The sequence below is a fragment of the Oceanobacillus sp. FSL K6-0118 genome, assembly GCF_038006665.1.
GTDB lineage: Bacteria > Bacillota > Bacilli > Bacillales > Amphibacillaceae > Oceanobacillus > Oceanobacillus caeni.
This window is the reverse complement of the sequence record NZ_JBBOVR010000001.1, coordinates 3196341-3254011: the sequence shown is the minus strand read 5'-3', so window position 1 is coordinate 3254011 and position 57671 is coordinate 3196341. Positions and strand designations below refer to the sequence as shown.

The following is a 57671-nucleotide window of genomic DNA, read 5'->3' as shown; positions in this document are numbered from 1 at the left end:
TAAAAAAACACGTTGAGGTTTTCCCAACGTGTTTCTTGTAATCCAAGCTATTTAACCTCTTCCATTGTTGGTAGTGCGGTCAAGGATCCGATTTTCGTACAAACAACTGCCCCAACTTTATTCGCAAACCGAACTACTTCTTTTAACTGAGAGAAATCTCCCATGTCAATTTCGGAATTAGCAAACTTATACAATACTGCACCGATAAAGGCATCACCTGCACCTGTTGCATCAATAGCTTTAACCTCAATACTAGGAACAATTTCTTGTTCTTTACCATTAGATAGGAACGATCCTTCTTTCCCCATTGTTACAGTTACAAGGTCTGCCCCAAGGCGATGAAGTTCTGCAACCCCTTCGGATACATCCTTTTTATTTGTAATTAACTCTAATTCTTCATGACTAACTTTCACAAAGTTTGCACGTGAGATAGCTTCCTTCGATAAACGCACAAATTCTTCCTCATTCTTATTCCATAGGTCTTGTCTAAAGTTAGGGTCAAAAGAAATATAGATTCCTGTTTCACTCGCTTTATCCATCCACTTCAAATAAGTGTTTCGTGTTTCACCTTCTAAGAGTGCTGTTGCCGAACCAAAATGAATGACATTTGACTGTAGAATCTGATCCTCTGACAAATCAGCCATCGTTAAGTTTTTATCAGCCCCACGGTTAAATTGAAAGTCTCTTTCTCCATCAGCTGTCAACGAAACAAAAGCAATCGTTGTAGGCAGGGCTTCATCTCTACTAATCATGTTTGTATTCACATCGTATTGCTCTAGCGTTTCTATTAAAAAGTCGCCAAAGGAATCTTTACCTACCTTCCCAGCGAATGAAGAACTCCCACCTAATCTAGCTATAGTCGCCGCAACATTTGCGGGGGCACCACCAGCCATTTTTTTAAAATTCGCGCCATCTTTTAAAGCGACATCAACATCTGTACAGTACATGTCAATTAATAATTCCCCAATGCAGCAGACATTTTTCTCTGTCATAGTTCCACCTCGTTTATGTTTATACCTTGAAGATTCTATCATTATAATTTCTCGTAATTGAATCTCACAAGAATGATTTGATCTTCATAAATGATACATTTGTTCCTTAATCCGTGCAAGTGACGTCGTAGTGAAATAAAGGCCTAGTTCATAACGAGCTAGGCCGGTTGCTAGTTTATACTAATCTTTATCTATAAGTTGGATGACTCGGTATAGACTCATTTCCGCCATGGATGTAAGGCGTAGGTGATGATTTTCAAAAGGCAATGCATCCGTTACAGGGTTTGGAACGATGACACACTTTAATCCTGCAGTCAGGGCAGCTTTGAGCCCATTAAGTGAGTCCTCAAATGCAACAGCTTCTTTCGGGCTAATGTTTAAAGCTTCTATAGCCTTAAGGTATAAATCTGGTTCAGGTTTCACATTTTCAACATCATCTCGAGTGATCAATTCATCGAAATAGTGTAAGAGTTGAAGTTCTTTTAAATAATGAGTTACCCAATCTTTAGGAGAACTGGAAGCAAGGGCAATTTTATAATTTAATTTTCTTGCTTCTTCCAAATATTCCCGTACTCCTTCTCGCGTGTGCGGACTTGTCATTTTATCTTTATGTATACGGTCAGCTTTACTTTGTATCTCTTCTGGATTGTATCTTTCGCCTAGTTGTTCTTTGAAATATTGAAAGAGAGCAATATCATCTGAACCGATCCCTTTGACAAATTGCTCAAGTGGTAGCTCTACATGGTACAATTCCATGGTCTCTTTAAACGCATCATACCAAGCAGTCTCCGTGTCTACAATTAGACCGTCAAAGTCGAAAATAACAGCTTTAATCATCGAATTCTCCTTTTTAGTTTAATAGGTATATAGTTTTATCCCACCTCAAGCTTCATGGGAAACAAAGAAGGTACCCCCCACTGATGGAAGTCTTCTTTATATCTTCCGCTCTTATACAAACGGGAATCTTTCAATTATTAAGAGAAATTATACACAACATGAATTTGCTTTTCCATCTATTTTTTCAAAAAAGGAACATCCAATATTGAAATAAACTTACGAATTGATAAACTGTTAATCAAAAACAATGAAAAGTTTATCGTAATCTAACAATTAATCTTGACCGAAAGCGCTAACAGTATTAAAATATAATCATAACTTAAGTTGAAAGTGTATCCCTTATGAATAAACTACCTAAGTTAAATCAAAAAATAATAATTTGATAAACAGGAGAGAAACAGCCATATATTTACTAAAAAAGCTGTAACTCTATCAAAAGGAGAAATGAGAATGGCAGATATCGTTGTTGGCGTAGTTGGTGCTGGTAGAATCGGTAAACTACATATAAATAACATGAGAAATATGGCAAATGTTCGCGTGAAAATGGTTTCTGATGTATTCGCCGATCATTTAGGGGAATGGTTCGAAACCTCTGGTGTGGAAGAAATAACGAAGAACTACGAGGATATTATCAATGACCCTGAAATCAACGTAGTTATGATTTGTTCTCCAACCAATACACATATTGAAATTATTAAAGCAGCTGCAGCGGCTGGCAAAAACATTTTCTGTGAAAAACCAATTAGTTTCTCTGATGAAGAGACTCTTGAGGCATATGAAGCAGTTAAAAAAGCTGGAGTTAAATTCCAAATCGGATTTAACAGAAGATTTGACCGTAACTTCTCCAAGGTTCGCAGGTTAGTAGAAACAAAAGAAATTGGAGATCTTCACATCCTTAAAGTAACATCAAGAGACCCTGAGCCCCCATCATTAGAATATATTCCAACTTCTGGCGGCCTGTTCATGGACATGGCTATTCATGACTTTGATATCGTACGTTACATTTCGGGTTCAGAAGTAGAAGAGGTTTACGTACAAGGTGCTTCTCTAGTAAACCCTGAAATTGGTAAACTAGGAGATATTGACACTGCAATTGTTTCATTGAAATTTGCTAATGGTGCAATGGGTGTTATCGATAATAGCCGTCAAGCGGTTTATGGGTATGACCAACGAATTGAAGCATTCGGTTCAAACGGTGCTGCAACAGCTCAAAATGAACTAGAATCAACGGTTGAAGTATCTTCTAAAGATGGAGTGAAAGGTGACAATCCACTACATTTCTTCCTAGAAAGATATAATGACGCTTATATTAAAGAGACTTCTGAATTCTTCGATGCTATCCGCAATGACAAAGAGGTTTCATGTTCATTCCGAGATGGAATCATGGCTCAACGTATTGCAGCTGCAGCGAATGAATCTTTAAAAACTGGAGTGCCAGTTAAAGTTAAATTGGTGGATTAATATTAAAGAGCTTCCTGATAGGATGCTCTTTTTTAAAAAGATAGTATAAAAATTTCCCCCTACCACAGTCTTTTTGGCTGTGGTAGATATTAAAATATGGAGAGAGAATTCGTCAATTGTCACTAAGAAGGTAGAGGGATTTCATGATTGTGGAGATCCTGAAAATGGTTTCAAACTCTTCGTTTGTGAGGGGGGTCATGATGTTCGCCATGTACCTATAAAGAAAAAAATACACGAACAAGGATTAAGTACGTTGGAAAACAATCATGAATCGTATGGGTGAATTTGAAATAATAGAAGATGTCAAACAATACTTAAAATAGAAAAAACACGGGGATTCCCGTGTTTTTCTATTATCAATAGGAAGAAGAGCTTCCTGCCCTTTATGAAGTTCGTTGGCTTCATTTGTTGAAATAACTACAGGAATCTGCTTGTATCGTCCCAGTTTTCAGCAAAATGAATCGTGTGGTTTTGGCACCGAAAGACCAAATAACGGACGCAAATATAAAGCAAGGAAGGTGCCCGCAAGTGCCATCACACCCCAAATGTAACCATGGACACTAAAGGAAGCGATACCGCTGAAATAAGCGCCGACATTACAACCAAAAGCAAGACGTGCGCCATAACCCATCAAAAGACCGCCGATAATAGAAGCAGCAGTGTTTCCTTTGGTAATCTTCGTAAACTTGAATAATCCTCCTGCTGCGGAAGCAATGAAAGCTCCTAAGATAACACCGAAATTAAGAGCGGTTGTCGTATCAGCGAAAATAGAAGCATGGAGAGCTTCTGTATTTCCCGCCCAGTAGCCCCAGCTTTCCACATTAAAGCCAAGTGCTTCTGCTACTTTCGAACCCCACAGTGTAAATGCTGCAGTAACGCCCCATGGTTTCTCACGGGTGAGCAATGTAAGAGCGTTTAAAACAGCTAGTGCTGCAGCAGCTGCGAAAAGAGGCCAAGAACCTCGGAAAATTCGTTTCCATCCTTTTTCAGAAGGAAGTGGCGCCATTTTAGGAGGCTTCCGTTTTTTCTCAATAAAAATGGTTATCCAGGCAATGATGGCAAAAATCATTAAGGAAACTGCCCAAGCTCCCCCGTAACCTAGCCCTGTTGACGTTGCAAGTGAGAAAGGTTCTACCGATGGTAAATCTTCCATCCAAAATGTGGAGTGAGCAGCACCAATGGTCGAACCGATAATAAAAAACAACAGGGTAATAAACATAACGGTTCTGCCACCACCAACTGAGTAAAGCGTACCAGAGGCACAGCCCCCGCCAAGCTGCATGCCGATGCCAAACATAAAGGCTCCGACAATCAGGCTGATACCGATTGGCGAAATATTACCAGAAGGCGTTCCACCGAAAAAGGAATACCCAAATGCCAAAATAGGTGCAAATAATGTACATGCAATCGCCAGCATGAACATATGCGCACGAAGGGACTGGCCATTACCTACCGAAGCGAGTCTCCGAAAAGCGGATGTAAAGCCAAAACGTGCATGAAACAACGTATATCCAAGCAGCAGCCCGATCAATAATAACAATGGCTGAACGACATGTTGCGTGGCTGCTAAATAAATGGTAAGAATGAATGCAACGGTGATTCCACCTGCCACCAGTTTTTTCTGTGGAGGATTCAGATTTGGAGCCTTTTCCGTTGTTGCTGTTTGTTCGGAAATTGGTTGTGCCTGTGTAGACATTTTAAACACCCCTAATCCCTATCAATTTAGTATGTTATGATTTTTTAGTTTACGCTTTCTATGTTAAAAAGTCAATGGGATATTAGAAATGAATGAGGTATGGGAAGGGTCCGAATAATTTCTAGATATTGGAAAACCTGGCATTCGCCAAACTTTTGGGCGAATGCCTTAGTTTGGAAGTGTGATTGGAGAGATTCTTAGTGAAATGATAGAAAATGGATCATTCGCTTTAGATATCTCTAGTTTTTCATTGGATAGGTTTAATAAAGGTTGTGAGTTTGATTAAATGAGAAGGGGGAGAGTCTATTGAAGAAATTAAGAATCGGTCTCATTCATGCGACAATCAATTCTGTAAGACCTATACTTGACGCATTTTCTACTATTGAAGATGATTTTGAACTTGTGAATTTCATGGATGAGGGGATCATTTACGAACTTAACGAAACAAATACGGTAACAACAAGAATGGTTATGCGTCTGAGTGAATTAGCAGGAAAAGCTGTTGAGAGTCAAGTAGACGCTATTCAGTTTACGTGCTCAACCTTTACTCCATATGTTCCCAAAATTGCTGAATTAGTACCAGTTCCAGTATTAAGTTCTGATATTAGTATGTTAGAAAAAGCTGTCGAGTTAAGTAAGAACATATTTGTTATTGCTACGGTCAAAGCAGCTGGGCCTACTACCAAAAAGGTCATTCAGGAAATAGCTCTAAAAAAAGGCAAAGATGTTACGGTTCAAGTCCGTATTATTCCACAAGCGTTTAATGCTCTGCAAAACGGGAATGGGAAGCTGCACGACCAACTGATCCGTGATGCCATTAAAGAAAATGAAAACAAAGGAATGACAGTACCTGCCCAATATTCAATGGCGAGAGCAGTTAAATCAGACAATGAGACCTTCCATAATGTTCTAACCGGACCACAAGTGAGTGCGGAAGCCATCATCCGCTTAGCGAAAAGATATCGTGGAGGGGAATTTTAAAAAAGAACCTTTAATGATTCAAACGTTTTCCAAACCTGCTATTTGGGTAAACAGAAAAAAGAAAGACGTACTTTAAATAGAAAAAAGAGTTGAAATCCATCTTATTTTAGGAGGTACGTATCAATGAAATTGTATATCGAATCAGCAGATGTTAAGGAAGTTGAACAATTAAAGGATCAATATCCAATTACCGGAGTAACAACAAATCCAAGAGTTCTTGCAAATGAAGGAAAACCGTATTTAGAAGTGTTGAGAGAAATTTGCACGATGATTGGTGATAAAAAGGAAATCTTCGTCCAAGCTTTAGGTGATATAGCAGAAGAAATGGTGGAAGAAGGGAGATACCTATTGGAGGCTGTTTCGGGTAATGGAATTCTGACCATTCCTGCTACAAACGAAGGAATAAAGGCAATCAAACAATTAACACATGAAAATATCCCAACTCTAGCAACAACGATTTATACACCTTTTCAAGCACTCATGGCAGCCGAGGCTGGAGCAAAATATGTTTCCTTGAATGTTAACCGATTCGATAACTTAACTGGTAATGGTGTACAAGCTATAGAAGATATGGTTCAAATGTTTCTTCATGATGAATGGCTATGTCAAATTATAGCAGAAGGTTTTCATCATGAACGTGAAATCTATGATTCTGCGTTGGCTGGTGTAAGAGCGCTCTCCGTGCCTTCTCATATGCTTGAAACGTTATTCGCATTTACGGATACGGAAGCGGAAGTAGGTGAATGGAAACAACAATGGAAAGCTACGTTTGGTGAAAATTGTACGAACTTAATTAATACAAATATAAAGGTGGAAACATATTAAGTGTGAGAGTGTTGGTCTTAGGGACAAAAAATAATTATTCTTTTCTGTAATAAGAAGGTATTCGCCAAGTCTAATAGCGAATGCCTTCTTTTTTATATAATCATGGAATGGATGTTCTCTTTAGTGTTAAAAAATCGCTTCTGATTTTATTATTTATCGGGCAAGAGATATTTTTGTAATAAAGGGAAAATTGAGTATTATAATTATATTATTACAATATATTGAACTTTAGATTTTAAACGAATAGTTTTTCGAAAAAAGAGAAGCATTTACAAAAAAATGAAGTGAGGGGGAGTTTTAGTGAGACGATTTATTTTAATCTTATGTTTTTCATTTCTGACTTTGTTCATTGTAGCATGCTCAGGTGAAAAAACGGGAAATGAAAAATCGGGTTCTGACTCAGATGAGGGCTGGTCTCCGGAAAAATCCATAGAATTTGTTGCTCCATCTGGTGCAGGAGGCGGTTGGGACACGACAGCTCGTATGGCTGCGAAGGTATTTAACGAAGAAGGAATTATTGATCAAGATATAGGGGTCGTTAATAAAACTGGTGGAGGTGGTGCTGTAGGATGGGCATATGTTGCGGGAAAAGCAGGTAATCCACATCATTTGTTTGTAGCCTCACCACCATTAATAGACGTTCCCTTGAATGGACAATCTGAGTATGATCATGAAGACTTCACAGCAATTGCAAATTTGATTGCGGACTATGGAGCATTTGTTGTAAGAGCAGATTCTGAATGGGAAGACTTAAATGATTTATTCGAGGATATGAAGGCGGATCCTTCCAGTATTACTGTAATCGGTTCTTCTTCTCCGGGAAGTATGGATCATATCCAATTTGTAAAAGTTGCTAAAGCAGCGGGTGTTGATATCCAGAAGATTAAATATGTATCCGAACAAGACGGTGGAGAACTTACGGCCCTATTGAATGGTAGTGTTGATGTTTTTTCCACAGGGGTTGCTGAAACCGTGCAACAAGTTCGAGCAGGAAAGGTAAAAGTGTTAGCGGTTACTTCGGAAGAGCGTTTAGAGGGAGAAGTTATTTCGGACTATCCAACGGTTAAAGAACAAGGAATCGATTCTTCATTTGTTAATTGGAGAGGTTTCTTCGGTCCCTCAGATATGGACGAAGAGGCTGTTCAATATTATGTTGAGAAATTTAAAGAATTAAGTGATTCCGAGGCGTGGTCTGATATTCGTCAGCAATATGGTTGGGATGAAATGTTTATGAGTGGAGAGGAATATGAAACATTTCTAAATGAACAAAGAGAAGAAGCAAAACAATTGTTAGATGAATTAGGGCTTGGAAAATAATAGTTTAAAAAAAGAGGTCGGGACATAACTAAGGAATTTAAATGAAAAAAACGAACTACGCACTAAGCTGAGTATATTTCCGAAGGGGTTTATATGACCAATCATGTTCAGATTTTATTTAATAAAAAACACTTTTGTTCCAGCCTCTTTCTTTTCAAAGGTGGTACAAACTGTTCTTTAGCGAAGAATGCTTGGAGAATTACAACCTTCCATGAAAACAGTAAATAAGGTGGTGTAAAAATGTTCAATACAACGAATAAAAAGGTATCTATCTTTTTAATTCTTCTTGGAATTATTTATCTCATCCTAAGCTTCCGGCTTCCAAAGTATGCTTATGTACCGGTTGATTCTGATTTGGTACCAATTTGTCTGGGAGTTCTATTGTTGATTTTGGCTGGCATTCTTTATTTTACCAAAGATCAGGAAAAGAAAGAAGACGATGAACGGATACCGAAAAAAGAATTACCCATTGTCTTAGGCGTTATCGGCCTTATTGTAATATATATTTCCCTCTTAGAAATAATTGGCTTTGTTCTAGTTAGTGTTCTATTTCTTTTTTTCTGCTCGATGTTTCTTGGTTACAAAAAGTATGTAATAAATGGTATCGTTTCACTCGTTATCCCTACTTTCGTTTATTTGTTATTTGATTCGTTCTTACAAATACAACTGCCGTCTGGGATATTGCCGTTTTAAAAGGGAGGTAGCATTATGGATGTTTTTCAAGGACTAGTCCAAGGATTTGAAGTTGCCTTTAGTATGCAAGGTTTATTGTTTGTATTCATCGGTGTTTCGACCGGAACGATTATTGGTATGATACCGGGACTTGGTCCGATTACAGCCATTGCCGTCATGATTCCTATTACATATGGGATGAATCCGGCAATCGCTCTACTTTTAATGGCCGGTGTTTATTATGGTGCAGCTTATGGCGGGGCAGCAGCGTCGATTTTGTTAAATGCCCCAGGGACTTCAGAAGCTACAGCGACAACGTTTGATGGATATCCATTGGCGAAGCAAGGAAAAGCTGGAAAAGCCCTTGCCATTGCTGCCATTGGATCGTTTGTTGGGGGAACGATTAGTGTTATATTTTTAACGCTTTTTGCGCCATTGCTTGCCAATGTTGCCGTTTCATTTGGACCGCCGGAATATTTTGCACTTATGTTGATGGGGTTAATGGCGATTGCCAGTCTTTCGGAAGGGTCGACGATTAAGGCACTACTTTCAGGTGTCATTGGACTTATGATTGCAACAATTGGGATTGATGACCAAACTGGTACACCAAGATTCACTTTCGGTACCCCACATCTTATGGAAGGAATAGACTTTATTGTTATCGCATTAGGATTATTTGCTCTTGCTGAAGTGACATCCCTTATTCTGAACAGAAGTGCTAAATTAAAAGATATGAAGAAGATAGGAAGTCTTAAGATTACGAAGAAAGAATATAAAGAGTTGGCTCCAACAATGGGAAGACAGTCAGTTCTTGGCTTTCTAGTTGGCGTTTTACCAGGTGCTGGCGGAACTATATCTTCTTTTCTCGCTTATATTTTTGAGAAGAAAATATCTAAAAATCCAGAGGAATTCGGAAAAGGGTCGATAAAAGGAGTAGCAGCTCCTGAAACAGCAAATAATGCTGCGAATAACGGTGCGTTTGTTCCATTGTTAAGCCTAGGCATCCCGGGTTCGGGTACGACTGCTGTTATGCTTGGGGCATTGATCGTTCTAGGAATCCAACCTGGACCGTTATTGATGACAGATCATACCGATGTGTTCTGGGGTGTGATTGCAAGTATGTATATTGGCAATGTCATTCTATTAATCTTGAATTTACCATTAATCCCGTATATATCGAGAATATTGTTAGTTCCTAGACCATTGTTAATATCATTAGTTATCTTCTTTTGTATCATCGGTGTTTATGCCGTTAACTTTAGTACGTTCCATTTATATATATTATTGGCATTTGGAATTATTGGTTATGTTATGCGTTTGATTCAGTTTCCAGCAGCACCACTTTTGTTAGCATTTATTCTAGGGAGCATGATGGAACAAGCATTTCGTCAATCATTAACCATTTCAAATGGAAGTCTTTCTATTTTTGTAACAAGCCCAGTCGCAGCTATCCTGTTGTTCATTGCTTTCCTATCTTTACTCGTTCCAATTGTAAAAGATTTAAGGAAAAAAAGAAAAAGTACAAAATGATCGTCAACATGGATTAGTAAGAAAGAAGGAGAAGTTTTTCCTTCATCATATTATTAGAGTAGAATATGGGGGATTTTAATGAAAAAGATTAAACTTGTTGCAACAGGGGGGACTATATCTGCACGTGGAACGGATAGAATGGATCTAAAAGATTACCAATCAGGTTATTATACAGGAAAGGATTTTATAAAACATATACCTGAAATTTCGAATATAGCAGATGTCGATGTTACGCAGTTGAGCAACTTCAGTAGTACACATATTCAAACGGAGCATTGGTTAGAATTGAGAAAACTCGTTGAAGAAGCGCTTAATGAGGCGGACTATGACGGAGTAGTTATCACGCATGGAACCAATACATTGGAGGAAACTGCTTATTTTCTACATCTAACAGTTAACAGTGAAAAACCTGTTGTATGTGTTGGGGCACAACGCCCCTTTACGGCACTTGGTTCAGATGCAGGGACAAATCTAGTTGCTGCTATTCGTGTAGCCGCGAATTCGTCTTCATTTGGAAAAGGGGTACTTGTTGTAATGAATGATGAAATCAATAGCGCACGTGAGGTTTCAAAAACGAGTACATATCGTTTGGAAACCTTTCAATCTGGTGTGTTAGGGTTTCTAGGGTATGTAGATGCTGATCAAACAGTCCAATTTTATCGCTCACCACAACGACGGCATACAACGAACTCTCAGTTTTCAAAGCTTTCGTTAGAAAAACTGGCTGCTGTTGAAATTGTTTATTCCTATGCTGGAGCAAATGGTGACTTGATTCATTATATTTCAAATAGCGGTAAATATGATGGAATCATTGTTGCTGGAACAGGAGCAGGGCGCTGTTCAGCTCAGGAAGGGGAAGCACTTAAAAAAGCAGTGGAAAATGGATTAATCGTGGTGCGCAGTAGTAGGGTTGGGGACGGGAGAGTAGTTCCGATTGAAAGTTTTCAAGAATTTAGTTGCGTGACAGCTGATAACTTGAATCCACAAAAAGCGCGGATCCTACTTATGTTATCCCTTTCTATTTCTGATGATGTTTCGGAAATCCAACGTGTGTTTGACGATTATTAGGCTTTTCGCTTCCAGGGGACAGAAATAAGATGGGCAGATAGTGAATCATAGATTAGACAGTTCTATGCACAACGGTGGTTTCATGTAAATAACATTCGATAAACCCAAAACTCTTGGTTTGGCTAGTATTGGCTGCCAAGAGTTTTTCGTTTTTTAAGCTAGTTATGAATGCAATGATAACAAGATATGATTTAAAACAACGATTATTAATCTTTTTCTCTTTGTTATCGCAAAATAGACTTTTCACTTCAATAGGTAAATACCGTATTTGGACAAAGATACTTGTATTTTTATCCCGCCTCAAGCTTCTGGGGAACAAAGAAGGTAGGTGGGAGATCAACTTCCTGTAACCATCAGTGGGGGATGAAGGGAAATCCTCACTGATGGAAGTCTTCTTTATCCTCCTTTTTAAATACGTGTTTAAAACTCTATCTAATTAAACACCTTTCTTTATAGTTAATATGATGAGAGTAGAGTGGTTTTAAAGGGAAAAGTGGTAATGAATAAAAATATATTTACTTTTTAACAACAAGATGTTAAGATAGTTTTTGTCGCCAAAAAGGCAGGAGTTATGGAAGCCTGTTGGTGAATAAAATAATTCTATTTAACTTAAAAAAACCGTTGACTTTTAAAAGTAGTTTATATATAATATAATTCCATCGCAAAAAAACATAGTTTGGAACTAAAAAAGTCCTTGACGAAGTATTTGCGATATGATATATTAATAGAGTTGCTTTTGATAAGCGACGAGGAAATTTGCTCTTTGAAAACTGAACAAAACAACCAGTATGTTAAGATAAAAGAAACTCGTTTTCTTTTGATAATAGAAGGTAAAACTTCTAAAAGCTAAGACTTAGAATTAATTATTTTAATTCTAAACAAACTTTTTTGGAGAGTTTGATCTTGGCTCAGGACGAACGCTGGCGGCGTGCCTAATACATGCAAGTCGAGCGCTGGAAGCTAATTTCATCCCTTCGGGATGAAATTAGTGGAAAGAGCGGCGGACGGGTGAGTAACACGTGGGCAACCTACCTATAAGACTGGGATAACTCGCGGAAACGTGAGCTAATACCGGATAATACTTTTTATTGCATAATAAGAAGTTTGAAAGGCGGCGTAAGCTGTCACTTATAGATGGGCCCGCGGCGCATTAGCTAGTTGGTGAGGTAAAGGCTCACCAAGGCAACGATGCGTAGCCGACCTGAGAGGGTGATCGGCCACACTGGGACTGAGACACGGCCCAGACTCCTACGGGAGGCAGCAGTAGGGAATCTTCCGCAATGGACGAAAGTCTGACGGAGCAACGCCGCGTGAGTGAAGAAGGTTTTCGGATCGTAAAACTCTGTTGTTAGGGAAGAACAAGTCAGGTAGTAACTGACCTGACCTTGACGGTACCTAACCAGAAAGCCACGGCTAACTACGTGCCAGCAGCCGCGGTAATACGTAGGTGGCAAGCGTTGTCCGGATTTATTGGGCGTAAAGCGCTCGCAGGCGGTCTTTTAAGTCTGATGTGAAAGCCCACGGCTTAACCGTGGAGGGTCATTGGAAACTGGAGGACTTGAGTGCAGAAGAGGAGAGTGGAATTCCATGTGTAGCGGTGAAATGCGTAGAGATATGGAGGAACACCAGTGGCGAAGGCGACTCTCTGGTCTGTAACTGACGCTGAGGAGCGAAAGCGTGGGTAGCGAACAGGATTAGATACCCTGGTAGTCCACGCCGTAAACGATGAGTGCTAGGTGTTAGGGGGTTTCCGCCCCTTAGTGCTGAAGTTAACGCATTAAGCACTCCGCCTGGGGAGTACGGCCGCAAGGCTGAAACTCAAAAGAATTGACGGGGACCCGCACAAGCGGTGGAGCATGTGGTTTAATTCGAAGCAACGCGAAGAACCTTACCAGGTCTTGACATCCTTTCGACCTCCCTAGAGATAGGGATTTCCCTTCGGGGACGAAAGTGACAGGTGGTGCATGGTTGTCGTCAGCTCGTGTCGTGAGATGTTGGGTTAAGTCCCGCAACGAGCGCAACCCTTGATCTTAGTTGCCAGCATTAAGTTGGGCACTCTAAGGTGACTGCCGGTGACAAACCGGAGGAAGGTGGGGATGACGTCAAATCATCATGCCCCTTATGACCTGGGCTACACACGTGCTACAATGGATGGTACAAAGGGCAGCGAAACCGCAAGGTCAAGCAAATCCCATAAAACCATTCTCAGTTCGGATTGTAGGCTGCAACTCGCCTACATGAAGCCGGAATCGCTAGTAATCGCGGATCAGCATGCCGCGGTGAATACGTTCCCGGGTCTTGTACACACCGCCCGTCACACCACGAGAGTTGGTAACACCCGAAGTCGGTGAGGTAACCTTTTGGAGCCAGCCGCCGAAGGTGGGACCAATGATTGGGGTGAAGTCGTAACAAGGTAGCCGTATCGGAAGGTGCGGCTGGATCACCTCCTTTCTAAGGATATACGAAAAGCGGAAGCACCCGGTTAGCGACGTACAAACTGCGCCTGGCCATGCCAGGTGGTCCGATGTTGCCGCGCAAAGCGGCGATTTTAATCGGACATTCTTCTACCGAAGGAGATAAAGGAAACACGATGAACGTAAGTGAATCGATGTTGACTTATCGTGTCATGAGGTAAAGGAAGTTTGCTAGTCGCTGGGTGCTGCAGCTGGACATTACGGAACATCCTAATTTGGATGAAGCATACTGTGTTGTTTGGTTCAGTTTTGAGAGAGCAAATCTCTCTGAAACTTTGTACCTTGAAAACTAAATAAGAGTAATCAAACGACATCAATCAAAAGGCTGAAGCGACTGTTCAACGACGTACGGACTGGACTGAGCCGAAGGAGATAAAGGAAACACGATGAACGATAGTGAATCGATGTTGACTTATCGCACGAAGGTGAAGGAAGTACGCTAGTCGTTAGGAGCTGAAGCTAAAGCAAGGCTATATAATAGCACGCTTATTCATTGTAAACTTAGTTAAGTGAATAAGGGCGCACGGTGGATGCCTTGGCACTAGGAGCCGATGAAGGACGGGACTAACACCGATATGCCTCGGGGAGTTGTAAGTAAACATAGATCCGAGGATTTCCGAATGGGGAAACCCACTGTTCGTAATGGAACAGGACTTATGTCTGAATACATAGGGCATAAGAGGCACACCCAGGGAACTGAAACATCTCAGTACCTGGAGGAAGAGAAAGCAAATGCGATTTCCCAAGTAGCGGCGAGCGAAACGGAAACAGCCCAAACCAGAGAGCTTGCTCTCTGGGGTTGTAGGACACTCCACAAGGAGTTACAAAGAAATTCTTTAGATGAATCAACCTGGAAAGGTTAGCCAAAGAGGGTAACAGCCCTGTAATCGAAAAAGAATTTCCTCCGGAGTGGATCCTGAGTACGGCGGAACACGTGGAATTCCGTCGGAATCCGGGAGGACCATCTCCCAAGGCTAAATACTCCCTAGTGACCGATAGTGAACCAGTACCGTGAGGGAAAGGTGAAAAGCACCCCGGGAGGGGAGTGAAAGAGTACCTGAAACCGTGTGCCTACAAGTAGTCGAAGCGCGTTCATGCGTAACGGCGTACCTTTTGTAGAATGGACCGGCGAGTTACGATTGTATGCAAGGTTAAGTGGAAGACACGGAGCCGTAGCGAAAGCGAGTCTGAATAGGGCGATTTAGTATGCGGTCGTAGACCCGAAACCGTGTGATCTACCCATGTCCAGGGTGAAGGTCAGGTAACACTGACTGGAGGCCCGAACCCACGTATGTTGAAAAATGCGGGGATGAGGTGTGGGTAGGGGTGAAATGCCAATCGAACACGGAGATAGCTGGTTCTCTCCGAAATAGCTTTAGGGCTAGCCTCAAGATGATGAGTACTGGAGGTAGAGCACTGATTGGACTAGGGGCCCTCATCGGGTTACCGAATTCAGTCAAACTCCGAATGCCAGATACTTAAACTTGGGAGTCAGACTATGGGTGATAAGGTTCATAGTCGAAAGGGAAACAGCCCAGACCACCAGCTAAGGTCCCAAAGTATACGTTAAGTGGAAAAGGATGTGGAGTTGCTTAGACAACCAGGATGTTGGCTTAGAAGCAGCCACCATTTAAAGAGTGCGTAATAGCTCACTGGTCGAGTGACTCTGCGCCGAAAATGTACCGGGGCTAAACGTATCACCGAAGCTGTGGATTGTTCTTACGAACAATGGTAGGAGAGCGTTCTAAGTGCTGTGAAGTCAGACCGTGAGGACTGGTGGAGCGCTTAGAAGTGAGAATGCCGGTATGAGTAGCGAAAAAAGAGTGAGAATCTCTTTCACCGAATGCCTAAGGTTTCCTGAGGAAGGCTCGTCCTCTCAGGGTTAGTCGGGACCTAAGCCGAGGCCGAAAGGCGTAGGCGATGGACAACAGGCAGATATTCCTGTACCACCTCATGACCGTTTGAGCGATGGGGGGACGCAGTAGGATAAGGAATGCGCACGGATGGATGTGTGCGCCCAAGCAGTGAGAAAGTCAGGTAGGCAAATCCGCCTGGCCATTTCAAGCTGTGATGGGGAGGCCTTCTGGCCGAAGTTCCTGATTTCACACTGCCGAGAAAAGCCTCTAGCAAGGTCACAGGTGCCCGTACCGCAAACCGACACAGGTAGGCGAGGAGAGAATCCTAAGGTGAGCGGGAGAACTCTCGTTAAGGAACTCGGCAAAATGACCCCGTAACTTAGGGAGAAGGGGTGCTCTACGGAGTAGAGCCGCAGTGAATAGGCCCAAGCGACTGTTTAGCAAAAACACAGGTCTCTGCGAAGCCGAAAGGCGAAGTATAGGGGCTGACACCTGCCCGGTGCTGGAAGGTTAAGGGGAAGAGTTAGGGCTTTTGCCCGAAGCTTAGAACCGAAGCCCCAGTAAACGGCGGCCGTAACTATAACGGTCCTAAGGTAGCGAAATTCCTTGTCGGGTAAGTTCCGACCCGCACGAAAGGTGCAACGACTTGGGCACTGTCTCAACGAGAGACCCGGTGAAATTATACGATGCGTGAAGATGCGCATTACCCGCGACAGGACGGAAAGACCCCGTGGAGCTTTACTGTAGCCTGATATTGAATGTCTGTGCAGCTTGTACAGGATAGGTGGGAGCCTTAGAAACGTGAGCGCCAGCTTACGTGGAGGCATCCGTGGGATACCACCCTGGCTGTATGGACCTTCTAACCCAGGACCGTGATCCGGTTCGGAGACAGTGTCAGGCGGGCAGTTTGACTGGGGCGGTCGCCTCCCAAAAGGTAACGGAGGCGCCCAAAGGTTCCCTCAGAATGGTTGGAAATCATTCGCAGAGTGTAAAGGCAGAAGGGAGCTTGACTGCGAGACCTACAAGTCGAGCAGGGACGAAAGTCGGGCTTAGTGATCCGGTGGTTCCGCATGGAAGGGCCATCGCTCAACGGATAAAAGCTACCCCGGGGATAACAGGCTTATCTCCCCCAAGAGTTCACATCGACGGGGAGGTTTGGCACCTCGATGTCGGCTCATCGCATCCTGGGGCTGTAGTCGGTCCCAAGGGTTGGGCTGTTCGCCCATTAAAGCGGTACGCGAGCTGGGTTCAGAACGTCGTGAGACAGTTCGGTCCCTATCCGTCGTGGGCGTTGGAAGTTTGAGAGGAGCTGTCCTTAGTACGAGAGGACCGGGATGGACATACCGCTGGTGTACCAGTTGTTCCGCCAGGAGCATAGCTGGGTAGCTACGTATGGAAAGGATAAGTGCTGAAAGCATCTAAGCATGAAGCCCCCCTCAAGATGAGACTTCCCATCATTTTAAATGAGTAAGATCCCTCAGAGACGATGAGGTTAATAGGTTTGAGGTGGAAGCGTGGCGACACGTGGAGCTGACAAATACTAATCGATCGAGGACTTAACTAACTTCTTTTGATGTTATAATTTACTCTTATTTAGTTTTCAGGATACAAATCCTAATTGAATATCAATTGTCTGGTAGCGATGGCGGAGAGGTCACACCTGTTCCCATACCGAACACAGAAGTTAAGCTCTCCAGCGCCGATGGTAGTTGGGGGTTCCCCCTGCGAGAGTAGGACGCCGCCAGGCAAAACTAAAAGACAGGATAGGATGAAAAATCTTATCCTGTCTCTTTATATTGGGAAAAGCTTTGATAAACACAGTATTCTTTCCAAACAATTAATCTTAACTATTATGATAAAGAGTTATTTAAACAATTTAATAGTAATTTTACGTTACATATTTCGGAGGGAATAGTGATTTATCAAGTTTTATTCTTCTCATTTGAGTTGATGTCCATTGATATTTTAAAAGTGAATAAATAGCCCATACTTAACATAAATCATAATGAAGTATATAATTTAAGTACATAAAAACTTAACAGGAGGATCAATAACATGGGTAGGAAAGTTGTTTCAAAACAAATTTGGCAGCGCTTTCTCTATGAGGGGACAATTGGATTGAAAGAAACGAATATATCTAGTGAAATAATTGAATCCTGGCAGTTTTGTAGAAATCAAAATGTAAACCCATATTGTGGTAAGGCTGGAAAGGTCTTAGATTTACAATCATTAAAACGAAAGAAGAAGCAAAATCAATTATTGCTAGATTTAGCCAAACCACATATTGAACAATTAAGAGATTTTTTAAAAGGCTGGCGTTATGTAACCACTTTAACAGATTGTGATGGTTATATATTATTTGAAGAAGGAGAGAACACGGTTAAACATGCGGCTGATAAAATCTATTTTATCGAGGGAGCGAAGTGGGGAGAGAAGGAAGTTGGTACTAATGCGATTGGACTTGCTCTACGCTTGAAAAAGCCGATAACGGTTAAGGGATATGAACATTTCTCAGTTGCCTCTCAAGCATGGAATTGCACTGCTGCTCCAATATTCGGACAGGATGATAATTTAATTGGTGTACTTAACATTTCCAGTCTGTATCGTTCGATTAACTATAATTATGTTTTAGCATCTATAAAATTAGCTGCTGATTCTATTTCTTTAGATTTGAAACAACAAGTGCAAGAGGATTTGGAACTGCTGATCCAACCCGATTTTAACTCCGACCAGAATGCAATCATATGCTCAACTAATGAAGTTATTTATTCATTACCAACGGGACTATCTTCTACGTATCATTCTCTCATCGGATGTACCTTATCTGAATTTATTAAAGAAACGGATATACAACTATCAAATCTACGTATCCCTATTAAAAATGGAAATAGGATTATTGGATATCGTATCCCTATCGAAATGCCTTTTAAGGATTCTTCAACACTTAACTTTAAAGGTGTGAAAGGTACGAGTGCAACATTTCAGAAAGTATTGGAGGACGTTAAGAAAGTTTCTGCTACGGATACATCGGTACATATATATGGAGAAACCGGTACTGGGAAAGAAGTTATATCTCAGACCATTCATGATAACAGTAGTCGTTCCAACGGTCCTTTCTTAACAATAAATTGCGGTGCATTACCTGAAGGATTACTAGAAAGTGAATTGTTTGGATATGAGCCAGGATCTTTCACTGGTGCAAACAACAAAGGATATAAAGGTAAATTGCAACAAGCTAATGGTGGAACATTATTTCTTGATGAAATCGAAGAAATGTCATCATCGATGCAAGTGTCATTATTAAGAGCTCTACAGCAAAGAGAAATAACACGTATCGGAGGGACAGGCTCGATTCGTCTCAATATCAGAATAATTACTGCTTCTAATGAGGATATTCGAAAGTTGGTAAAGGAGGGGAAATTCAGAAAGGATTTGTTTTATCGGATTTATGTTTTCCCTATTCAAATACCTCCACTAAGAGAGAGAAAAGAAGATATCAAACACTTCATAAATGACTATTGTGAGAGGGAAAGATGGTTTCCTAGTTGGATAAGGAGATTGGAGAAGATTTTCATGCAGGGAGAGTGGCAAGGGAATGTGCGTGAACTATATAATGCTTTGGAACGATGCAAAATATTATTTACCAATCAAACACCAAACGATGAAGAGTTATTACAACTTGTCTCCGTATTAGAACCAACTTCACTTTCCGCCAAGTCCCAACCTAAGAAAATAGAAAACTATGATGTTAGAACACAATTAGAGATTAAAAGAATGAAAGAAGCGCTAGCTAAATATAACGGTAGGGTATCTAGAGCTGCAGAAGAATTGAATATATCAAGAGCAACATTATATAGAAAGATAAAGAAATTCAACTTATAATTCATAAAATATTTGAGAAAAAATGAGACGATTTGAGAAAAGCGTCTCATTTTTTTATTTTTTATTTTCAAAGTAATTGAAAGCGGAGTCATAGCAAGATATTACTTGTTGGCATGTTTTTTGCATATAAACTAGTGAAACAGCGAAGAAAGGAGTTGATACATTGAAAGTATTTGATGTAGTCATCATCGGTGCAGGTCCAGGTGGATATGTCTCAGCTATTCGAGCTGCACAGTTAGGGAAGACAGTTGCCATTGTGGAAAGAGAAAAAATTGGTGGAGCTTGTCTGAATGTTGGATGCATTCCTTCAAAAACACTATTAAAGTATAGTGAATTAGTAGAGGGAATAAAGCAAGCAAATGATTGGGGGATTAAAACAGGAGAAGTTTCTATTGATTTTCCCAAATTAATGAACCGAAAAGATCAAGTTATTCGAACGTTAACTGGTGGAGTGTCTCATCTACTTAAGAAAAACAATGTCACCGTCTTTCAAGGGGAAGCAAAAATAAAGGCAGATTTAACGGTTGATATTGGTGCAGAGAGAATTAGTGGGAAAGATATTTTATTAGCAACTGGTAGTAAACCATTTGTACCTCCAATTAAAGGATTGGAGGAGATTGATTACCTGACAACAGATACATTTTTTGATTTGAAAAAACTACCCAAATCACTAGTAATTATTGGTGGAGGCGTTATATCCGTAGAATTGGCATCTGCTATGGCACCATTAGGAACGAAAGTAACGATTATCGAAGTAGCCCCAGATATCTTAATGACTGAGGATGATGATGCGAGAAAAATTATTAAAAAGCAATTAGATAAGCAATCGGTTCAAACTATTATAAAAGCAAAAATTAAAGAGGTAAAAGAAAACAAAGTAATTTTATCTAATCAAGAGATACCTTTTGATAAACTTTTAGTCGCAACAGGAAGAAAGCCCAATATTAAATTGGCACAGGATTTGAATTTGAAAATGGATGAAAGTAATAAATTTGTTGCAGTAAACGAGGTTTATGAAACGAGTAGAAAACATGTTTACGCAGTAGGGGATTTGGTTGGGGCCTATCAATTGGCACATGCTGCGAGTGCAGAAGGGATTGTTGCTGTACATGAAATGGCAGGCGATCACAGTTTAAATCTTGACCAAACAAAAATTCCAAGATGTGTTTACACACACCCAGAAGTCGCTTCGTTTGGATTAAGTGAAGAACAGGCGAAAGAAGCTGGTTACGATGTGAAAGTAACCATGTCAAGTATTGGCGGAAATGCTAAGGCTATTGCTATGGGATCGACAGAAGGCTTTGTAAAAATTATTTCTGAAAACAATTATGAAGAGATCTTAGGCGCTGTTATCGTTGGTACTGGTGCGACAGAACTGATTGGTGAGATCTTAACCATGAAACACGCTGAGGGGACCGTTACGGAATTGGCAACAATGATACATGCCCATCCAACTGTTTCAGAAACAATTGGTGAAAGCGCCAATGCCCTATTTAAACAAGCTATTCATATGTAAAAAGCATTAAAGGGAGGAATTTGAAATGGAAAAGAAAACAGCTCTATGGATTTATCAAAAGATGAATGAGATTCGATTTTTTGAAGAACAAGTTCGTCGTATCTTTGGAAAGGGTCTTATTCCAGGTTTTGTTCACTTGTATGCTGGTGAAGAAGCTGTTGCAACAGGGGTTATGGCTCAGTTAGAAGATAGCGATTATATCACCAGTACACACCGTGGTCATGGACACGCTATTGCAAAAGGTTGTGATATTAATGGGATGATGGCAGAAATTATGGGTAAAAAGGATGGATTAGGTGGAGGTAAGGGTGGATCAATGCACGTTGCTGATATCGATAAAGGTATGCTTGGTGCCAATGGGATTGTTGGTGGCGGCTTTGGTTTAGCAGCTGGTGCTGCACTTTCTATTAAGACGTTAGGTAACGATAATGTGGCGGTTTGCTTCTTTGGGGACGGCGCCTCGAATGAGGGGACATTCCATGAAGGCTTAAATCTTGCTTCGATTTTGGATTTACCAGTTATCTTTGTTTGTGAGAACAATCAATTTGGTGAAGGAACACCGTTTAGATATGCAAGTGCGTCTGAGACTGTTGCGGAAAGAGCGTCAGCCTATAATATGCCAGGTGTACGTGTGGACGGAATGGATGTTGAAGCAGTGTATAAAGCTACGGAGGAAGCAATTGAAAGAGCAAAAGCTGGTAAAGGACCTACATTAATTGAATGTGATACGTATCGTCAATACGGACATTTCGAAGGTGACGAACAAAAATACAAATCGGAGGATGATCCAAATAGAGACCGTGATCCAATCATAGAGTTTCGGGGGAAGGCGGTTGAGAATGGTTGGATAACAAAAGAAGAAGCAGATTCCATTGAATCAGCAGCAGAAAAGACGATTGAAGATGCTGTTGCATTTGCTGAGGTTAGCCCATTACCTGATGAATCATCCTTATATAAAGACGTTTTCGCATAAAAAAAGTAAAAGGAGGAATTACAATGGCTGAAAGGAAAATTTCATTTATGAACGCTATCACAGAAAGCATGGATATGGCAATGGAAAAAGATGATCGGGTTATATTAATTGGAACAGACGTTGCTGGTGGAGCGGAAGTTGATCACCTCATCCAAGATGATGTATATGAAGATGCATTTGGTGGTGTATTTGGTTTGTCAAAAGGACTCGTTGGAAAGTATGGGAGGGAAAGGGTTATTGATACACCGATTGCAGAGCATGGTTATTTTAGTGCTGCAGTAGGTGCAGCTGCTACTGGATTACGGCCAATCTCTGAATTAATGTTTAATGATTTCATTGGCTTTGCCTTAGACCCTATATTGAATCAAGGAGCTAAGATGCGCTATATGTTTGGTGGGAAAGCTAAAATACCACTTACTGTACGAACGGTACACGGAGCAGGTGTTGGAGCAGCTGCGCAGCATTCGCAAACCTTATATGGAATGTTTGGATCTATACCGGGAGTAAAAGTGGTTGTTCCGTCTAATCCATATGATGCAAAGGGTCTGATGTTAGCAGCGATTGAAGAGGATAACCTTATCGTTTTTTCAGAGGATAAATCGATTTATGGTATGAAAGGTGAAGTACCGGAAGAATATTATACAGTAGAGATTGGTAAAGCAAGCGTTACGAAAGAAGGAAAGGATCTTACTATCGTTGCAATTGGCAAAATGGTTCATGTAGCGCTTGAAGTAGCGGAAGGGTTGGAAAAAGATGGGGTTTCTATAGAAGTAGTCGATCTAAGAACGGTGGCACCATGGGATGAAGAAACCGTTTTAGAATCTGTAAAGAAAACAGGAAGACTCATTGTAATTGATGAGGCAAATCCGCATAACAACACTGCTACAGATGTAGCTTCAGTCGTCGCTGATAAAGCATTTGATTATTTAGATGGACCTATTAAAACTGTTTGCGCACCGGACACACCTGTACCATTTGCCGCGAATTTGGAAAAAGCATATATTCCAGATGCGAACAAGGTGTTAAAAGTGGCAGAAGAATTAATTTTTGATTTAAAAAAAGAATAAACTTTTAGGAGGTGAATGATTAAATGAGTGAACCCATTGTAATGCCAAAATTAGGGATGACGATGACAGAAGGTACAATTGTAGAATGGCACAAAGAAGTCGGAGACCACATCGAACAAGATGAACCAATATTGACAATTAGTTCAGAAAAGCTTACCCAAGAAGTGGAAGCACCAATTGCAGGTGTTCTGTTAGTCAAAAATGCGGATATTGGTGATGAAGTAGAAGTAGGAGGGATGCTTGGAGCAATAGGAGAAGAAGGTGAACAGGTCGGGAATGCTTCTGTTTCAATAGATGTTGAAGAGAAGGAGAAAGAATCGGCCATTGTTTTTGAAACATCAAAAGAAAAAGATCCTAATTGTCAGTCAGATGATAAGGAAGGAAAGACAATTAAAGGTGAGCGGATATTTATTACCCCATTGGCTAGAAAAATGGCCAAGAAAATGAACTTTGATATAGAATTAATCAAAGGTACTGGTGGTAATGGGCGAATTACGAAATTGGACATTCAGCGAGTGGAAGCTAATGGGTTCGATTATCAACCAGCAGAAACATTAGAAGTGGAGGAAAGGACAAAGAATTACGTTGATTTAGAAGCAGTGGGCGAAGGGCTCTCACCAATGCGCAAAGCTATTGCTCGTGGAATGCGTGGAAGTTTAGCACAAACAGCACAGTTAACCCTGCATCGAAAAGTAAATGCAGACAAACTGATTGATTTCCAAAAATCACTACGAAAGGAAATTGACAAAAGTAATCTAGATGTAAAACTTAGTATAACTGTACTAATTGCTAGAGCAACCGTTCTTGCCTTACAAGATTACAAGAAAATGAATTCTCTCTACTATAACGGTGAGCTAAAAGAATTGGATGAGGTTCATTTGGGAATTGCCACATCACTTGAGGACGGTTTGGTTGTCCCAGTTGTTAAAAATGCACATCAAAAAACAATTGGAGACCTTGCAAGAAAAATCAAAGAAATCTCAACCAAAGCTAGAAATGGAGAAGCAAGCGGTGATTTACTCTCGGGTGCTACCTTTACGATTAGTAATATGGGTGCAACGGGAATTGAATACTTCACTCCAATTCTAAATTCACCAGAAAGTGGTATTTTAGGTGTAGGTGCATTACAGGAGGAATTAGCCTTAACGGAAGAGGGAAAAGTGAAACAAGTTAAGAGAATCCCGTTTAGCTTAACTTTTGATCACCAAATTCTAGATGGTGAAACAGCAGCACAGTTCTTAAATCTAGTAATGAAATATATTGAATCACCTTATCTACTAACCTTATAAATAAACAAAAGAAAAGACCTTGGAAGATATTTTAATTACTCCATATATCTTCCAAGGTCTCAAATTTCTTACTTCAGGTTTTCATATGAAGGATTTACTTAGTTTATAATAATTGTAAATAGATAGATGAAAGTGTGCCAAGTGTATAATGAAGGCTAGACCATAGTATTTTCAAGAAAAGCCGATTTTATTCGAGAAATTCTATGACCTTTTTTAAATTTACAAAAATAAAGTATAAATACTCCCCCTTCTTGCAACTAGGTATTGCTCAAGCCGAATAACACAAAGGAAAATTTATATAGAGGAATGAAATAAAATAATTTTTATCCTTAATTATTCATACTTCCATGTGCCTAAGTAAACAAGGTTCAAATTCTATATTTTTTCAAATTATAAATATAGTTAAGCCCAAAATAACCATAAATTTGAGGAACGCAACTTTAAATACCAAAAAATGGCCATTTTTGGGCAGACTACCCCCTTGGGCTTACCATACTTTTAAAAAAATAGGTATTTGTATGTTTTATTCCAGTTTTAGTGCTTGAATTCGTTGAAGAACCTTCCAAAAGAACTTTTGGTACACAAAACTAGAGGACAATTTAAAGTAAAGGGAACGCCCAGATTTTACCAACTTACTAGCGACTTTAATAATTCTTGTGCGAATGGTATCGATTTGCATTGTCTTTTGTCCTTCTGGAAAGCAAAGTGTTCGAAGCCAGTTTGTTAGGTTATACGCTAACAAACTTAACATCATCTTTGCTTCATTTACTTGGAAGGAGTGGCTGTTCATTTTATCCAAATAAAAGCCATTTTTTGCTTCATCAATAAAGGTTTCCATCGTACCTCTTTTTTGGTAGGTATGAACGATATCCTTTGGTGTAAATGCATCGACCAGATTTGTGACGAAGAATGAATGAGTGAAAAATAGTTCTCCTGCTGGTCGAACGGATTGAATGATTATTCTTCTTGATTTAAACCATGATTTTGCTTGATAGTCAATTTCCTCATAATAGTGCTCTGACTTTGTTGCATCTGATGGCGCTGTTGCAGGGTGTAATTCATCTGCCATTCGCTGTAAAACAGCGTTAGACTTTAAACGAATGACATAATAAACAGATTCACGTTCACATAAGTCATACAAGGCTGGGACGGCAAAACCACTATCTGCACGTAAGAACGGTATTGTTTCTGGAAATTCTTCATTGTAATGTGTGATAAGGGGTTCTACAAAGTCCACAACACCATTGGAAGTATAGACATTTCCAGGGCGCAACTGTGCCTTTAAAAAGTCACGGGTTATCCCGTCAAATGCAACTAATGGATGAAATCCAACTGTACCATAATGGGTATTGTAAGCCGCAGACTCTTGTTTGCCATAGGTATCAGCATGAGTGGAATCTAGGTCAATAATGAGTGCCTTTGACTTTCTGAATTCATGAACCTTATCCAAGAGTGCTTGATTGGCTTGATTTAATTGTTCAATGGATTCTTTATCAAACCGTGTATAAAACCGTGATAAACTTGGTTGAGAAGCTAAAGCATCCGTTTCAATAACTTTTGTGAACACAGGGTCTTGAGTCAATTGATCCGCATCGTCATCTTCCGCATATCCAGCAATGATTTGGTAAATCTTTTGGCGGAGTAGTTCTTCATTCGAATGGTAATGGTATTTTCTTTCGTCATTTAAGTGAAGGTATTCAGCAATAGTCTTTAAGAATCCAATTTTCCTATCAAATTCTTTAAAGATGAATTCACCCGTATCGGAGGAAAGGGAACCTCCATCATTTGACAATTTAATTTGACGATTGAAATCTAGTGTTAATTGCGGTAAAGTAGCCATTATAAGAATCCTTTCTGTGGTTATTTTGTGGTGATTTAACTTTAACAGAAATGGATTCTTTTTTCATTTATTTGATGCATGACTAAATTAGCTGGATTCCTTGGTAGATATGCATTTTTAGGCGCTCAAGGATTTTTTATGAATAATTAAGGTTTATGTATATCATCCTTACGATATCTTCATACTACGTTCCATCTTCTTACATAAAACACACTGCTTAAATATATATTAACCTTAATTATTCATACTTCCATGTGCCTAAGTAAACAAGGTTCAAATTCTATATTTTTTCAAATTATAAATATAGTTAAGCCCAAAATAACCATAAATTTGAGGAACGCAACTTTAAATACCAAAAAATGGCCATTTTTGGGCAGACTACCCCCTTGGGCTTACCATACTTTTAAAAAAATAGGTATTTGTATGTTTTATTCCAGTTTTAGTGCTTGAATTCGTTGAAGAACCTTCCAAAAGAACTTTTGGTACACAAAACTAGAGGACAATTTAAAGTAAAGGGAACGCCCAGATTTTACCAACTTACTAGCGACTTTAATAATTCTTGTGCGAATGGTATCGATTTGCATTGTCTTTTGTCCTTCTGGAAAGCAAAGTGTTCGAAGCCAGTTTGTTAGGTTATACGCTAACAAACTTAACATCATCTTTGCTTCATTTACTTGGAAGGAGTGGCTGTTCATTTTATCCAAATAAAAGCCATTTTTTGCTTCATCAATAAAGGTTTCCATCGTACCTCTTTTTTGGTAGGTATGAACGATATCCTTTGGTGTAAATGCATCGACCAGATTTGTGACGAAGAATGAATGAGTGAAAAATAGTTCTCCTGCTGGTCGAACGGATTGAATGATTATTCTTCTTGATTTAAACCATGATTTTGCTTGATAGTCAATTTCCTCATAATAGTGCTCTGACTTTGTTGCATCTGATGGCGCTGTTGCAGGGTGTAATTCATCTGCCATTCGCTGTAAAACAGCGTTAGACTTTAAACGAATGACATAATAAACAGATTCACGTTCACATAAGTCATACAAGGCTGGGACGGCAAAACCACTATCTGCACGTAAGAACGGTATTGTTTCTGGAAATTCTTCATTGTAATGTGTGATAAGGGGTTCTACAAAGTCCACAACACCATTGGAAGTATAGACATTTCCAGGGCGCAACTGTGCCTTTAAAAAGTCACGGGTTATCCCGTCAAATGCAACTAATGGATGAAATCCAACTGTACCATAATGGGTATTGTAAGCCGCAGACTCTTGTTTGCCATAGGTATCAGCATGAGTGGAATCTAGGTCAATAATGAGTGCCTTTGACTTTCTGAATTCATGAACCTTATCCAAGAGTGCTTGATTGGCTTGATTTAATTGTTCAATGGATTCTTTATCAAACCGTGTATAAAACCGTGATAAACTTGGTTGAGAAGCTAAAGCATCCGTTTCAATAACTTTTGTGAACACAGGGTCTTGAGTCAATTGATCCGCATCGTCATCTTCCGCATATCCAGCAATGATTTGGTAAATCTTTTGGCGGAGTAGTTCTTCATTCGAATGGTAATGGTATTTTCTTTCGTCATTTAAGTGAAGGTATTCAGCAATAGTCTTTAAGAATCCAATTTTCCTATCAAATTCTTTAAAGATGAATTCACCCGTATCGGAGGAAAGGGAACCTCCATCATTTGACAATTTAATTTGACGATTGAAATCTAGTGTTAATTGCGGTAAAGTAGCCATTATAAGAATCCTTTCTGTGGTTATTTTGTGGTGATTTAACTTTAACAGAAATGGATTCTTTTTTCATTTATTTGATGCATGACTAAATTAGCTGGATTCCTTGGTAGATATGCATTTTTAGGCGCTCAAGGATTTTTTATGAATAATTAAGGATTAAAGGCCTTAATTGATTATTTAACTAGTCTTCTAAATTTCCAGATTCTCTTATGTTTGCATACATATTCAAAAATACAAGATTCACAGGGGGTTTACCAAAATTATTCTATGAAGGAAAGCTAGTTTTGGCCTTCCATGTAATGAGATTAAGATTAGTATATAATAATCAAGGGGAAGCGGTTAACATAAAGGAAAATAGAAATAGATCTCGTGCCCTTATAAAGTATAATTGGTGTAAAATGAGGGATAAGGGTATGCATTTAAAAATACTTTTTATGATTGTGCCTTAAAGGTTTGATTTAATTAACAATAACGAGGAGTTGGATGCAAACATGACAAAACCGATACAAGTATATCGCGGTGGTTTTTTAGAAAGTACCCATGATGTTCATATAGCTATTGTAGATACAAAAGGGAATTTGAAATATTCATATGGGGATCCGTCGAGATTGACCTTTCCACGTTCTGCTTTAAAACCCTTTCAGGCGATCCCTTTAATAGAAAGTGGGGCTGCGGAACATTTTTCCTTCACTGATGAAGAAATAGCAGTAAGCTGTGCCTCGCATAGTGGGGAAGAAATCCATCGGTCGACAGTACTTGGGATGATGGAAAAAATTAATATCAAGGAATCTGATCTTTATTGTGGTCCGCAAATCCCAAAAGATATAGAAGGGTATAAAACGGTTATTCGAAATGGTGGAGATGTTTCGCCAGTATTTAATAATTGTTCAGGGAAGCATACAGGAATGATTGCTGCTAGTTTATACTTGAACGAAAGCCCTAAAACATATTATGAGTTATCTCATCCACTGCAGCAACGAATTATCGATATTATGGCTGATGTTTTTGGTATGAAAAGAGAAGATATTGAAGCAGCGATTGACGGTTGTGGCTTGCCAACTCATTACTTACCTCTTAAGAATTTTGCGCTTGGTTTCGCACGTTTAGCTAGACCTGATCAATTAGAAGACACGACACACCGTGATGCTTTAGAAAGAATTAGGAATAGTATGATGGCTCATCCGCGACTTGTAGCTGGAAAAGACCGTTTTGACACGGATGTAATGAAAGTTTTAAAGGGAAAACTAGTATCTAAAATGGGTGCAGAAGGAATGCAAGGAATAGGTTTGGTCGAAGAAGGGCTTGGTATTGCGATTAAAGTAGAAGACGGAAATGATCGTGGGGCCTATGTTGCTGCAATGAAGGTACTGGAACAACTAAATATATTAGACAAAAAAATGGTAGAAAGACTCCTTAAGTATGAGAAAGAGCCGATTTTTAATACAGTAGGTGAAAAGGTAGGGGAAATTACTGCTGAGTTCACGTTGAATAAACATGAGGATTAAACCTGGGAAAAGTTCCTAGGTTTATTTTTAGTGTCGTTTTTTTTAAAAGGGTTCTGTATACTACCATCTAAAAATGGAGAATCTGTTAGTATGATTCACTACATAATGGAGGGGTATTATGCCTGAGAAATTACCAGATATTACGAAGTCGTATTGGAGAGATTCTGTTAAGCTTCCGGAGTTTCCAAGTTTAGATAAAGATATTGAAGTGGATGTTTGTATTGTCGGTGGTGGAATTACTGGGATTACATCTGCTTATCTTTTAGCGAATGAAGGAAAGAAAGTTGCTATTTTAGAAGCGGATCAGATTCTTGGTGGAACAACAGGACATACTACAGCGAAGATTACGGCTCAACATGATTTAATCTATGACGAGCTCATTACGAACATGGGCAAAAGTAAGGCAAGATTATATTATGAAGCTAATATGGAAGCATTAAAGTTCATAAAAAATACGGTTGAAACGTTGAACATCGATTGTGATTTTAAGGAGCAGGATTCCTACGTCTATTCCACGACAGACGAATATGAAGAAAAAGTCAAAAAAGAGGTACGAGCATATGAAAAGCTTAGCATTGATGGCGGGTTAGTAGAAAAGCTTCCATTCGATTTAGGAATAAGAAATGCAGTGGTTATGCGGAACCAAGCACAGTTCCATCCATTAAAATATTTAGTCAAACTTGTAGATGAGATTACGGAAAAAGGGGTTCAAATTTTTAGTAATACAACGGCAGTCAATATTGAAACAGGTGAAAATCCAACTGTTTTAACTAGTAAAGATTTTCGGGTAACTGCTAAATATGTACTTGCTTGTTCACATTTTCCGTTTTTTGAAGGATTGGGGCTATATTCAACAAGAATGTATGCGGATCGTGCTTATATTGTTGCTGCAAAACCTAAGAAGAACTTTCCTGGAGGAATGTATATTAGTGCGGATAAACCAACGCGTTCCGTTCGTTCTGTGACTATCAATGGGGAAGAAATGCTCCTTCTTGTTGGGGAAAGCCATAAAACGGGTCAAAGTACCGACACGATGAAACACTTCGATGCATTGGAGGAGTTTGGCCAAAGTGTTTTTGGGTTAGAAGATATTTCGTATCGATGGTCGGCTCAAGATCTTACTACATTAGATAAAGTCCCTTATATTGGGGAAATAACCCCTGGTCAGCCAAACATTTTGATTGCAACAGGTTTTAGAAAATGGGGCATGTCCAATGGTACAGCTGCAGCACTTTTAATGAAGGACATCGTATTAGGAAAGAAGAATAGTTTCCGGGAACTGTATACCCCATCTAGATTTTATGCGACACCTAGTATTAAAAACTTCCTTGTTCAAAATGCGAACGTTGCAGGACATCTAATTAAAGGAAAGTTACAAACGAGTAATACCGACCCGAATACGTTAGAGAAGGATGAAGGTGCAGTTATTCGTATAAATGGCGAAAGAAAAGGTGCTTACCGAGACCAAGAAGGGGAACTGCATATTGTGGACACAACCTGTACCCATGTTGGTTGCGAGGTAGAGTGGAATAGTGGAGAACGCAGCTGGGATTGTCCATGTCACGGATCAAGGTTTACTTATACGGGTGACGTGATTGAAGGTCCAGCTGAAAAACCTTTACAAAAATACGATTATACAATGATTGATAATATTACTTCGGAGGATTCCGGTTATTAATAAGAGAACTCGTATGATGGGGATGTTTCCATGATACGAGTTTTGTTTTTGTCAGGAAATTATAAAATTTGTATGGCTTTGGATAACTTAGATACAGAAATAGCCGCGTCCAGCTCCAGCGCCCAGCGACTAGCGAGACTTCCCTCACCTCCGTACGATAAGTCAACATCGGCTCGCTTACGCTCACCGTGTTTCCTTTATCTCCTACGGCGGTGGAATGTCCGATTAAAACCTCCGCTTTGCGCGGCAACATCGGACCACCTGGCATGGCCAGGCGCAGTCCGTACGTCGCTAAACGGGCGCTTCCGCTTTTGTGCTAACATTGAATTTTATCTATCACTTTTTTATATATTTTAACCATGTGGGGTTCATTTGAATAGGTTTCTACCTCTTCAAAAGGAATCCATTGAACATTGCTGTTTTCGTCCGGTTTTATGAAAAGCGGATCATTTTCGTCTGCTTCCAATAAATAAGCAAGGGATAAATGTAGATGAGGGGCAACATATTTACCATTTTTATAATGGCTAATAACCGTTAGAATATCTAGTGACAGAATATTCTCGTGTACAGGCTGCACATGTTGGACTCCTGTCTCTTCTTTTACTTCTTTCATTGCAACCTGCAATAAATTTTCTTCCCCATCCGCATGTCCACCTGTCCAAGACCAGGAATTGTAAATATTATGGTGCACCATTAACACTTTATTTCTATTTTTATTTACGACAAAACCTGAACTGGTAATATGGGCAATTTCGTTATCCCGTGTTAGGACATCTTTAAACGTATCCATACATTTTATCATGATTGCTTTATCTTTTGCCTCTTGTTCATTCCAAGGTGTGTAATTTCTAATGCTCTCACGCCAATTCATCATTTAGCTCACTTCTTTTTCTTGTATTTTGTTTTTATCCCACCTCAAGCTTCTGGTAGATGAAAGATCAACTGCCCGTAAAGGTCCCATCAGTGGGGATAAAGGGATGTCTTCTTTATCATAACTGATATAAGTGGTTTATCTCAAGAGCAGATGTTGTTTGTATTAGTAATGTGTTTGCAAAGTTCTTTAACTTCTTATTGTTGAACATGAACTTATAATTCCATTCTAAACATTCGATGTTAGTAAGACTCCCACCTCAAGTTTCTTGGGAACAAAAAGGGTAGGTGGGAGTCCGATAAGTGCGAATAACTATAAGTGCAGGATGAAGGCCCTCCTCTGATGGAAGACTTCTTTATAATTTTGGTATAATTATTTAGGAATACTTGCGGTACATTAACAAAATATATAGTTAGTGGAAATTTTACTTTTAGTCAAAGATAGGGGAGAAGTTCATGGAGTCAATATGGCTAGAGTATGGTTGGACTTTATTAATACTAATTGGATTGGAAGGATTGTTGTCGGCTGATAATGCCCTTGTTCTAGCCATTATTGCCAAGCATTTACCCGAAGAACAGAAAAAAAGAGCTATAAATTACGGAATCATTATGGCCTTCGCTTTTCGATTTGTTGCACTCTTTGCAATTTCCTTTATTGCTAATGTCTGGCAGATACAAGCGATAGGAGCGGCTTATCTTCTTTACTTAGGATTAAAGCATGTCATCAAGGCACGGTTTGGGAAAGAAAATAAGGATATTCATAAAGAAGATGAGAAGGAATCAGCTGGTAAAGGCTTTTGGCCCACAGTAGGGAAAATCGCATTAGCTGACTTAGCCTTTGCGATTGATTCGATTCTAGCTGCAGTTGCTCTTGCCCTTGGTCTTCCAGATTCACCGTTAGATAATTTTGGAGGAATGGATGGAGGACAATTTATTATTGTACTTCTTGGAGGAATTGCTGGACTTATCTTGATTAAGTTTGCAGCAACCTGGTTTGTGCAACTTCTTGAAAAACGTCCAGCATTAGAAACAACAGCATATGTAATTGTTGCGTGGGTTGGGGTCAAACTGGCGGTTATTACTCTCGCCCATGAGGATATAGGTGTTCTAGATCATGATTTTCCTCACAGTACCATTTGGACGATAATCTTCTATGGTGTATTAGTTGGTATTGCCCTAATTGGTTGGTTTGCACCTAGTAATAAGTCGAGGTAAAAAATAAGACCTTAGTGTTCATACGAAGAACCATATATTAAAGAAAGTTAAACCCGATAAGCATTTGATTGCTTGTTGGGTTTAACTCGTTACTCAGTCGGGCGAATCCTTAATCGTTACAAAAAATTCATTACTAATCTAGCCTGGTTTACTTAATTCCTTCCTAAAGTTTCCTTATTCCGTTTTTAATCTCTTCCCACTCGAATTTCCTTTCAAAATCATACATGTGCTTGTTGAATGTGCAACGAGGCTATGCTTTTCATCGTATACATGACATTCCAGTAATCCGACTGTGGAACCTTTCTTTATTAATTTTCCCTCAGCTCGAAGTTTCGATTGAAAAATAGGTTTAAGAAAATTTAATTTAATATCCATTGTCGTAAAAAGTTCATCCTCGGCAAGCGTGCTCGAAAAAGCATAACCCATTGCTGCGTCAGCTATATCGCATAATATACCGCCGTGTAATGTACCCATGGGATTATGAAGTCTTTCAGAAGCTTCCAATTCTATAACAACTCTTCCTTCCTCAGCCTCTACTACATTAAACCCAAGTACCTGTGCGACTGGTGGACCAGGAATTTCTCCTGTTATCATTTTTTTTAAACCTTCTAGCTTATTCATTATTAATTTTCTCCCTCCACTATTAAGAATAAAACTAACCCCTTTGAAAGAATATTACCATTATTAGAAAGATTAGTTAACCATAATTTAACTATTTGGATAAGTATCAAATTTTCTATGCTATAAAAGAGCACCATTCGTGGAATATAAAACTTATACTTGCATTATTCGTATGTAGTAGAAAAGACGAAGTAATATATCTTGAGAACTAAAAATATAATCAATATTATTAATAAACCTTTTTATCTGCTTGTACATTTCAAAGAATCGAAAGCATAAGGTTTAAATGAAAGTAGAATGGATGTAATACTGAAACTATTTTAGATATTAAGATAACGGGTAAATTCCTTATATAGGAGTAAATCAAAGATAGTTCATTCAGGGTGTTAAACATGTTGCGCGTCTATAATTAAAAATCTAAAAAGGGAGATTTTATATGGAAAATGATTGGGATATAGTACGAGATTCGCTTTCTGAAATTAACGTTTTTTCAAATCCAAACAACGGACCTGTAACCATAAGTGGTCATGCTAAGGATTTAAAGTGTATAGGGGTTGGCACAGATGCGGCCGTATTTCAATCTTTTAAAGTTCCAGCTTTTGCGTTTAAAAAATATGCAAAAAATAAAGTAGACAAAGTTAAAGCTGAAGCAGACGTTTATGAGAAATTAGGAGATTCCCCCTTCTTTTCAACCTGTTTTGCTTCCTACGACGAATACCTCGTTCTAAGCTACGAGGAAGGAAATACTCTCTTTGATTGCGTTCTACAAGGGATTCATATCCCAGAACAAGTGATAGATGACGTGGAAGCAGCAAGAGAATATGTTCGTTCAAAGGGACTTAATCCACGTGATATTCATTTGAAAAATATTTTATTACAAAATGGAAGGGCCAAAATACTAGATGTCTCCGAATACATTCAACCAGGTAATGATTTTAGGTGGGAGCATCTAAAAAAAGGATATGAGCAGTACTATCATTTGATTGATGGGAATTCTGTACCGTTTTGGTTAGTAGAAACGGTTCGAAAGTGGTATAACCAGCGGAATAAATATTTTTCTTCCTATGAGGATTTTCTGAAGGCTATTTTGAATATCCTAAAAAAGTAAGAAGCCAGTTCGCTTAAAAGTATGGCGGAAAAGTGAAATTTTGCCCTGAAAAAATCGTATGTAAGGTAAAAGAAATTAACTAATAAAAAGAAGACATAACTAGTAATAATACCAGTTGTGCCTTCTTAGATAGAGATGGGTCGCCTAGGGTCCCTTGGTTAAAGTAATTGTTTCATGTCCGAGTTGTGTTCGGACTGAATTGTCTTAGTACTTTTGAAACTATCATCGGGGCCAAAAACTGCACCAATAATGGCACCAAGGATATACCCAGTCGTTGCTCCGGTAGAACCGGCAATCTTGCTACCTATGTAACTACCGTATGCAGCACCACTCATTGCCCCATGTCGAGAGCAACCAATGACAATGGAATCATCGCCAGTGTGGATACTGCTCTGAAAATTGTTCATATCTTCAATCCTCTCTACTTACTCCTTACTGTTATTTCCAATATTAGGTAAAACTATACAAAAATATTTTCAAAGTTAACTATGGCAGGTTGGTATGGGATGCTTTATTAAAATTCACAGGAAATTGGCTGATGTTCATATTTTAGTGTTGGGAATACTGGATTCACGAAAATCATGTCGGAGTTAAAATTCTATGAAAGTCAGACCTTATGAAAATAAATACAACTTATTGCAAGCATTGACGAATTATTTTTTCTGAATTATACTATATAACGTAAAGAGTTTGACTTTTTCCTTTTTACCTCAAGTAAATGTAAGCGATTTAATTTTGGTAAATAGAAATATGTAATTATTATTTATAGTACGGTAAATGATATCGCTAATACTTGGGAGGGGAAAATTGGAAAAACGGGATTCATCGTCCCACTCCATTCTAACCTTTGAAACTTATCTTTTAGGGGGTATTGTTTGACGGACGGATACGTTTGATTAAAGGTCTGGGAATGGGCAGGATTCCTTGACTTAGTAAGTTTCTAAGTTTAGAAATGGAGAAAATGTAGAAGGATAGGGAAAGAAGACATAATTTGCTTATATGGCAGGTTATGTCTTTTTTCTATTTATGCCACGATTAGTATATAAAAGATCATATAAGCTATAATGGCCTCCCCTGTACATATATTTCTAAAAATTTACACTAGATTAAAGGTTCTATTTATGGTAATATTTTAAATTAAATAACTAGAAGAGTATTCACACTCTTTGGCAACTTTGGAGGAAACAAGTATGAGAACATTAGGGAAGATTAGTAACTTTGCAACAAGCACATTTGCGCTATGGGTTATTCTTTTTGCATTGCTTAGCTTCTTTATTCCACAAGGATTTGCGTGGATAGCACCGCATGTGTCGCTTTTATTGGGAATTATTATGTTCGGAATGGGACTCACCTTGAGTGTAGATGATTTTAAAGGAGTTTTTCTAGCTCCGAAAAGTGTTTTGGTCGGTGTAGTTGCACAGTATACAATCATGCCATTAACGGCTTTTGGACTTGCACATGCATTTAATTTATCGCCAGAAATAGCAGCGGGGGTTATTTTAGTTGGTTGCTGTCCTGGAGGTACGTCTTCTAATGTAATGACGTTTATGGCTAAAGGGAACACAGCATTATCCGTAACGGTAACAGCGTTATCAACATTGCTTGCACCAATTTTAACTCCGTCATTGACTTATTTGTTTGCCAGTCAATGGCTTTCCGTGTCATTCATGGACATGTTCTTGTCGATTGTCCAAGTCGTCTTATTACCAATCGTTTTAGGTGTAGTTATCCGGATGCTATTTAGCAAACAGGTCAGTAAAAGTGTGGAAGTATTACCACTCATTTCAGTCATTGGAATTGTAGGAGTAGCTTCAGCAGTTGTGGCTGTAAATAAAGAATCGATTATGACTTCAGGACTTCTCATTTTTGCAGTCGTCGTACTACATAATTGTTTAGGATATTTGTTCGGGTACTTACTCGCGAAGGCAATCAAACTTAATTTTAAAGATCAAAAAGCAATTTCTATCGAAGTTGGCATGCAAAATTCAGGACTTGCCGCGTCGCTTGGGCTTGCTCATTTCTCGCCAATTGCAGCCGTTCCTGGTGCAATCTTTAGTGTTTGGCATAATATCTCAGGTCCACTCCTTGCAAACTGGTGGGGGAAGAAAGAGCAAGCTGAACCTGGTGTTAAGAAAACTGCATAAGTTTATTTGCTGCTCTTGTATGGTGAAGTATGTATTCTTCACCATACAAGAAAGTTTGACCTATCAACCAAGATATTGTTTCTGTGGGTAATAGTGAATTAGGCCAAAGGTTCTAATTTTTTTGGTGACAATATCCCTGTTGATAAAAAAGTCCTTTTCTGAAAATTTCCTGTTGACAGATTCCTTTTGGTTATGTAAGATGTTATTAATTCTTACTAATTGAATATGTTTTCCTTATCAAGAGTCGGGGTAGGAACCTGGTCCGTGGATCCCGCAGCAACCATTACTAAAGTAATAAGGTGCTAATTCCAGCAAGCTGATGCTTGAACGATGAGGGTTGGTATATATGACCTCTTCTCATCAGAAGGGGTCTTTTGTTTACCATTTTCTTAGAGGGGTAATCAAATGGAAAAATTTTTAAACACAATTCCGATTAAACATATTGGAAAAATTATATTCTTAGTAAGAAAAAATGTAAAGGGAGAGATTTAGAATGACAATTACAAAAACAGATAGCTTGTATAAGAAGGAATATTTCGGGAGGATTTTTGAATTAAAGGAATATGCACCAGAGGCTTTCGAAACTTTTTTCAAATTTAATGATCAAGCATTAGCAGAAGGAAAGCTTTCGGTTAAATTAAAGGAATTAATTGCAGTAGCGGTTGCGCATATTACAGGTTGCCCGTATTGCATTGATTTACATGTTGGAAACGCAAAGAAAAATGATTCCTCGAAAGAAGAAGTTGCAGAGGCAATTTTTGTTGCGACTGCACTGAAAGCTGGTTCTGCTTTGGCACATGGTGTGAATGGACTGAACGCTTTTGATAATAGTGGAGGTGAAGAGTTCTATAAAGCATCTTACTTTAATCGATTGAAAGAATTTAATGCATTAAGCGAAGAAACGTTCCAGGCTTTTGTGAATTTTGATGGAAAAGCAATAAAAGCTGGAAAATTATCCGTAAAAGAAAAAGAACTAATTGCAGTAGCATCTGCACATACAACAGGTTGTGTATATTGCATTGATGTACATACCAAAAATGCGAAGAAAGCTGGGGCAGACTTAGAAGAAATTTCAGAGGCGATTTTCGTTGCAGTTGCGCTTAAAGCAGGTTCTGCAATTGCTCATAGTGTAAATGCGCTAAATGCTTATGATGAGAAATAAGAAAAGGAGAGATACGCATTGAGTAAAAGGAAACAGATTCATTTAAACGGTTTTGTGCAAAATTCACCTTCTCCACATTCTACTGGATTATGGAAACACGAAAAAGATCAAGGAACGAAACATAATCGATTAGAGTTTTGGACGGAAACAGCGAAAGTATTAGAACGTGGGAAATTTGATGCGGTTTTTATTGCGGATGTATTAGGAACCTATTCGGTTTATGGAAACAGCCATGATGCAGCGGTACGTCATGCCGTACAACTTCCTGCACATGACCCATTGTTAATTATTTCCGCAATGGCTCAAGTCACGGAGCATATTGGCTTCGCACCGACAGTTTCAGCCACATATGCACAGCCATATGCATTGGCACGCCAATTATCTACCCTCGATCATTTAACAGAAGGTCGTGTAGCGTGGAATGTAGTGACTTCGTATTTGGAAAGTGAAGCTATTAATCTAGGATTATCTGGACGTCTCCCGAAAAATCAGCGCTACGATCGTGCAGATGAATTTTTAGAAGTAGTTTATAAACTTTGGGAGCATAGCTGGGAAGAAGATGCGGTTGTTTATGATCGGGAAGGGGATGTTTTTGCCGACCCTGAAAAGGTTCATGCCATCAATCATGAAGGTGAATTTTTCAATGTACCAGGAATTCATTTGACGGAACCGTCACCACAACGGACTCCTGTGTTATTCCAAGCTGGTGCATCCCCTAGAGGGCGTGACTTTGCGGCAAAACATGCGGAAGCCGTTTTTACGAAAGGTCATTCTTTAGAGGCGTTGAAAAATTACTCCGAAGATCTTCGTAAACGTACGGTTGCTCAAGGTAGAAATGCGGATGATATTCGTATCTTCCCGATGGTTCTTCCAATTATCGGCTCCACAGAGGAAGAAGCGTATGCGAAATATGAGGATTTAAAAAATCATGTTAGTTATGAAGGGACGGCAGCACTTCTTTCTGGGCATACGGGAATTGACTTTTCGAAATATGATCCAGATCAATACATTGAAGACATTGAAACAGATGCAGTTCAAGGTAATTTAGATATGTACACGAAAGATCCAAATAAGAAGTGGACGTTACGGGAAGCAATACAAAATCATGGGCTTGGTAATGGAACCGTGAAATTTGTCGGAACACCTGAACAAATTGCAGATCGTATTGAGGAATGGACGACAGAAGGGGATGTAGATGGTTTTAACATTGCACAGAGTTATTCATTAGAAACATTCCGTGAGTTTGTGGATCATGTTGTTCCAGAATTACAAAAACGTGGCATTTATCGAACCGAATATGAAGGAAAAACATTGCGAGAAAACTTATTCGGTACAGGGTCACCTTATTTACCTGACAACCATCCGGCGAAAAAGGTGTCTCCATTAGTGAAATAGTTAATCCTTACGTTTCTAGCTAAAGCGCCCTGCGCAACCTTTTGTGATAGTGCGATGAGCCTCAGGGGGCGCTTAAGCCTTTCATTGGCAGGTAGGAAAGTATAAAAATCTTTCCTGTCTGCATAAGTGCAACTAAGGCATTCGCCCAACCTAATAGCGAATGCCAAGTTTTCTAAAAAGGGGTAACGTGATGAATACAGTAACATTATATACGTGGGTTGGATTCCTTTTATTTCTAGGTATTATGTTGGCACTTGGATATATTGGGACTAAACAAACGAAAAGTGTTCGTGATTTTGCGATAGGCGGGGGACTTGGCCCAGTTGTGTTGGGGCTATCCTTTGCGGCCACCTATCTAAGTGCAGCTACTTTTCTTGGGTATCCTGGCTGGTCTTATGAATGGGGACTGTCGAATCTTTGGCTTATTCTCGCCATGATTGGTGGAGGAGCTCTAGGAGTTCTTATGGTTGCCAAAAAAATAAGGGAATTAAATAAAGAACAAAAATCACTTTCTTTACCGGATTGGTTAGGCGATTATTATAATAGTGATATTTTACGAGTCGGTACAGGTTTGATTTTACTGTTTAATATTTTTTATATCTCGGCACAGTTTGTAGCGGGAGCGAGAATTTTTGAATATTTACTTGGTATGGATTATACAGTAGGTCTGATTCTTATAACAGTTGTTGTCGTGTTGTACGTTTTTGGTGGTGGGGCATTAGCTGATATTTATACGGATGCGGTCCAAGTAATTTTAATGGCTATTGCTGGAATAATTGTGTTCGTTTCGGGAATTGTGATTTTTTGGAACGGTGGGATTACAACAACACTTTCCGGAATCGTGGACAATTTAGCTGCCCAAGATGGAAATCTAGTAAAGGTATTTAATCCCGATTCCGTTCATTTTTATTCCATTGGTGCAATAATAGGTGCGATTACGATTCAGTGGGCATTTGCATCCGCTCCACATCTATTTAATAAAGTATTAGGTTTAAAGAATGATAAGGATTTAGGAAAAATGATACTTACTTATGTTATAACGGCTTCTCTGTGTGTTGTTGTCTTGTTTGGTGGACTTTATAGTAGGGTGGCAATTGGCCCTGCAGATGTGGTAGCAGATTTAGCTTTAATGGAGTATGTAGCATGGGCATTTCCAGCAATTATTGTAGCTTTCTTCGGAGTCGTGATTCTTGCTGCAGCTATGTCTACTACAGATGGGTTGTTTGTATCCATCTCCACGGTATTTGCGAATGATATTTTTCTGAAATTCCTCGTAAAACGCGGATTTGTTCGAGTAGAGGAGGAGAAAGCGGAAAAAATAGCGTTACAGATTAGTAGAATAACGGTACCAATTGTAGGGTTACTAGCATTTCTTATTGTCCTTAAACCACCGATGTATATGGGAGACATTATGTGGATTGGAATTTCCGGTATAGCAGCTGGAACGTTAGGACCTATCTTATATGCGGTTTACAGCAAACGAAAGGCATCTCCAAGGGCAGCGGAGGGCTCGATGGTTATCGGTTTACTATCGTATTTAATTCTATACTTTGGTGGAATTATCCCAAGTACAATGACAGCTGGGGCAGTAGCGACATTTATTGGGATTCTAGCAATGGTTGTTTTAGCCTTTGTTATAAAGGATAAGGATAGGGAAGAAGAGGTTGAGTTGGCCAAAGCTGAATAGGAGGAATAAAAAATGTTCGTAAATGAAATGCTTTCCGTCTGGCTTTATGGAATGATTGCGATTTATGTCATTATAGGTTTGTCACTTTGGAAATGGTATTTTGGCAAAAGTAATGATTAGAGAACTTGACATTCGCTATTAGGCTGGACAATGCCCTAGTTGCGTTATGGAGGTAGGAAGACTTTTTGCCTGCCGGAGAGGGGAATTACTATGGATCATATTGTTATTGTCTCAGGAAGCCCGTCTTCCACATCAAGGTCGGAGCGCGTTCTTCATTATTTGGGGAAACGAGTAGAACAAGAGGGGTTTTCGATAAAACATATTTCCGTAAAAGATGTGGATGCGGACGATTTATTATTTGGTAACTTTAATAGTGATCAAATTAAACACATTACTTATGATTTACAACAGGCAGATGGGGTTATCGTTGGTACACCGGTTTATAAATCATCCTATTCAGGGGTTTTAAAAGCACTTATTGATCTTTTACCACAGGATATTTTACAAGACACTCCTGTCCTACCATTGATGACAGGAGGAAGTGCCTCTCATCTATTAGCAATTGAGTATACACTTAAGCCACTTTTAGCATCTTTGAAAGGCCAGAGTGTAAAAGGACTTTATTTTCTAGATAGTCAATTAGATAAAACAAAGGAAAATCCGATTATAGATAAAGAGATATTAGAGAGAACTAATAAACAGTTAGAGTATTTTTTAGGAAAAGTAAATCAGAGCATAAAATATCATAGATTGTTAGAAGTATATTAAAGCAGGTAAGGCTGTCTCGTAGTACTTGGGGCAGCCCCTTTTCGTATGCAAGCCGATATCTGTTGCTGATATTCAATGCATGACACCTGATATCTATTGACTGAATACTGATATCCGTCATATGAAATGCCGATATCTGCCGCCGGAATTACTACATTTACCAAAAAAACGAGCAGTAAATTTATTATTTACAGCTCGTTTTTGTACGTATTGAGTCATCCCTTATTTATTCAAATAAGCCCAAGCGTATTGTGCGTATAATTCAGATCCTGTTATGAGAGCATCTTCATCAATATTAAATCTTCCATGGTGGTGCGCCCATTCTGTGTCTTTTTCCGGATTTCCACAACCAACTAATGCAAAACTTCCAGGTGCTTCATCTAAAAAGAAACTAAAATCTTCTCCCCCCATAGTCGGCTTTTGATCATAAATGACATCTTTGCCAAAGGCTTCAGAGGCTACTTGTTGAACAAGATGTGTACTTATTTCTTCATTAATAACCGCATTGGTTCCTCTAGAATATGTTACTTTAGCTGTTGCTCCATAAAGACTTGCAACTGTATTTGCATAGTGCTCTAATTCTTTTTCTACGTGATTTCTTGTTTCCTTATCAAAAGTACGAACGGTTCCTTCAATGACCGCATTTTCTGCAATCACATTAAATCTGGTTCCTACTTCCATTTTTCCAATTGTCAGTACTGCCGTGTCAAGCGGATCAACGGTTCTAGAAACAACGGTTTGTACGTTCATGACAAAGGATGAAGCGACAACAGCTGCATCAATGGTATCTTGTGGGATAGCACCATGACCTCCTCTTCCTTTAAACTCTACTTTGAAAATATCTGCAGCAGCAAAGGCTGGACCCGGATTACATACTATCTTTTGCGTTGGGGTTTGGGACCAAATATGTATACCAAACACATTATCCACCCCGTCCATGGCACCTTGTTTAATTATTGTTTTTGCACCTTCAGCAACTTCTTCAGCTGGCTGGAATAAAAGTCGAACACTTCCGGGAATATCATCTTTCACTTGATGTAATGCTTTTGCTGCAAATAGAAGCATCGAAGTGTGTGCATCATGACCACATGCATGCATTTTTCCATCAAATTTAGATTTATAGGCTAAATCTTGATTGATTTCTTGAACGGATAATGCGTCCATATCCCCACGGAGTGCTACCGTTTTTCCTGGTTTGCCTCCTTTAATTTCCGCGATTACGCCAGTAGGTTCCGTTCGGCGGTAGGGGATACCTAACTCTTCTAACTGTTCACATATAAACGCAGTCGTATTTTCTTCTTCCCAAGATAGTTCTGGTTCACTGTGTAATTTTCTACGTGTAGCGATTAGTTCTTCTTCGTGTTCCGTGATGTATGATTTAATTGCTTTGTTAATCATCCTACTCTGCCTCCGTTAATCTTTTTGCTGTTTCAAATAATACGTCTACTCCTTGGGCTAAATGTTCTAAGTCTGACCATTCCTCTGGACAATGACTCAGTCCATCTTTACTTGGAATAAAGATCATCCCGGCTTCTGTATAGTCTGAAAATACCATCGCATCATGGCCAGCCCCGCTTAGCATCGGTATAGAAGAAATCCCTAATTTTCCTGTGGATTCTTTTAATGAGGATCGAACCTCTTTACTTAATTCTTTCGGTTGGATATATAATTGCTGCTCGATGGAAGTTTTAATGCCATCTTTTTGATATGATTCAATAAGTGCTTTTACTTTTTCCATCACGCGTTGAATCGATGCTTCTTCCCCTGAGCGAAGATCAATCGAAAAGATTACTTTATCCGGAATGACATTCGAGCCATTTGGATAGACAGCAAACTGACCAGTAGTAATGACGGTGCCATTTCCTTCCGCTTTTGCTAGTTTTGGCAATTGGGAAACAATTGTTGCTGCAGTAATTAACGCATCTGAACGACGATCCATCGGTGTTGTACCGGCATGTCCTGCTTTTCCTTCTATGGTCACTTCAAATTGTGTCAGACCAACAATCGTGTCAACAACCCCAATACTAATATTTTCCTCTTCTAAAATCGGTCCTTGTTCAATGTGCAATTCTAAAAATGCCTTCATCGTTTTTGGATCACGATGTTTAGGGAGTGTTGGATCGAGCCCTGCTTCTTGCATTGCTTCTATAACAGAAATTCCATCTTTATCACGAATCGTATGGAAATCCTCTTCACCAATTAATCCATTAATCCCACGAGAACCCATCAACCCCCCACCAAAACGAGAACCTTCTTCTTCAATCATTGCGATCACTTCTAGTGGATATGTCGGTTTGATATTGTGTTCTTGAAATAAAGCTGCAACTTCAAGCCCCGCTATAACACCCGCAGGACCGTCATAATTACCTCCATGAGGAACACTGTCAAAATGAGAACCAATGAGAACACTAGGAGCAAATTCTTTCTTTCCTTCTAACTTGCCAAAAATATTACCAAGACCATCTTCTCTTACAGTTAAACCGTATTCTGCCATCTTTTCTTTAATATACTTCCGTGTTTTCACGTCTTCTGGACTATAAGAATATCTCGTCATTCCTTCATTTGGTGTTGCAGTATACTGACTCATTGTTTCAAGATGCTGTTTCACTCTCTCTTTATTTGCCAATTAAATCACTCCTCCTAAAATCTATATTAACTATTTAGAAAAAATCGAGTAAGTGTACTTACCCGATTGGACCTTGAAGTCTGAGAATCTATTATTATTATAAGTATGTGACAAAAACTCCCGCAAGAATAACAGACACAATCGTTACAGTTATGAATCCACCGACTAGCATTGGTGGTAACATATGACTTAACAAAGCCTCTTTCTCTTTTTCATCTTTTGTCATCGATTCGATTACTTCATTTGTAATAATATAATCTTGTGGGAATCCATATAATGCCGTTAATGATACAGCAAATGCCATTTCCTTACTAACTTTTAACACTTTCCCCATAATCCAAGAGAAAATATACATTCCCAAAATCCCTATAACAATTGTACCTACCAATAAACCTAGAATTTCTACCATCATATCTGGGGTAGCATTTTTTAGTCCATCGAAGATAAACAACAATAGAGCAAACATCGCAAAGCCAAATCCATTTGCTTTTTCAAGAACACCTTTTTCCAAAAATCCAATACTAGAAGCTATAACACCAAATAACAAACAAAGTACATATGGATGAATCGTAACAATTGGTTCCACTGCAACGGAAGTAAGGTATGCCAAATAGGCTACAACAATTAATCTGAAAAGTTTAAAGAAACTCGTATTATATTTTTCAGGTAATCTTTCAAATAGCTTTGGTTTAGAATCTTCAACAGCCGCAGCTGCCTCGTTCGATACCTCTATTGTTAATTCACCATTCCGATATTTCTTTAAATAGTTTTTACCTTCTTTTTTTAACATGATTGAGGTTAACGGATAACCAACAAATCCTTGCACCACATAAATGACGATAGCAAATACAGATAAACTAGTAAGTCCTACTGCTTGTGCCCCCTCGGACATAATAAGTGAGGACACCACCCCGCCAACCAATGGAGGAACAGCTACAATCATCGCTTCTAAGCTAAATATCATCGTTCCAATCGTAAGTAATAATAGAGCTGCTCCAGCAATACCAGCGAGTGCAATCAAAATGGTTTTCCATTGTTTTTTTAATTCATCCAAAGAAAGCAACGTTCCCATATTGGTGATAAGCAAGTAAATCATCATCGACGCCACGACGGACGGTATACCTGCAATTTCAACAATATCTTTCGGGAAGAACGTCCAATACCCAATTAAGAAAAGAATTGCACAAATAAATACAGAAGGAATCCAAGCTTTTGTACGTATAGACACGGCTTCTCCTATAAATAAAATGGTTATTAAAATAACCAGAGCTAACATTTGCGACATTTATTCTACCCTCTTTCTACAAAATTCGACATTATTCTAAAAAATTATTATTTTATTATAACAGTAATCTTACAGAATTCAATGACTATTTATATATTGGATATATTTATATAATTGCGAGTATCATTAATCTTGAATTTCCATAAAAACTATTACCCGTAATAATGAATTTACTTAAAGGAAGAGGGTCTTTTTGAGTAGGTAGGAAGTGTAACTAAGGCATTTGGCTACTAATAGCTATGTCAAGTTTTCTAATAATTTTCATTAACTTTCGAACATTATACCTATTAAACGATTTTATGTGATTTATATTCCGAAATGTACTAATAATGCAAAGATAGAGATAGGTGAAGGAAATGTTTAATTTGACGGATGAACTTGTAGAAGATCTAATTGAAAAAGGGATTGCTCGGTTATATAACATGTTATCGTTATTTAATCCATTCCAGTTGGCACAAAACTGATTATTTGAGTAACAGGTTTATCCCAGAGCCGCGACAATAAGATATCTTCTTAAAAGCATGTTATTACACATTTAAAATGTCATGTGAATTTAGTGGTGAGTGGAATAATATAAAGGATTTGAAGAATAGTCTAAACCTATTTTTATTTACAACGAAAAGAATTGAATAATAATGAAACTAATACCACACTTATATTGCTAGGGATTAAAAATACTTATAATAGTATTAAGCTTCATCTTATGTATCTTTCCGTATGTCATTTTGGTTTTCTAATATCCCTTTTCCAAAGATAGAATAAAAAGGAATATAAGAAATGGATATAAATTTGTATTGTTCTATTTTTTTATCCTCAACAGGAATTAGATAAAATCATTAAAAAGTGGTTGACCCGTAGTTAGATAGTGTGGTAGGATATTTCTTGTCGTTTCAAAAAGTCGACTATAATCAATAAAAATCAAAAACTTGTTGACTTTCTTTCTTAGAAATCATATAATGAATTTCTATTGTTACGTAATTAACGACAATTAATAAAAAACTTATTGACATTGAATAAGTAGTTGTGATATAGTAATAGAGTTGCTGTTAGGAATTCAGCACACGAACTTTGCTCTTTGAAAACTGAACAAAACAACCAGTATGTTAAGATAAAAGAAACTCGTTTTCTTTTAAAAATAGAAGGTAACACTTCTAGAAGCTAAGAGATAGAATTAATTATGTTAATTCTAAACAAACTTTTTTGGAGAGTTTGATCTTGGCTCAGGACGAACGCTGGCGGCGTGCCTAATACATGCAAGTCGAGCGCTGGAAGCTAATTTCATCCCTTCGGGATGAAATTAGTGGAAAGAGCGGCGGACGGGTGAGTAACACGTGGGCAACCTACCTATAAGACTGGGATAACTCGCGGAAACGTGAGCTAATACCGGATAATACTTTTTATTGCATAATAAGAAGTTTGAAAGGCGGCGTAAGCTGTCACTTATAGATGGGCCCGCGGCGCATTAGCTAGTTGGTGAGGTAAAGGCTCACCAAGGCAACGATGCGTAGCCGACCTGAGAGGGTGATCGGCCACACTGGGACTGAGACACGGCCCAGACTCCTACGGGAGGCAGCAGTAGGGAATCTTCCGCAATGGACGAAAGTCTGACGGAGCAACGCCGCGTGAGTGAAGAAGGTTTTCGGATCGTAAAACTCTGTTGTTAGGGAAGAACAAGTCAGGTAGTAACTGACCTGACCTTGACGGTACCTAACCAGAAAGCCACGGCTAACTACGTGCCAGCAGCCGCGGTAATACGTAGGTGGCAAGCGTTGTCCGGATTTATTGGGCGTAAAGCGCTCGCAGGCGGTCTTTTAAGTCTGATGTGAAAGCCCACGGCTTAACCGTGGAGGGTCATTGGAAACTGGAGGACTTGAGTGCAGAAGAGGAGAGTGGAATTCCATGTGTAGCGGTGAAATGCGTAGAGATATGGAGGAACACCAGTGGCGAAGGCGACTCTCTGGTCTGTAACTGACGCTGAGGAGCGAAAGCGTGGGTAGCGAACAGGATTAGATACCCTGGTAGTCCACGCCGTAAACGATGAGTGCTAGGTGTTAGGGGGTTTCCGCCCCTTAGTGCTGAAGTTAACGCATTAAGCACTCCGCCTGGGGAGTACGGCCGCAAGGCTGAAACTCAAAAGAATTGACGGGGACCCGCACAAGCGGTGGAGCATGTGGTTTAATTCGAAGCAACGCGAAGAACCTTACCAGGTCTTGACATCCTTTCGCCCTCCCTAGAGATAGGGATTTCCCTTCGGGGACGAAAGTGACAGGTGGTGCATGGTTGTCGTCAGCTCGTGTCGTGAGATGTTGGGTTAAGTCCCGCAACGAGCGCAACCCTTGATCTTAGTTGCCAGCATTAAGTTGGGCACTCTAAGGTGACTGCCGGTGACAAACCGGAGGAAGGTGGGGATGACGTCAAATCATCATGCCCCTTATGACCTGGGCTACACACGTGCTACAATGGATGGTACAAAGGGCAGCGAAACCGCAAGGTCAAGCAAATCCCATAAAACCATTCTCAGTTCGGATTGTAGGCTGCAACTCGCCTACATGAAGCCGGAATCGCTAGTAATCGCGGATCAGCATGCCGCGGTGAATACGTTCCCGGGTCTTGTACACACCGCCCGTCACACCACGAGAGTTGGTAACACCCGAAGTCGGTGAGGTAACCTTTTGGAGCCAGCCGCCGAAGGTGGGACCAATGATTGGGGTGAAGTCGTAACAAGGTAGCCGTATCGGAAGGTGCGGCTGGATCACCTCCTTTCTAAGGATATACGAAAAGCGGAAGCATCCGGTTAGCGACGTACAAACTAGACTGAGCCGAAGGAGATAAAGGAAACACGATGAACGTAAGTGAATCGATGTTGACTTATCGCGCGGAGGTGAAGGAAGTTTGCTAGTCGCTGGGTGCTGCAGCTGGACATTACGGAACATCCTAATTTGGATGAAGCATACTGTGTTGTCTGGTTCAGTTTTGAGAGAGCAAATCTCTCTGAAACTTTGTACCTTGAAAACTAAATAAGAGTAATCAAACGACATCAATCAAAAGGCTGAAGCGACTGTTCAACGACGTACGGACTGGACTGAGCCGAAGGAGATAAAGGAAACACGATGAACGATAGTGAATCGATGTTGACTTATCGCACGAAGGTGAAGGAAGTACGCTAGTCGTTAGGAGCTGAAGCTAAAGCAAGGCTATATAATAGCACGCTTATTCATTGTAAACTTAGTTAAGTGAATAAGGGCGCACGGTGGATGCCTTGGCACTAGGAGCCGATGAAGGACGGGACTAACACCGATATGCCTCGGGGAGTTGTAAGTAAACATAGATCCGAGGATTTCCGAATGGGGAAACCCACTGTTCGTAATGGAACAGGACTTATGTCTGAATACATAGGGCATAAGAGGCACACCCAGGGAACTGAAACATCTCAGTACCTGGAGGAAGAGAAAGCAAATGCGATTTCCCAAGTAGCGGCGAGCGAAACGGAAACAGCCCAAACCAGAGAGCTTGCTCTCTGGGGTTGTAGGACACTCCACAAGGAGTTACAAAGAAATTCTTTAGATGAATCAACCTGGAAAGGTTAGCCAAAGAGGGTAACAGCCCTGTAATCGAAAAAGAATTTCCTCCGGAGTGGATCCTGAGTACGGCGGAACACGTGGAATTCCGTCGGAATCCGGGAGGACCATCTCCCAAGGCTAAATACTCCCTAGTGACCGATAGTGAACCAGTACCGTGAGGGAAAGGTGAAAAGCACCCCGGGAGGGGAGTGAAAGAGTACCTGAAACCGTGTGCCTACAAGTAGTCGAAGCGCGTTCATGCGTAACGGCGTACCTTTTGTAGAATGGACCGGCGAGTTACGATTGTATGCAAGGTTAAGTGGAAGACACGGAGCCGTAGCGAAAGCGAGTCTGAATAGGGCGATTTAGTATGCGGTCGTAGACCCGAAACCGTGTGATCTACCCATGTCCAGGGTGAAGGTCAGGTAACACTGACTGGAGGCCCGAACCCACGTATGTTGAAAAATGCGGGGATGAGGTGTGGGTAGGGGTGAAATGCCAATCGAACACGGAGATAGCTGGTTCTCTCCGAAATAGCTTTAGGGCTAGCCTCAAGATGATGAGTACTGGAGGTAGAGCACTGATTGGACTAGGGGCCCTCATCGGGTTACCGAATTCAGTCAAACTCCGAATGCCAGATACTTAAACTTGGGAGTCAGACTATGGGTGATAAGGTTCATAGTCGAAAGGGAAACAGCCCAGACCACCAGCTAAGGTCCCAAAGTATACGTTAAGTGGAAAAGGATGTGGAGTTGCTTAGACAACCAGGATGTTGGCTTAGAAGCAGCCACCATTTAAAGAGTGCGTAATAGCTCACTGGTCGAGTGACTCTGCGCCGAAAATGTACCGGGGCTAAACGTATCACCGAAGCTGTGGATTGTTCTTACGAACAATGGTAGGAGAGCGTTCTAAGTGCTGTGAAGTCAGACCGTGAGGACTGGTGGAGCGCTTAGAAGTGAGAATGCCGGTATGAGTAGCGAAAAAAGAGTGAGAATCTCTTTCACCGAATGCCTAAGGTTTCCTGAGGAAGGCTCGTCCTCTCAGGGTTAGTCGGGACCTAAGCCGAGGCCGAAAGGCGTAGGCGATGGACAACAGGCAGATATTCCTGTACCACCTCATGACCGTTTGAGCGATGGGGGGACGCAGTAGGATAAGGAATGCGCACGGATGGATGTGTGCGCCCAAGCAGTGAGAAAGTCAGGTAGGCAAATCCGCCTGGCCATTTCAAGCTGTGATGGGGAGGCCTTCTGGCCGAAGTTCCTGATTTCACACTGCCGAGAAAAGCCTCTAGCAAGGTCACAGGTGCCCGTACCGCAAACCGACACAGGTAGGCGAGGAGAGAATCCTAAGGTGAGCGGGAGAACTCTCGTTAAGGAACTCGGCAAAATGACCCCGTAACTTAGGGAGAAGGGGTGCTCTACGGAGTAGAGCCGCAGTGAATAGGCCCAAGCGACTGTTTAGCAAAAACACAGGTCTCTGCGAAGCCGAAAGGCGAAGTATAGGGGCTGACACCTGCCCGGTGCTGGAAGGTTAAGGGGAAGAGTTAGGGCTTTTGCCCGAAGCTTAGAACCGAAGCCCCAGTAAACGGCGGCCGTAACTATAACGGTCCTAAGGTAGCGAAATTCCTTGTCGGGTAAGTTCCGACCCGCACGAAAGGTGCAACGACTTGGGCACTGTCTCAACGAGAGACCCGGTGAAATTATACGATGCGTGAAGATGCGCATTACCCGCGACAGGACGGAAAGACCCCGTGGAGCTTTACTGTAGCCTGATATTGAATGTCTGTGCAGCTTGTACAGGATAGGTGGGAGCCTTAGAAACGTGAGCGCCAGCTTACGTGGAGGCATCCGTGGGATACCACCCTGGCTGTATGGACCTTCTAACCCAGGACCGTGATCCGGTTCGGAGACAGTGTCAGGCGGGCAGTTTGACTGGGGCGGTCGCCTCCCAAAAGGTAACGGAGGCGCCCAAAGGTTCCCTCAGAATGGTTGGAAATCATTCGCAGAGTGTAAAGGCAGAAGGGAGCTTGACTGCGAGACCTACAAGTCGAGCAGGGACGAAAGTCGGGCTTAGTGATCCGGTGGTTCCGCATGGAAGGGCCATCGCTCAACGGATAAAAGCTACCCCGGGGATAACAGGCTTATCTCCCCCAAGAGTTCACATCGACGGGGAGGTTTGGCACCTCGATGTCGGCTCATCGCATCCTGGGGCTGTAGTCGGTCCCAAGGGTTGGGCTGTTCGCCCATTAAAGCGGTACGCGAGCTGGGTTCAGAACGTCGTGAGACAGTTCGGTCCCTATCCGTCGTGGGCGTTGGAAGTTTGAGAGGAGCTGTCCTTAGTACGAGAGGACCGGGATGGACATACCGCTGGTGTACCAGTTGTTCCGCCAGGAGCATAGCTGGGTAGCTACGTATGGAAAGGATAAGTGCTGAAAGCATCTAAGCATGAAGCCCCCCTCAAGATGAGACTTCCCATCATTTTAAATGAGTAAGATCCCTCAGAGACGATGAGGTTAATAGGTTTGAGGTGGAAGCGTGGCGACACGTGGAGCTGACAAATACTAATCGATCGAGGACTTAACTAAATTCTTTTCATGTCTTCATTTACTCTTATTTAGTTTTCAGGATACAAATCCTAATTGAATATCAATTGTCTGGTAGCGATGGCGGAGAGGTCACACCTGTTCCCATACCGAACACAGAAGTTAAGCTCTCCAGCGCCGATGGTAGTTGGGGGTTCCCCCTGCGAGAGTAGGACGCCGCCAGGCAATAGATTTATTTCACAGTACCTTAATGGTAGAATATCGACTTTTAGTTGATTAGTTGTAGATTCAAACTTTAACTTTTGAAATCTACCTGTGAAATTATTTATTTGTCAATAATTGGTAAATTTTACCTGGCCCGTTGGTCAAGCGGTTAAGACACCGCCCTTTCACGGCGGTAACACGGGTTCGAATCCCGTACGGGTCACCATTTTCAAGAAAGGCATGTTAAGTACGCGACATCCTGTCGCAACACATGCACTGGTACTTCTGTGCGTCGGAGGATTAGCTCAGCTGGGAGAGCACCTGCCTTACAAGCAGGGGGTCACAGGTTCGATCCCTGTATCCTCCACCATTAATATTATCTAATAAATATCGCGGGGTGGAGCAGTCTGGTAGCTCGTCGGGCTCATAACCCGAAGGTCGCAAGTTCAAATCTTGTCCCCGCAACCAAATTATGGTTCGGTAGTTCAGTTGGTTAGAATGCCTGCCTGTCACGCAGGAGGTCGCGGGTTCGAGTCCCGTCCGGACCGCCATATGCCGGCCTAGCTCAATTGGTAGAGCAACTGACTTGTAATCAGTAGGTTGGGGGTTCAAGTCCTCTGGCCGGCACCATAAAATTACAAGTACGAGCCATTAGCTCAGTTGGTAGAGCATCTGACTTTTAATCAGAGGGTCGAAGGTTCGAATCCTTCATGGCTCATCACATCTGCCGGGGTGGCGGAACTGGCAGACGCACAGGACTTAAAATCCTGCGGTAGGTGACTACCGTACCGGTTCGATTCCGGTCCTCGGCACCATGAAGTATTGGGCTATAGCCAAGCGGTAAGGCATCGGGTTTTGATCCCGTGTATCCTAGGTTCGAATCCTAGTAGCCCAGCCAATTATTCGGGAAGAACTTAGTGGGCGAGAACGTATGGTTTATACCCGTGAAGATCATGGGTTAAATACCCTCTGCTGCTATCAGAAATACATAGTTATAAGATGGCGGTCGTGGCGAAGGGGTTAACGCACCGGATTGTGGCTCCGGCATTCGTGGGTTCGATTCCCACCGGTCGCCCCATTAATTATTTATGATGGACCCTTAGCTCAGTTGGTTAGAGCTATCGGCTCATAACCGATCGGTCGCAGGTTCGAATCCTGCAGGGTCCATTTGTAGAAACCATAATAACGTGGAGGTATACCCAAGTCTGGCTGAAGGGATCGGTCTTGAAAACCGACAGGCGGGTCAAACCGCGCGGGGGTTCGAATCCCTCTACCTCCTCCATACATAAGAGTAAATTAGTTGGCTCGGTAGCTCAGTCGGTAGAGCAACGGACTGAAAATCCGTGTGTCGGCGGTTCGATTCCGTCCCGAGCCACCATCTTATTTATAATATTGACACGATATGCGGGTGTAGTTTAGTGGTAAAACCTCAGCCTTCCAAGCTGATGATGAGGGTTCGATTCCCTTCACCCGCTCCATTATTGATAGTGGGCCTGTAGCTCAGCTGGTTAGAGCGCACGCCTGATAAGCGTGAGGTCGGTGGTTCGAGTCCACTCAGGCCCATTACTAACATATAAAGTGATTGGTGTTTCAAATTCCATACATGAGTATGTTAATATAAGTGCGCCCTTAGCTCAGCAGGATAGAGCAACAGCCTTCTAAGCTGTGGGTCAGAGGTTCGAATCCTCTAGGGCGCGTATAGATTATTCCACAGTAGCTCAGTGGTAGAGCAATCGGCTGTTAACCGATCGGTCGTAGGTTCGAATCCTACCTGTGGAGCCTTTTTATATTATTTGGAAATGAATTCAATTCATTTTTTTACTTCCCGAATCTCTTCGTATATTTCGGTTAATACAATAATTTCCTCAATTAATGGTTCGATACGGAATAGTACGTCATCATTAATGATTTCTTTAGCTTGAAATTCTATTCCTCTATATACATAGGAAGAAACGATTTGTGCTTTTATGTAAGATAATATTCGTTTTAACTGTTGTCCGACAATTAAGCAAAAGCCTGCAGTAACAACCATACTCATAATCTTCTTTAAAAGTCCTTTACAGATAATAAATCATATTTGTTTATCAATATCGCTTGAATGAATTCCTTATAATAACATCTGCATTCATTATTGCTTGAGTAATATATTTGTATCCTTCATATTCCATAATTACGGGCACCACTGAATTTTTCATAATCTGCGAGATGAATTAACTCTGTTTCCACATCGAATATTTTTATTACTGTTCTTGTTGTTGAACCAACAATCGAACTTAATAATATGACAACCTTTAGCAAGCTATAATGCCCAACTCTTATTGCACGTCCGGCTATGATTTTCGCACGGCCTCTCATTCTAGTACCTGATCCGATATTTTTAAACAAATTAAAACGTGTCTACAGGTTCATTCATTGTACATGATCTGTAGACACGTATTTTTTTGGACGCCACAAGCTTCACCATCCTTCTCCATAACGCTTACGAGGTTAGCTGTCGGATTCGGGCCATTGAGTAGCCCTACCTTTTTTAAAAAAGGATTCACCCCTTGGATTCCATTGAATCCAGATGGTTCCCCCGCACACAGAGGTTTCGGCGATTTAGAAATTGGAAACTTTGTTGGTGGTATAAGAGGATTTCTTTCTTTTAGGAAACTATGGCATGCAAGTAAGCTTCTTCGATTTGCTCTGAATCAAAGTCATTATAGTAAATCACTTCACTAAGATACTTGCACCCTTTCATATTCTTAAAAGCTTCATTTGCCTCTTCTTGATTATTAAACTCAAACATATGAATATCGTTTTGTTCATAAACAGTAATAACCCACATTAAAGTTCCCTCACTTTGTAATAATAATTTCACGTAAAATTTCCCAATCACTTCGCCAATAATGTAAAATCTTTCTTTATTTGATCAAACGAGGCCTATAAAATCATCCCTCCCATTAGTGAAAATGACATTTATCAATCTTACTGTAACAAGATGATCATTCAATTTCAAGCGTTATTTATGAAAAAGTAAATAACTACTATTGTGTATTATTGTACATCACTATGGTTAATTGGCTTATAAGGTTTTTGACAAATTTGTTAAAGTGCTTTATAGAAAATATACAATTGTTTTAAGAATTAAGATCACTTGAAGCACGGATTATCATTGTTAGTTTAGATACGGTAAATGGTTAATTTTATGTTCAGGGAAAATCGCGTTTAACGATTAGAAGACCCTGTTATAGAATTTCTCTATAAGTGAAAGGATAAAAAATTATAACCCATCCTATTGTTGTTAGTTTGGAAGAATGCTATACTTATATTCAATAGACAAAACCAAGTAAATTAATTAGTATACTTGTGTATGGTTCGAAAAAATAAAAAAAGTGGGTATAATGCCGCCGACGGGTTTTTGTTAAGTATATCAGTTTTAGACGAGCAATATGATGATTATAGAAAATGTTATCCTAATTTTAGAAGAAAAAGCTTTAGCAAACTATTAAACGTGGAATCCCTTTTTGACTAGGGATCCCACTTATCGAAAAGAAAGGGGAATGGGTGTGAGTGATATTGTCATTGTTTCGGGAAGTCCTTCTTCTATATCAAAATCGGAACGTATTCTTTATTATCTAGGTGACTTAGTAAAACAGGAAGGATTTTTGATTAAACATATATCGGTAAAAGGCGTGGATGCGAAGGACTTACTTTTTGGAAACTTCGAAAGCCCGGAAATTAAGGAGATTGCAAGACGATTAGGGAAAGCCAAAGGTGTTATTGTTGGGTCCCCAGTGTACAAAGCTTCTTACTCTGGTGTGTTAAAAGCATTATTTGATATCCTTCCGCAAGATGTTTTGCAAGATACTCCAGTACTCCCAGTAATGACTGGTGGCAGTCCGTCTCATTTATTAGCATTGGAATATACATTGAAACCCTTACTAGCATCGATGAAAGGTCAAAACCTAAAAGGACTTTATTTTCAGGACAGCCAGTTAGATATGACAAGTGACCATCTGATTGCTGACGAGTCCATGTTAAATCGTACGAATAAACAAATAGAATATTTCTTAGGGAAAATAAGACGGGAACAACCTGTTTTTTAATAAGGTCTACCATAACGGGTAAAAACGCGCAGAAAAATGAAGTGACCCCAAAAAGTTGGACATATTTATTTTTAAGCTGCTTGATGGACAAGAGTTCGGTATTGAACCGGACTTTTGCCTTTTAATTTTGACATCTGACATTCCTTTCCTTAGTTTTTTGGAAGAATGCCATTAGTAATTATCCCCAATACCCTGTTTAAAATGTTTACACATAAATATACTGCTATACAAACGATCATAAGAAAAATTATGTACTTAAAGATTATATTTGAAAAATACCCAGAAACCCAATTTCCTCCGTAGTTTATAAGAATGAAAGCAAAAAGGACTGCAACAAGATAGGAAGCCCCAACGCTAAAAATCTGAAACCATGTAAGTTCCTTTAAAATTTTTTATTTAAAAATGACATACATAATTATTATAATGGACAAAGTCGAAATTAAAATATCTTTCATAAGATTCCTTTACATAAAAGTCAATTTTTTATTTCTACTAAAATAGTGACAATGATACTACAAATGCTACTAACAGTACCCAAAGCCCCGATAACTATTATCGAAGTACTAGGAATCATAAAACCTACTGGAATAAGTCCTAAGAAAGTTAAAACTATAAAGACTTGATAAATAGTAGAAATAATTTTTACCGCAAGATTATTAAAAAATGATAAAATTAAAGGTGGTAAGAATAGTACTACGAGTATTCCTAAAGATATCCACAGAATGAATGGTTCATCGAAAGAAACAGTATTAGGACCGGTTGGATTTTTAGCAGCTAAAAATAAGGCAACAATAGCTAAAACCATAGTTAACAAAACCATAGAAACTCTTTTTACCATAACAAATACTCCTTTTAGATTTCTAGTATTTAAATATAAAACACTCCACTTCTCCTTTATTAAAAAGTACCATACCCTACTATGTTTATACGTATTTCAAATCAAAATGTTTCATTTACAGTCAAAATATCGTTATTGCACTTGAAATAAATAGAAACCTTTGAACCTATATATCAGAATATTTCCATTTATATAGTGCCATCCGGTACAATAAATATATATGACGAAGAAAAGTAAGGGGGAGGCCATTTGGATCTCAATAAAACCGCACTTTTATTAATGGATCTTCAAAAAGAAGAGGGAACTTCAGAAATTGAGGATATGGAAGGAATTCTTGATAACGCATCCGATCTTAGT

Annotated in this window: 38 protein-coding genes, 16 tRNA genes, 6 rRNA genes, 1 pseudogene and 2 riboswitches (1 of these 63 only partly in view); of the genes and pseudogenes, 46 read left to right on the top strand and 15 right to left on the bottom strand. The window is 40.0% G+C overall.

From position 1 onward, the window contains the following. Window positions 1-47: 47 nt before the first annotated feature. Together MHI02_RS16485 and MHI02_RS16480 are read right to left on the bottom strand one after the other, a co-directional pair. Window positions 48-992, bottom strand: coding sequence for a carbohydrate kinase family protein (locus MHI02_RS16485; protein WP_341166073.1), 945 nt, complete (start codon window positions 990-992; stop codon window positions 48-50). Window positions 993-1172: 180 nt separating this feature from the next. Next, on the bottom strand, window positions 1173-1829 hold the full coding sequence (locus MHI02_RS16480; RefSeq protein ID WP_341166072.1) for an HAD family hydrolase: 657 nt from the start codon (window positions 1827-1829) through the stop codon (window positions 1173-1175). A 450-nt stretch (window positions 1830-2279) separates the two neighbouring features. On the opposite strand from MHI02_RS16480, the gene iolG reads away from it, so the two are divergent. Further along, window positions 2280-3290, top strand: a complete 1011-nt coding sequence (iolG, locus tag MHI02_RS16475; RefSeq protein ID WP_047185674.1) for an inositol 2-dehydrogenase — start codon at window positions 2280-2282, stop codon at window positions 3288-3290. A gap of 92 nt (window positions 3291-3382) precedes the next feature. Then, window positions 3383-3519 (top strand): annotated as a pseudogene (locus tag MHI02_RS18605) (IS91 family transposase); the annotation flags it as partial. 219 nt (window positions 3520-3738) lie between these two features. On the opposite strand, the gene MHI02_RS16470 reads toward MHI02_RS18605, so the two are convergent. Next, window positions 3739-4986 carry a YeeE/YedE family protein gene (locus MHI02_RS16470; protein ID WP_047185676.1) on the bottom strand — a complete coding sequence of 416 codons (1248 nt, stop codon included), beginning with the start codon at window positions 4984-4986 and terminating at the stop codon, window positions 3739-3741. 306 nt (window positions 4987-5292) lie between these two features. Between MHI02_RS16470 and MHI02_RS16465 the strand changes: the two genes are divergently transcribed. The 14 genes from MHI02_RS16465 to MHI02_RS16400 all read left to right on the top strand — a co-directional run bounded on the left by MHI02_RS16465 (window position 5293) and on the right by MHI02_RS16400 (window position 24436). Beyond that, window positions 5293-5967 carry an aspartate/glutamate racemase family protein gene (locus tag MHI02_RS16465; protein WP_047185677.1) on the top strand — a complete coding sequence of 225 codons (675 nt, stop codon included), beginning with the start codon at window positions 5293-5295 and terminating at the stop codon, window positions 5965-5967. Between the two features lie 123 nt (window positions 5968-6090). Next, complete coding sequence (locus MHI02_RS16460) at window positions 6091-6792, top strand: transaldolase family protein (protein WP_047185678.1); 702 nt, start codon at window positions 6091-6093, stop codon at window positions 6790-6792. Window positions 6793-7092: 300 nt separating this feature from the next. Continuing rightward, window positions 7093-8109: a tripartite tricarboxylate transporter substrate binding protein gene (locus MHI02_RS16455; RefSeq protein WP_060669114.1), complete on the top strand. Its 1017-nt coding sequence runs from the start codon at window positions 7093-7095 to the stop codon at window positions 8107-8109. Window positions 8110-8349: 240 nt separating this feature from the next. Then, window positions 8350-8802 (top strand): tripartite tricarboxylate transporter TctB family protein, encoded by a 453-nt coding sequence (locus MHI02_RS16450; RefSeq protein WP_047185680.1) that lies wholly within the window; start codon window positions 8350-8352, stop codon window positions 8800-8802. A gap of 15 nt (window positions 8803-8817) precedes the next feature. Beyond that, a complete protein-coding gene (locus MHI02_RS16445) occupies window positions 8818-10311 on the top strand; it encodes a tripartite tricarboxylate transporter permease (RefSeq protein ID WP_341166071.1) in 1494 nt (497 codons plus the stop codon). A gap of 78 nt (window positions 10312-10389) precedes the next feature. Then, window positions 10390-11379 carry an asparaginase gene (locus tag MHI02_RS16440; RefSeq protein WP_341166070.1) on the top strand — a complete coding sequence of 330 codons (990 nt, stop codon included), beginning with the start codon at window positions 10390-10392 and terminating at the stop codon, window positions 11377-11379. An 885-nt stretch (window positions 11380-12264) separates the two neighbouring features. Beyond that, window positions 12265-13830, top strand: a 16S ribosomal RNA gene (locus MHI02_RS16435). A gap of 526 nt (window positions 13831-14356) precedes the next feature. Beyond that, window positions 14357-17273, top strand: a 23S ribosomal RNA gene (locus tag MHI02_RS16430). 68 nt (window positions 17274-17341) lie between these two features. Beyond that, a 5S ribosomal RNA gene (rrf, locus tag MHI02_RS16425) occupies window positions 17342-17456 on the top strand. Together the 16S, 23S and 5S rRNA genes form the textbook arrangement of a ribosomal RNA operon. 308 nt (window positions 17457-17764) lie before the next feature. After that, complete coding sequence (locus MHI02_RS16420) at window positions 17765-19591, top strand: sigma-54-dependent Fis family transcriptional regulator (RefSeq protein WP_047186538.1); 1827 nt, start codon at window positions 17765-17767, stop codon at window positions 19589-19591. A gap of 163 nt (window positions 19592-19754) precedes the next feature. Continuing rightward, on the top strand, window positions 19755-21107 hold the full coding sequence (gene lpdA, locus MHI02_RS16415; protein WP_047186539.1) for a dihydrolipoyl dehydrogenase: 1353 nt from the start codon (window positions 19755-19757) through the stop codon (window positions 21105-21107). A gap of 25 nt (window positions 21108-21132) precedes the next feature. Continuing rightward, window positions 21133-22080: a thiamine pyrophosphate-dependent dehydrogenase E1 component subunit alpha gene (locus MHI02_RS16410; RefSeq protein ID WP_047186540.1), complete on the top strand. Its 948-nt coding sequence runs from the start codon at window positions 21133-21135 to the stop codon at window positions 22078-22080. A 23-nt stretch (window positions 22081-22103) separates the two neighbouring features. Continuing rightward, on the top strand, window positions 22104-23147 hold the full coding sequence (locus MHI02_RS16405; protein ID WP_047186541.1) for an alpha-ketoacid dehydrogenase subunit beta: 1044 nt from the start codon (window positions 22104-22106) through the stop codon (window positions 23145-23147). A gap of 23 nt (window positions 23148-23170) precedes the next feature. Then, window positions 23171-24436 (top strand): dihydrolipoamide acetyltransferase family protein, encoded by a 1266-nt coding sequence (locus MHI02_RS16400; RefSeq protein WP_047186542.1) that lies wholly within the window; start codon window positions 23171-23173, stop codon window positions 24434-24436. Between the two features lie 523 nt (window positions 24437-24959). Here MHI02_RS16400 and MHI02_RS16395 read toward each other — a convergent pair. Next, window positions 24960-26276, bottom strand: a complete 1317-nt coding sequence (locus MHI02_RS16395) for an IS1380 family transposase (RefSeq protein WP_047186544.1) — start codon at window positions 26274-26276, stop codon at window positions 24960-24962. 428 nt (window positions 26277-26704) lie between these two features. Beyond that, window positions 26705-28021: an IS1380 family transposase gene (locus MHI02_RS16390; protein ID WP_047186544.1), complete on the bottom strand. Its 1317-nt coding sequence runs from the start codon at window positions 28019-28021 to the stop codon at window positions 26705-26707. A 488-nt stretch (window positions 28022-28509) separates the two neighbouring features. On the opposite strand from MHI02_RS16390, the gene MHI02_RS16385 reads away from it, so the two are divergent. Then, window positions 28510-29523 (top strand): asparaginase, encoded by a 1014-nt coding sequence (locus tag MHI02_RS16385; protein ID WP_341166069.1) that lies wholly within the window; start codon window positions 28510-28512, stop codon window positions 29521-29523. A 118-nt stretch (window positions 29524-29641) separates the two neighbouring features. Then, window positions 29642-31201, top strand: a complete 1560-nt coding sequence (locus MHI02_RS16380; protein ID WP_341166068.1) for an FAD-dependent oxidoreductase — start codon at window positions 29642-29644, stop codon at window positions 31199-31201. A gap of 316 nt (window positions 31202-31517) precedes the next feature. Here the strand turns inward: MHI02_RS16380 and MHI02_RS16375 are convergent, their stop codons facing one another. Continuing rightward, complete coding sequence (locus MHI02_RS16375; protein ID WP_341166067.1) at window positions 31518-32075, bottom strand: NUDIX hydrolase; 558 nt, start codon at window positions 32073-32075, stop codon at window positions 31518-31520. Between the two features lie 452 nt (window positions 32076-32527). Here MHI02_RS16375 and MHI02_RS16370 point away from each other — a divergent pair, with 452 nt between their 5' ends. Continuing rightward, complete coding sequence (locus MHI02_RS16370) at window positions 32528-33286, top strand: TerC family protein (protein ID WP_060669101.1); 759 nt, start codon at window positions 32528-32530, stop codon at window positions 33284-33286. A 174-nt stretch (window positions 33287-33460) separates the two neighbouring features. Here MHI02_RS16370 and MHI02_RS16365 read toward each other — a convergent pair whose 3' ends face one another. Next, the gene (locus tag MHI02_RS16365) at window positions 33461-33907 is read right to left on the bottom strand and encodes a PaaI family thioesterase (RefSeq protein ID WP_047186549.1); all 447 of its coding nucleotides are present in this window, start codon (window positions 33905-33907) and stop codon (window positions 33461-33463) included. Between the two features lie 436 nt (window positions 33908-34343). Here MHI02_RS16365 and MHI02_RS16360 point away from each other — a divergent pair, with 436 nt between their 5' ends. Beyond that, complete coding sequence (locus MHI02_RS16360) at window positions 34344-35015, top strand: serine/threonine protein kinase (RefSeq protein WP_047186550.1); 672 nt, start codon at window positions 34344-34346, stop codon at window positions 35013-35015. A 158-nt stretch (window positions 35016-35173) separates the two neighbouring features. Here MHI02_RS16360 and MHI02_RS16355 read toward each other — a convergent pair whose 3' ends face one another. Beyond that, the gene (locus tag MHI02_RS16355) at window positions 35174-35422 is read right to left on the bottom strand and encodes a glycine zipper 2TM domain-containing protein (protein WP_047186551.1); all 249 of its coding nucleotides are present in this window, start codon (window positions 35420-35422) and stop codon (window positions 35174-35176) included. Between the two features lie 783 nt (window positions 35423-36205). On the opposite strand from MHI02_RS16355, the gene MHI02_RS16350 reads away from it, so the two are divergent. The 5 genes from MHI02_RS16350 to ssuE (MHI02_RS16330) all read left to right on the top strand — a co-directional run bounded on the left by MHI02_RS16350 (window position 36206) and on the right by ssuE (MHI02_RS16330) (window position 42171). Continuing rightward, window positions 36206-37159, top strand: a complete 954-nt coding sequence (locus tag MHI02_RS16350; RefSeq protein WP_047186552.1) for a bile acid:sodium symporter family protein — start codon at window positions 36206-36208, stop codon at window positions 37157-37159. Between the two features lie 231 nt (window positions 37160-37390). Further along, a riboswitch (SAM riboswitch) is annotated at window positions 37391-37496 on the top strand. A gap of 156 nt (window positions 37497-37652) precedes the next feature. Continuing rightward, window positions 37653-38321 carry a carboxymuconolactone decarboxylase family protein gene (locus MHI02_RS16345; protein ID WP_341166066.1) on the top strand — a complete coding sequence of 223 codons (669 nt, stop codon included), beginning with the start codon at window positions 37653-37655 and terminating at the stop codon, window positions 38319-38321. Between the two features lie 18 nt (window positions 38322-38339). After that, a complete protein-coding gene (locus MHI02_RS16340) occupies window positions 38340-39716 on the top strand; it encodes an LLM class flavin-dependent oxidoreductase (protein WP_216884279.1) in 1377 nt (458 codons plus the stop codon). Window positions 39717-39906: 190 nt separating this feature from the next. Continuing rightward, window positions 39907-41403 carry a sodium:solute symporter family protein gene (locus tag MHI02_RS16335; protein WP_341166065.1) on the top strand — a complete coding sequence of 499 codons (1497 nt, stop codon included), beginning with the start codon at window positions 39907-39909 and terminating at the stop codon, window positions 41401-41403. 210 nt (window positions 41404-41613) lie between these two features. Continuing rightward, the gene (ssuE, locus tag MHI02_RS16330) at window positions 41614-42171 is read left to right on the top strand and encodes an NADPH-dependent FMN reductase (RefSeq protein WP_047186556.1); all 558 of its coding nucleotides are present in this window, start codon (window positions 41614-41616) and stop codon (window positions 42169-42171) included. A 222-nt stretch (window positions 42172-42393) separates the two neighbouring features. Here ssuE (MHI02_RS16330) and MHI02_RS16325 read toward each other — a convergent pair whose 3' ends face one another. The 3 genes from MHI02_RS16325 to MHI02_RS16315 all read right to left on the bottom strand — a co-directional run bounded on the left by MHI02_RS16325 (window position 42394) and on the right by MHI02_RS16315 (window position 46082). Then, window positions 42394-43569: a M20 family metallopeptidase gene (locus MHI02_RS16325; protein ID WP_341166064.1), complete on the bottom strand. Its 1176-nt coding sequence runs from the start codon at window positions 43567-43569 to the stop codon at window positions 42394-42396. Window position 43570: 1 nt separating this feature from the next. Next, complete coding sequence (locus tag MHI02_RS16320; RefSeq protein ID WP_244987055.1) at window positions 43571-44758, bottom strand: Zn-dependent hydrolase; 1188 nt, start codon at window positions 44756-44758, stop codon at window positions 43571-43573. A gap of 136 nt (window positions 44759-44894) precedes the next feature. Then, window positions 44895-46082: a hypothetical protein gene (locus MHI02_RS16315; RefSeq protein ID WP_204798751.1), complete on the bottom strand. Its 1188-nt coding sequence runs from the start codon at window positions 46080-46082 to the stop codon at window positions 44895-44897. 1197 nt (window positions 46083-47279) lie between these two features. Here MHI02_RS16315 and MHI02_RS16310 point away from each other — a divergent pair. The 19 genes from MHI02_RS16310 to MHI02_RS16220 all read left to right on the top strand — a co-directional run bounded on the left by MHI02_RS16310 (window position 47280) and on the right by MHI02_RS16220 (window position 54167). Beyond that, a 16S ribosomal RNA gene (locus MHI02_RS16310) occupies window positions 47280-48845 on the top strand. Between the two features lie 464 nt (window positions 48846-49309). After that, window positions 49310-52226: ribosomal RNA gene (locus MHI02_RS16305) — 23S ribosomal RNA — on the top strand. 68 nt (window positions 52227-52294) lie between these two features. Continuing rightward, window positions 52295-52409: ribosomal RNA gene (gene rrf, locus MHI02_RS16300) — 5S ribosomal RNA — on the top strand. A 130-nt stretch (window positions 52410-52539) separates the two neighbouring features. Next, a tRNA-Glu gene (locus MHI02_RS16295) sits at window positions 52540-52614 on the top strand. A gap of 68 nt (window positions 52615-52682) precedes the next feature. Continuing rightward, window positions 52683-52758: transfer RNA gene (locus MHI02_RS16290), tRNA-Val, on the top strand. Between the two features lie 21 nt (window positions 52759-52779). Then, window positions 52780-52856: transfer RNA gene (locus MHI02_RS16285), tRNA-Met, on the top strand. 6 nt (window positions 52857-52862) lie between these two features. Beyond that, window positions 52863-52939: transfer RNA gene (locus MHI02_RS16280), tRNA-Asp, on the top strand. 3 nt (window positions 52940-52942) lie between these two features. Continuing rightward, window positions 52943-53018, top strand: a tRNA-Thr gene (locus MHI02_RS16275). A 15-nt stretch (window positions 53019-53033) separates the two neighbouring features. Further along, window positions 53034-53106: transfer RNA gene (locus MHI02_RS16270), tRNA-Lys, on the top strand. Window positions 53107-53114: 8 nt separating this feature from the next. Next, window positions 53115-53203, top strand: a tRNA-Leu gene (locus MHI02_RS16265). 8 nt (window positions 53204-53211) lie between these two features. Beyond that, window positions 53212-53286, top strand: a tRNA-Gln gene (locus MHI02_RS16260). Between the two features lie 104 nt (window positions 53287-53390). Further along, window positions 53391-53466: transfer RNA gene (locus MHI02_RS16255), tRNA-His, on the top strand. 15 nt (window positions 53467-53481) lie between these two features. Then, window positions 53482-53555 (top strand) — tRNA-Ile (locus MHI02_RS16250). Window positions 53556-53577: 22 nt separating this feature from the next. After that, a tRNA-Ser gene (locus MHI02_RS16245) sits at window positions 53578-53670 on the top strand. 20 nt (window positions 53671-53690) lie between these two features. Then, a tRNA-Phe gene (locus MHI02_RS16240) sits at window positions 53691-53766 on the top strand. A gap of 26 nt (window positions 53767-53792) precedes the next feature. Then, window positions 53793-53866, top strand: a tRNA-Gly gene (locus MHI02_RS16235). Between the two features lie 11 nt (window positions 53867-53877). Further along, window positions 53878-53951 (top strand) — tRNA-Ile (locus MHI02_RS16230). A gap of 60 nt (window positions 53952-54011) precedes the next feature. Continuing rightward, window positions 54012-54085: transfer RNA gene (locus MHI02_RS16225), tRNA-Arg, on the top strand. A gap of 10 nt (window positions 54086-54095) precedes the next feature. Continuing rightward, a tRNA-Asn gene (locus MHI02_RS16220) sits at window positions 54096-54167 on the top strand. 31 nt (window positions 54168-54198) lie between these two features. Here the strand turns inward: MHI02_RS16220 and MHI02_RS16215 are convergent. From MHI02_RS16215 to MHI02_RS16205, 3 genes are all read right to left on the bottom strand, one after another. Beyond that, window positions 54199-54420, bottom strand: coding sequence for a hypothetical protein (locus tag MHI02_RS16215; protein ID WP_060669266.1), 222 nt, complete (start codon window positions 54418-54420; stop codon window positions 54199-54201). Between the two features lie 125 nt (window positions 54421-54545). Further along, window positions 54546-54743, bottom strand: a complete 198-nt coding sequence (locus MHI02_RS16210; RefSeq protein ID WP_204798822.1) for a hypothetical protein — start codon at window positions 54741-54743, stop codon at window positions 54546-54548. Between the two features lie 106 nt (window positions 54744-54849). Further along, a riboswitch (cyclic di-AMP (ydaO/yuaA leader) is annotated at window positions 54850-54994 on the bottom strand. A gap of 38 nt (window positions 54995-55032) precedes the next feature. Continuing rightward, window positions 55033-55248 carry a hypothetical protein gene (locus tag MHI02_RS16205; RefSeq protein WP_275276488.1) on the bottom strand — a complete coding sequence of 72 codons (216 nt, stop codon included), beginning with the start codon at window positions 55246-55248 and terminating at the stop codon, window positions 55033-55035. A 688-nt stretch (window positions 55249-55936) separates the two neighbouring features. On the opposite strand from MHI02_RS16205, the gene ssuE (MHI02_RS16200) reads away from it, so the two are divergent. Next, window positions 55937-56476, top strand: a complete 540-nt coding sequence (ssuE, locus tag MHI02_RS16200) for an NADPH-dependent FMN reductase (RefSeq protein WP_047183623.1) — start codon at window positions 55937-55939, stop codon at window positions 56474-56476. A gap of 475 nt (window positions 56477-56951) precedes the next feature. Here ssuE (MHI02_RS16200) and MHI02_RS16195 read toward each other — a convergent pair whose 3' ends face one another. After that, window positions 56952-57314 (bottom strand): hypothetical protein, encoded by a 363-nt coding sequence (locus MHI02_RS16195; RefSeq protein ID WP_341166063.1) that lies wholly within the window; start codon window positions 57312-57314, stop codon window positions 56952-56954. Between the two features lie 249 nt (window positions 57315-57563). Between MHI02_RS16195 and MHI02_RS16190 the strand changes: the two genes are divergently transcribed. Beyond that, window positions 57564-57671: the start of a cysteine hydrolase family protein gene (locus MHI02_RS16190; protein ID WP_083452654.1), read on the top strand. The gene runs 549 nt beyond the window's last position; the window shows 108 of its 657 coding nt (coding positions 1-108); the start codon lies at window positions 57564-57566; its stop codon lies beyond the right edge, outside the window.

Bases quoted from the DNA above. Each gene is read 5' to 3' on its own strand.
- MHI02_RS16470 (WP_047185676.1), bottom strand. From the start codon at position 4,986: ATGTCTACACAGGCACAACCAATTTCCGAACAAACAGCAACAACGGAA.
- MHI02_RS16335 (WP_341166065.1), top strand. From the start codon at position 39,907: ATGAATACAGTAACATTATATACGTGGGTTGGATTCCTTTTATTTCTA.
- iolG (WP_047185674.1), top strand. From the start codon at position 2,280: ATGGCAGATATCGTTGTTGGCGTAGTTGGTGCTGGTAGAATCGGTAAA.
- MHI02_RS16405 (WP_047186541.1), top strand. From the start codon at position 22,104: ATGGCTGAAAGGAAAATTTCATTTATGAACGCTATCACAGAAAGCATG.
- MHI02_RS16350 (WP_047186552.1), top strand. From the start codon at position 36,206: ATGAGAACATTAGGGAAGATTAGTAACTTTGCAACAAGCACATTTGCG.
- MHI02_RS16420 (WP_047186538.1), top strand. From the start codon at position 17,765: ATGGGTAGGAAAGTTGTTTCAAAACAAATTTGGCAGCGCTTTCTCTAT.
- MHI02_RS16210 (WP_204798822.1), bottom strand. From the start codon at position 54,743: ATGAGAGGCCGTGCGAAAATCATAGCCGGACGTGCAATAAGAGTTGGG.
- MHI02_RS16385 (WP_341166069.1), top strand. From the start codon at position 28,510: ATGACAAAACCGATACAAGTATATCGCGGTGGTTTTTTAGAAAGTACC.
- MHI02_RS16325 (WP_341166064.1), bottom strand. From the start codon at position 43,569: ATGATTAACAAAGCAATTAAATCATACATCACGGAACACGAAGAAGAA.
- MHI02_RS16355 (WP_047186551.1), bottom strand. From the start codon at position 35,422: ATGAACAATTTTCAGAGCAGTATCCACACTGGCGATGATTCCATTGTC.
- MHI02_RS16395 (WP_047186544.1), bottom strand. From the start codon at position 26,276: ATGGCTACTTTACCGCAATTAACACTAGATTTCAATCGTCAAATTAAA.
- MHI02_RS16480 (WP_341166072.1), bottom strand. From the start codon at position 1,829: ATGATTAAAGCTGTTATTTTCGACTTTGACGGTCTAATTGTAGACACG.
- MHI02_RS16410 (WP_047186540.1), top strand. From the start codon at position 21,133: ATGGAAAAGAAAACAGCTCTATGGATTTATCAAAAGATGAATGAGATT.
- MHI02_RS16450 (WP_047185680.1), top strand. From the start codon at position 8,350: ATGTTCAATACAACGAATAAAAAGGTATCTATCTTTTTAATTCTTCTT.
- MHI02_RS16445 (WP_341166071.1), top strand. From the start codon at position 8,818: ATGGATGTTTTTCAAGGACTAGTCCAAGGATTTGAAGTTGCCTTTAGT.
- MHI02_RS16370 (WP_060669101.1), top strand. From the start codon at position 32,528: ATGGAGTCAATATGGCTAGAGTATGGTTGGACTTTATTAATACTAATT.
- MHI02_RS16375 (WP_341166067.1), bottom strand. From the start codon at position 32,075: ATGATGAATTGGCGTGAGAGCATTAGAAATTACACACCTTGGAATGAA.
- MHI02_RS16360 (WP_047186550.1), top strand. From the start codon at position 34,344: ATGGAAAATGATTGGGATATAGTACGAGATTCGCTTTCTGAAATTAAC.
- MHI02_RS16215 (WP_060669266.1), bottom strand. From the start codon at position 54,420: ATGGTTGTTACTGCAGGCTTTTGCTTAATTGTCGGACAACAGTTAAAA.
- MHI02_RS16400 (WP_047186542.1), top strand. From the start codon at position 23,171: ATGAGTGAACCCATTGTAATGCCAAAATTAGGGATGACGATGACAGAA.
- MHI02_RS16460 (WP_047185678.1), top strand. From the start codon at position 6,091: ATGAAATTGTATATCGAATCAGCAGATGTTAAGGAAGTTGAACAATTA.
- ssuE (WP_047186556.1), top strand. From the start codon at position 41,614: ATGGATCATATTGTTATTGTCTCAGGAAGCCCGTCTTCCACATCAAGG.
- MHI02_RS16485 (WP_341166073.1), bottom strand. From the start codon at position 992: ATGACAGAGAAAAATGTCTGCTGCATTGGGGAATTATTAATTGACATG.
- MHI02_RS16320 (WP_244987055.1), bottom strand. From the start codon at position 44,758: ATGAGTCAGTATACTGCAACACCAAATGAAGGAATGACGAGATATTCT.
- MHI02_RS16365 (WP_047186549.1), bottom strand. From the start codon at position 33,907: ATGAATAAGCTAGAAGGTTTAAAAAAAATGATAACAGGAGAAATTCCT.
- MHI02_RS16345 (WP_341166066.1), top strand. From the start codon at position 37,653: ATGACAATTACAAAAACAGATAGCTTGTATAAGAAGGAATATTTCGGG.
- MHI02_RS16195 (WP_341166063.1), bottom strand. From the start codon at position 57,314: ATGGTAAAAAGAGTTTCTATGGTTTTGTTAACTATGGTTTTAGCTATT.
- MHI02_RS16380 (WP_341166068.1), top strand. From the start codon at position 29,642: ATGCCTGAGAAATTACCAGATATTACGAAGTCGTATTGGAGAGATTCT.
- MHI02_RS16315 (WP_204798751.1), bottom strand. From the start codon at position 46,082: ATGTCGCAAATGTTAGCTCTGGTTATTTTAATAACCATTTTATTTATA.
- MHI02_RS16440 (WP_341166070.1), top strand. From the start codon at position 10,390: ATGAAAAAGATTAAACTTGTTGCAACAGGGGGGACTATATCTGCACGT.
- MHI02_RS16390 (WP_047186544.1), bottom strand. From the start codon at position 28,021: ATGGCTACTTTACCGCAATTAACACTAGATTTCAATCGTCAAATTAAA.